The organism is Streptomyces sp. NBC_00996 (genome assembly GCF_045162675.1).
In the GTDB taxonomy this organism is placed as follows: domain Bacteria; phylum Actinomycetota; class Actinomycetes; order Streptomycetales; family Streptomycetaceae; genus Streptomyces.
The window spans coordinates 1,602,632-1,657,022 of record NZ_CP108723.1 but is presented as its reverse complement, the minus strand read 5'-3'; the positions used below and the strand labels follow the sequence as shown (position 1 = coordinate 1,657,022).

At 70.4% G+C, this 54,391-nt stretch carries 58 protein-coding genes and 1 riboswitch (2 of these 59 cut by a window edge); of the genes, 23 read left to right on the top strand and 35 right to left on the bottom strand.

The genetic code is table 11. The annotated features are described in order from the left end of the window. The 3 genes in view from OG390_RS08020 to OG390_RS08010 are tightly spaced (at most 38 nt apart) and all read right to left on the bottom strand, a layout consistent with a single transcriptional unit that may run on beyond the window. Window positions 1-74, bottom strand: the beginning of a protein-coding gene (locus OG390_RS08020) for an LLM class F420-dependent oxidoreductase (RefSeq protein WP_406166213.1). It extends 844 nt beyond the left edge of the window; only the first 74 of its 918 coding nucleotides appear in the window; the start codon lies at window positions 72-74; its stop codon lies beyond the left edge, outside the window. A gap of 38 nt (window positions 75-112) precedes the next feature. After that, entirely contained in the window at window positions 113-2,680 is a 2,568-nt protein-coding gene (locus tag OG390_RS08015; RefSeq protein WP_406166211.1) for an FtsX-like permease family protein, read from the bottom strand. Window positions 2,681-2,687: 7 nt separating this feature from the next. Then, on the bottom strand, window positions 2,688-3,599 hold the full coding sequence (locus tag OG390_RS08010; protein WP_406166209.1) for an ABC transporter ATP-binding protein: 912 nt from the start codon (window positions 3,597-3,599) through the stop codon (window positions 2,688-2,690). Between the two features lie 218 nt (window positions 3,600-3,817). Here OG390_RS08010 and OG390_RS08005 point away from each other — a divergent pair, with 218 nt between their 5' ends. Then, a complete protein-coding gene (locus tag OG390_RS08005; RefSeq protein WP_028800409.1) occupies window positions 3,818-4,057 on the top strand; it encodes a toxin-antitoxin system antitoxin component in 240 nt (79 codons plus the stop codon). 4 nt (window positions 4,058-4,061) lie between these two features. Next, window positions 4,062-4,436, top strand: coding sequence for a fic family toxin-antitoxin system, toxin component (locus OG390_RS08000; RefSeq protein WP_399079910.1), 375 nt, complete (start codon window positions 4,062-4,064; stop codon window positions 4,434-4,436). Here the strand turns inward: OG390_RS08000 and OG390_RS07995 are convergent. The 4 genes from OG390_RS07995 to bioB form a co-directional block, all read right to left on the bottom strand. Continuing rightward, window positions 4,431-5,111, bottom strand: coding sequence for a class I SAM-dependent methyltransferase (locus OG390_RS07995; RefSeq protein ID WP_406166207.1), 681 nt, complete (start codon window positions 5,109-5,111; stop codon window positions 4,431-4,433). The genes OG390_RS08000 and OG390_RS07995 overlap by 6 nt on opposite strands. Before the next feature lie 201 nt (window positions 5,112-5,312). Continuing rightward, window positions 5,313-6,029 (bottom strand): dethiobiotin synthase, encoded by a 717-nt coding sequence (gene bioD / locus OG390_RS07990; RefSeq protein WP_406166205.1) that lies wholly within the window; start codon window positions 6,027-6,029, stop codon window positions 5,313-5,315. Between the two features lies 1 nt (window position 6,030). Continuing rightward, complete coding sequence (locus OG390_RS07985) at window positions 6,031-7,311, bottom strand: adenosylmethionine--8-amino-7-oxononanoate transaminase (protein WP_406166203.1); 1,281 nt, start codon at window positions 7,309-7,311, stop codon at window positions 6,031-6,033. Beyond that, window positions 7,304-8,572 carry a biotin synthase BioB gene (bioB, locus tag OG390_RS07980; RefSeq protein WP_406166201.1) on the bottom strand — a complete coding sequence of 423 codons (1,269 nt, stop codon included), beginning with the start codon at window positions 8,570-8,572 and terminating at the stop codon, window positions 7,304-7,306. The genes OG390_RS07985 and bioB overlap by 8 nt, the downstream gene beginning before the upstream one ends. Window positions 8,573-8,732: 160 nt before the next feature. Between bioB and OG390_RS07975 the strand changes: the two genes are divergently transcribed. Continuing rightward, window positions 8,733-9,857 (top strand): 8-amino-7-oxononanoate synthase, encoded by a 1,125-nt coding sequence (locus OG390_RS07975; RefSeq protein WP_406166199.1) that lies wholly within the window; start codon window positions 8,733-8,735, stop codon window positions 9,855-9,857. Window positions 9,858-9,869: 12 nt separating this feature from the next. Here OG390_RS07975 and OG390_RS07970 read toward each other — a convergent pair whose 3' ends face one another. Next, on the bottom strand, window positions 9,870-10,094 hold the full coding sequence (locus OG390_RS07970; protein WP_406166197.1) for a DUF397 domain-containing protein: 225 nt from the start codon (window positions 10,092-10,094) through the stop codon (window positions 9,870-9,872). 9 nt (window positions 10,095-10,103) lie between these two features. Then, window positions 10,104-10,961 carry a helix-turn-helix domain-containing protein gene (locus tag OG390_RS07965; RefSeq protein ID WP_406166195.1) on the bottom strand — a complete coding sequence of 286 codons (858 nt, stop codon included), beginning with the start codon at window positions 10,959-10,961 and terminating at the stop codon, window positions 10,104-10,106. Between the two features lie 212 nt (window positions 10,962-11,173). Between OG390_RS07965 and OG390_RS07960 the strand changes: the two genes are divergently transcribed. Then, window positions 11,174-11,632, top strand: a complete 459-nt coding sequence (locus OG390_RS07960) for an ATP-binding protein (RefSeq protein ID WP_406166193.1) — start codon at window positions 11,174-11,176, stop codon at window positions 11,630-11,632. 8 nt (window positions 11,633-11,640) lie between these two features. On the opposite strand, the gene OG390_RS07955 is transcribed toward OG390_RS07960, so the two are convergent. Beyond that, window positions 11,641-12,567, bottom strand: a complete 927-nt coding sequence (locus OG390_RS07955) for a LysR family transcriptional regulator (protein WP_406166191.1) — start codon at window positions 12,565-12,567, stop codon at window positions 11,641-11,643. Window positions 12,568-12,692: 125 nt separating this feature from the next. On the opposite strand from OG390_RS07955, the gene OG390_RS07950 reads away from it, so the two are divergent. After that, window positions 12,693-13,310: a LysE family translocator gene (locus tag OG390_RS07950; protein ID WP_406166190.1), complete on the top strand. Its 618-nt coding sequence runs from the start codon at window positions 12,693-12,695 to the stop codon at window positions 13,308-13,310. On the opposite strand, the gene OG390_RS07945 is transcribed toward OG390_RS07950, so the two are convergent. The 4 genes from OG390_RS07945 to OG390_RS07930 all read right to left on the bottom strand — a co-directional run bounded on the left by OG390_RS07945 (window position 13,264) and on the right by OG390_RS07930 (window position 15,821). Continuing rightward, window positions 13,264-13,782: a DUF6328 family protein gene (locus OG390_RS07945; protein WP_406166188.1), complete on the bottom strand. Its 519-nt coding sequence runs from the start codon at window positions 13,780-13,782 to the stop codon at window positions 13,264-13,266. The genes OG390_RS07950 and OG390_RS07945 overlap by 47 nt on opposite strands. Window positions 13,783-13,862: 80 nt before the next feature. Beyond that, window positions 13,863-14,336 carry a C40 family peptidase gene (locus tag OG390_RS07940; protein WP_399085733.1) on the bottom strand — a complete coding sequence of 158 codons (474 nt, stop codon included), beginning with the start codon at window positions 14,334-14,336 and terminating at the stop codon, window positions 13,863-13,865. Between the two features lie 3 nt (window positions 14,337-14,339). Then, a riboswitch (cyclic di-AMP (ydaO/yuaA leader) is annotated at window positions 14,340-14,535 on the bottom strand. 337 nt (window positions 14,536-14,872) lie between these two features. Further along, window positions 14,873-15,178 (bottom strand): hypothetical protein, encoded by a 306-nt coding sequence (locus OG390_RS07935; RefSeq protein ID WP_399085730.1) that lies wholly within the window; start codon window positions 15,176-15,178, stop codon window positions 14,873-14,875. Window positions 15,179-15,185: 7 nt separating this feature from the next. Next, window positions 15,186-15,821 (bottom strand): ATP-dependent Clp protease proteolytic subunit, encoded by a 636-nt coding sequence (locus OG390_RS07930; protein WP_406166185.1) that lies wholly within the window; start codon window positions 15,819-15,821, stop codon window positions 15,186-15,188. 168 nt (window positions 15,822-15,989) lie between these two features. Between OG390_RS07930 and OG390_RS07925 the strand changes: the two genes are divergently transcribed. Further along, window positions 15,990-16,268: a type II toxin-antitoxin system Phd/YefM family antitoxin gene (locus OG390_RS07925; protein ID WP_189184395.1), complete on the top strand. Its 279-nt coding sequence runs from the start codon at window positions 15,990-15,992 to the stop codon at window positions 16,266-16,268. Between the two features lie 138 nt (window positions 16,269-16,406). On the opposite strand, the gene OG390_RS07920 is transcribed toward OG390_RS07925, so the two are convergent. Next, window positions 16,407-17,429, bottom strand: a complete 1,023-nt coding sequence (locus OG390_RS07920) for an ABC transporter permease (protein ID WP_406166183.1) — start codon at window positions 17,427-17,429, stop codon at window positions 16,407-16,409. A gap of 121 nt (window positions 17,430-17,550) precedes the next feature. On the opposite strand from OG390_RS07920, the gene OG390_RS07915 reads away from it, so the two are divergent. From OG390_RS07915 to OG390_RS07880, 8 genes are all read left to right on the top strand, one after another. Beyond that, window positions 17,551-18,180 carry a TetR/AcrR family transcriptional regulator gene (locus tag OG390_RS07915; RefSeq protein WP_406166182.1) on the top strand — a complete coding sequence of 210 codons (630 nt, stop codon included), beginning with the start codon at window positions 17,551-17,553 and terminating at the stop codon, window positions 18,178-18,180. A 132-nt stretch (window positions 18,181-18,312) separates the two neighbouring features. Beyond that, window positions 18,313-18,615 carry an urease subunit gamma gene (locus tag OG390_RS07910; RefSeq protein ID WP_369244938.1) on the top strand — a complete coding sequence of 101 codons (303 nt, stop codon included), beginning with the start codon at window positions 18,313-18,315 and terminating at the stop codon, window positions 18,613-18,615. A 16-nt stretch (window positions 18,616-18,631) separates the two neighbouring features. After that, window positions 18,632-18,943: an urease subunit beta gene (locus OG390_RS07905; protein WP_399085717.1), complete on the top strand. Its 312-nt coding sequence runs from the start codon at window positions 18,632-18,634 to the stop codon at window positions 18,941-18,943. Beyond that, on the top strand, window positions 18,936-20,657 hold the full coding sequence (locus tag OG390_RS07900; protein ID WP_406166179.1) for an urease subunit alpha: 1,722 nt from the start codon (window positions 18,936-18,938) through the stop codon (window positions 20,655-20,657). Before OG390_RS07905 ends, OG390_RS07900 begins: the two co-directional genes overlap by 8 nt. Beyond that, on the top strand, window positions 20,657-21,331 hold the full coding sequence (locus OG390_RS07895; RefSeq protein WP_406166177.1) for an urease accessory protein UreF: 675 nt from the start codon (window positions 20,657-20,659) through the stop codon (window positions 21,329-21,331). Before OG390_RS07900 ends, OG390_RS07895 begins: the two co-directional genes overlap by 1 nt. 199 nt (window positions 21,332-21,530) lie before the next feature. After that, window positions 21,531-22,214 (top strand): urease accessory protein UreG, encoded by a 684-nt coding sequence (ureG, locus tag OG390_RS07890; RefSeq protein ID WP_406166175.1) that lies wholly within the window; start codon window positions 21,531-21,533, stop codon window positions 22,212-22,214. Next, a complete protein-coding gene (locus OG390_RS07885) occupies window positions 22,211-22,969 on the top strand; it encodes an urease accessory protein UreD (protein ID WP_406177555.1) in 759 nt (252 codons plus the stop codon). Before ureG ends, OG390_RS07885 begins: the two co-directional genes overlap by 4 nt. 147 nt (window positions 22,970-23,116) lie before the next feature. Further along, window positions 23,117-24,703 (top strand): alpha/beta hydrolase, encoded by a 1,587-nt coding sequence (locus tag OG390_RS07880; RefSeq protein ID WP_406166173.1) that lies wholly within the window; start codon window positions 23,117-23,119, stop codon window positions 24,701-24,703. A 49-nt stretch (window positions 24,704-24,752) separates the two neighbouring features. Here OG390_RS07880 and OG390_RS07875 read toward each other — a convergent pair whose 3' ends face one another. Next, window positions 24,753-25,766 carry an NAD-dependent epimerase/dehydratase family protein gene (locus tag OG390_RS07875; protein WP_406177553.1) on the bottom strand — a complete coding sequence of 338 codons (1,014 nt, stop codon included), beginning with the start codon at window positions 25,764-25,766 and terminating at the stop codon, window positions 24,753-24,755. An 88-nt stretch (window positions 25,767-25,854) separates the two neighbouring features. Then, window positions 25,855-26,580 carry a lysophospholipid acyltransferase family protein gene (locus OG390_RS07870; RefSeq protein ID WP_406166171.1) on the bottom strand — a complete coding sequence of 242 codons (726 nt, stop codon included), beginning with the start codon at window positions 26,578-26,580 and terminating at the stop codon, window positions 25,855-25,857. Window positions 26,581-26,983: 403 nt separating this feature from the next. On the opposite strand from OG390_RS07870, the gene OG390_RS07865 reads away from it, so the two are divergent. Together OG390_RS07865 and OG390_RS07860 are read left to right on the top strand one after the other, a co-directional pair. Next, complete coding sequence (locus OG390_RS07865; RefSeq protein ID WP_406166170.1) at window positions 26,984-28,237, top strand: PP2C family protein-serine/threonine phosphatase; 1,254 nt, start codon at window positions 26,984-26,986, stop codon at window positions 28,235-28,237. Between the two features lie 150 nt (window positions 28,238-28,387). Beyond that, entirely contained in the window at window positions 28,388-28,714 is a 327-nt protein-coding gene (locus OG390_RS07860; protein ID WP_406166168.1) for a hypothetical protein, read from the top strand. A 25-nt stretch (window positions 28,715-28,739) separates the two neighbouring features. Here OG390_RS07860 and rocD read toward each other — a convergent pair whose 3' ends face one another. The 3 genes from rocD to OG390_RS07845 form a co-directional block, all read right to left on the bottom strand. Further along, window positions 28,740-29,978 carry an ornithine--oxo-acid transaminase gene (gene rocD / locus OG390_RS07855; protein WP_406166167.1) on the bottom strand — a complete coding sequence of 413 codons (1,239 nt, stop codon included), beginning with the start codon at window positions 29,976-29,978 and terminating at the stop codon, window positions 28,740-28,742. Continuing rightward, window positions 29,975-30,796: a dimethylargininase gene (ddaH, locus tag OG390_RS07850; protein ID WP_406166165.1), complete on the bottom strand. Its 822-nt coding sequence runs from the start codon at window positions 30,794-30,796 to the stop codon at window positions 29,975-29,977. Before ddaH ends, rocD begins: the two co-directional genes overlap by 4 nt. Before the next feature lie 123 nt (window positions 30,797-30,919). Beyond that, window positions 30,920-31,423: an Lrp/AsnC family transcriptional regulator gene (locus tag OG390_RS07845; protein ID WP_406166163.1), complete on the bottom strand. Its 504-nt coding sequence runs from the start codon at window positions 31,421-31,423 to the stop codon at window positions 30,920-30,922. A 123-nt stretch (window positions 31,424-31,546) separates the two neighbouring features. On the opposite strand from OG390_RS07845, the gene OG390_RS07840 reads away from it, so the two are divergent. The 4 genes from OG390_RS07840 to OG390_RS07825 are packed head-to-tail and all read left to right on the top strand — an operon-like array spanning window position 31,547 to window position 35,649. Beyond that, complete coding sequence (locus tag OG390_RS07840) at window positions 31,547-32,302, top strand: LytR/AlgR family response regulator transcription factor (RefSeq protein WP_406166161.1); 756 nt, start codon at window positions 31,547-31,549, stop codon at window positions 32,300-32,302. Window positions 32,303-32,312: 10 nt separating this feature from the next. Further along, a complete protein-coding gene (locus OG390_RS07835) occupies window positions 32,313-32,672 on the top strand; it encodes a hypothetical protein (protein ID WP_369244920.1) in 360 nt (119 codons plus the stop codon). A gap of 3 nt (window positions 32,673-32,675) precedes the next feature. Further along, entirely contained in the window at window positions 32,676-34,418 is a 1,743-nt protein-coding gene (locus OG390_RS07830) for a cation acetate symporter (RefSeq protein ID WP_406166159.1), read from the top strand. Between the two features lie 25 nt (window positions 34,419-34,443). Further along, on the top strand, window positions 34,444-35,649 hold the full coding sequence (locus OG390_RS07825) for a histidine kinase (RefSeq protein ID WP_406166157.1): 1,206 nt from the start codon (window positions 34,444-34,446) through the stop codon (window positions 35,647-35,649). 3 nt (window positions 35,650-35,652) lie between these two features. On the opposite strand, the gene OG390_RS07820 is transcribed toward OG390_RS07825, so the two are convergent. From OG390_RS07820 to OG390_RS07790, 7 genes are all read right to left on the bottom strand, one after another. Next, a complete protein-coding gene (locus OG390_RS07820; protein WP_406166155.1) occupies window positions 35,653-35,811 on the bottom strand; it encodes a hypothetical protein in 159 nt (52 codons plus the stop codon). Window positions 35,812-35,904: 93 nt separating this feature from the next. Further along, entirely contained in the window at window positions 35,905-37,995 is a 2,091-nt protein-coding gene (locus tag OG390_RS07815) for a protein kinase domain-containing protein (RefSeq protein ID WP_406166153.1), read from the bottom strand. 39 nt (window positions 37,996-38,034) lie between these two features. Next, window positions 38,035-39,765, bottom strand: a complete 1,731-nt coding sequence (locus tag OG390_RS07810) for a DUF6777 domain-containing protein (RefSeq protein ID WP_406166151.1) — start codon at window positions 39,763-39,765, stop codon at window positions 38,035-38,037. A 19-nt stretch (window positions 39,766-39,784) separates the two neighbouring features. Continuing rightward, complete coding sequence (locus tag OG390_RS07805) at window positions 39,785-40,738, bottom strand: cytochrome c oxidase assembly protein (RefSeq protein WP_406166149.1); 954 nt, start codon at window positions 40,736-40,738, stop codon at window positions 39,785-39,787. Between the two features lie 172 nt (window positions 40,739-40,910). Beyond that, window positions 40,911-41,936, bottom strand: coding sequence for a 6-phosphofructokinase (locus tag OG390_RS07800; protein ID WP_399085660.1), 1,026 nt, complete (start codon window positions 41,934-41,936; stop codon window positions 40,911-40,913). 261 nt (window positions 41,937-42,197) lie between these two features. Next, entirely contained in the window at window positions 42,198-42,926 is a 729-nt protein-coding gene (locus OG390_RS07795) for a type 1 glutamine amidotransferase (RefSeq protein ID WP_406166147.1), read from the bottom strand. Window positions 42,927-42,945: 19 nt separating this feature from the next. Then, entirely contained in the window at window positions 42,946-44,184 is a 1,239-nt protein-coding gene (locus OG390_RS07790) for a MurT ligase domain-containing protein (RefSeq protein WP_406166145.1), read from the bottom strand. 154 nt (window positions 44,185-44,338) lie between these two features. Between OG390_RS07790 and def the strand changes: the two genes are divergently transcribed. Further along, window positions 44,339-44,878 carry a peptide deformylase gene (gene def, locus OG390_RS07785; protein ID WP_406166143.1) on the top strand — a complete coding sequence of 180 codons (540 nt, stop codon included), beginning with the start codon at window positions 44,339-44,341 and terminating at the stop codon, window positions 44,876-44,878. Between the two features lie 90 nt (window positions 44,879-44,968). Here def and OG390_RS07780 read toward each other — a convergent pair whose 3' ends face one another. Then, window positions 44,969-45,613: a TetR family transcriptional regulator gene (locus tag OG390_RS07780; RefSeq protein ID WP_406166141.1), complete on the bottom strand. Its 645-nt coding sequence runs from the start codon at window positions 45,611-45,613 to the stop codon at window positions 44,969-44,971. 169 nt (window positions 45,614-45,782) lie between these two features. On the opposite strand from OG390_RS07780, the gene OG390_RS07775 reads away from it, so the two are divergent. Beyond that, window positions 45,783-47,045 carry an acyl-CoA dehydrogenase family protein gene (locus OG390_RS07775; protein ID WP_406166139.1) on the top strand — a complete coding sequence of 421 codons (1,263 nt, stop codon included), beginning with the start codon at window positions 45,783-45,785 and terminating at the stop codon, window positions 47,043-47,045. Window positions 47,046-47,159: 114 nt separating this feature from the next. Here OG390_RS07775 and OG390_RS07770 read toward each other — a convergent pair whose 3' ends face one another. Genes OG390_RS07770 through OG390_RS07760 form a run of 3 tightly spaced genes read right to left on the bottom strand, consistent with a single transcriptional unit; the run spans window position 47,160 to window position 49,973 of the window. Beyond that, window positions 47,160-47,681 carry a cupin domain-containing protein gene (locus OG390_RS07770; protein WP_399085364.1) on the bottom strand — a complete coding sequence of 174 codons (522 nt, stop codon included), beginning with the start codon at window positions 47,679-47,681 and terminating at the stop codon, window positions 47,160-47,162. Between the two features lie 7 nt (window positions 47,682-47,688). Further along, complete coding sequence (locus tag OG390_RS07765; RefSeq protein WP_406166137.1) at window positions 47,689-48,903, bottom strand: cytochrome P450; 1,215 nt, start codon at window positions 48,901-48,903, stop codon at window positions 47,689-47,691. Window positions 48,904-48,908: 5 nt separating this feature from the next. Beyond that, window positions 48,909-49,973: a type III polyketide synthase gene (locus tag OG390_RS07760; RefSeq protein WP_406166135.1), complete on the bottom strand. Its 1,065-nt coding sequence runs from the start codon at window positions 49,971-49,973 to the stop codon at window positions 48,909-48,911. Window positions 49,974-50,145: 172 nt separating this feature from the next. On the opposite strand from OG390_RS07760, the gene OG390_RS07755 reads away from it, so the two are divergent. Then, window positions 50,146-50,841 (top strand): transcriptional regulator, encoded by a 696-nt coding sequence (locus tag OG390_RS07755; RefSeq protein ID WP_406166133.1) that lies wholly within the window; start codon window positions 50,146-50,148, stop codon window positions 50,839-50,841. A 7-nt stretch (window positions 50,842-50,848) separates the two neighbouring features. On the opposite strand, the gene OG390_RS07750 is transcribed toward OG390_RS07755, so the two are convergent. The 4 genes from OG390_RS07750 to OG390_RS07735 all read right to left on the bottom strand — a co-directional run. Beyond that, window positions 50,849-51,088: a DUF6213 family protein gene (locus OG390_RS07750; RefSeq protein WP_362014975.1), complete on the bottom strand. Its 240-nt coding sequence runs from the start codon at window positions 51,086-51,088 to the stop codon at window positions 50,849-50,851. Between the two features lie 25 nt (window positions 51,089-51,113). Beyond that, window positions 51,114-52,508: an NADP-dependent succinic semialdehyde dehydrogenase gene (locus tag OG390_RS07745; RefSeq protein ID WP_406166130.1), complete on the bottom strand. Its 1,395-nt coding sequence runs from the start codon at window positions 52,506-52,508 to the stop codon at window positions 51,114-51,116. A gap of 125 nt (window positions 52,509-52,633) precedes the next feature. Further along, window positions 52,634-53,098: an NUDIX domain-containing protein gene (locus OG390_RS07740; RefSeq protein ID WP_406166128.1), complete on the bottom strand. Its 465-nt coding sequence runs from the start codon at window positions 53,096-53,098 to the stop codon at window positions 52,634-52,636. Continuing rightward, on the bottom strand, window positions 53,095-54,391 hold the 3' portion of the coding sequence (locus tag OG390_RS07735; protein WP_406166127.1) for an ATP-dependent DNA ligase. It continues 242 nt past the right edge of the window; the window shows 1,297 of its 1,539 coding nt (coding positions 243-1,539); the start codon falls outside the window, past its right edge; the stop codon is at window positions 53,095-53,097. The genes OG390_RS07740 and OG390_RS07735 overlap by 4 nt, the downstream gene beginning before the upstream one ends.

Here is a 54,391-nt window from a genome sequence, read left to right as displayed (position 1 = left end):
CGGCACTTGGCGCGCCATGCGTCCTCGGCTGCGGGGCTGAGCAGGTTGACGCCGAAACGGAAGGGGCGCGGCATGAACTCTCCTTCTCCGGAGGCGATTTGACGCGAATACCTCACTCGTGCGCGATCGCCGCCAGCACATTCATGCGCGACGCACGCAACGCCGGCAGCAGCGCCGCCACGATGCCCACGACCGCCGAACCGACCACCACCGCGATGATCGTCGCCCAGGGGATGGCGAGCGCCTTCATGCCCTGCAGCGCGAGTACTTGCTGGATGCACACACCCCAGACGATCCCCAGCGCCAGGCCGAGGACCGCCCCGAACACGGCGATCACCACCGACTCCAGGCGGATCATCCGGCGCAGCTGGCGCCGGGCGAGCCCGATGGCGCGCAGCAGCCCGATCTCGCGGGTGCGTTCCACGACCGACAGGGCGAGGGTGTTGACGACGCCGAGCACCGCGATGACGATCGCGAGGCCGAGAAGCGCGTACACCAGGTAGAGCAGTACGGCGATCTGATCGTGAATCAGCTTCTTGTAGTCGGACTGGTCGAGGACCTTTGCCTGCGGATACGGGTCGAGCGTCTTCTCCAGTCGCGTGCGCAGCTGGTCGGCGCCGGTACGCGAGGCCGCGTTCACATACAGCGCGGAGTCCTGTCCGCCGGGCACGTACTTCTCGATGGTGCCGAAGCCGAAGTACAGGCCGCCCTGCATTCCGAAGCCCTCGGCGGCGTCCTGGTCGGTGAGCGCCGCCACCGTCAGCTCGGTCTTCCGTTTGGCGGGGAACTCGACGGGGATCACGCTGCCGACGTGCACGTCGTGCTCCCTCGCGAACTTCACGTCCATGGCGATATGACCGTCGCCGAGCGCCGCCGCGGTGTTCCCTTGCGCGTACGTGACGTGGGCGACGTCGTCCAGCCGGGGATCGTAGGCCGCGGCGGTCGTCTCGATGCGCCTGCCGTCCGGCAGCCGCACCGCGACCGGCGTGAACCGCTGGCGGACCACGAGCCCGGTGCCCTCGGTGCCGCGCACCTTGTCGGTGAGGTCCCGCGGAAACGGCACGAAGTTGCTGTTCTGGATCACGAAGTCGGCGCCGAGTGTCTTGTCGATCTGGTGGTCGAAGGACTTGGTCATGGACGCGCTGGCCACGGACATTCCACCGACCAGGGCGAGGCCCACCATCAGGGCGGCCGCGGTGGCGCCCGTGCGCCGGGGGTTGCGCAGCGCGTTGCGCTGACTCATCCGGCCGACGGAGCCGAAGACCGCGGGGAAGGCCCCGCCCAGGACCCGGATCACCGGCCGTACCAGTAGCGGACCCGCGATCACCGTGGCGATGAGCGTCAGGACGACGCCGAGACCCAGCAGAGAAGCGGCCGTCGAGGTCTTCGACGACGCGGCGCACCCCGCGAGCGCGGCGGCACCGAACGCGCCGACGACCGCGCCGACCACGGCGCGCACCCGCAACGGCCGGCCCACACCGGCGACTTCGGCGTCCGCGAGGGCCGCCATGGGGGAGACGCCCGCGGCGCGTCTGGCCGGGAGATACGCGGCCACGAAGGTGACGCCGACGCCGACGACGTACGCCGAGACCGGTGTCGCCCAACCGATCACCATCTCGGTCGACTTGAGGTTCATGCCGAACGCGGTCATGAGCTTGATCAGGCCCAGTGCGAGCCCGATCCCCGCGGCGAGACCGAGCGTCGAACCGACCAGGCCGAGCAGCAGCGCCTCGGTGAGCACGGACCGGCGCACCTGACGCCGGTCGGCGCCGAGGGCGCGCAACAGGCCCAGCTCGCGGGTGCGTTGGGCGATCAACATCGAGAAGGTGTTGACGATGAGGAAGACGCCCACGAGCACGGCGATCCCGGCGAAGCCGAGCATCACGTACTTGATGACGTCCAGGAATCCGCCCAGTTGGGCGGCGGCGGACTTGGCCTGCTCCTCGGCGGTCTTCAAGTCGTACGTTTTCGTGCCGAGTTCGGCGGCGATGCGCTGCTTGAGTCGGGCGTCACTGACGCCCGGCGCCGCGTCCACGGAAATGCTCGTGGCGGCTTGCGGGCTGCCGAGCAGCTTGGTCTGTGCGGTCGGGGTGTCGAGGAAGACCAGCGCGGCACCGGGGTTGGTGGTGGTGAAGGTGGCGATCCCGACGATCTGCACCTTGAAGGGGCCGGGCTGAGCCTGCACCGTCAGGGTGTCGCCGATGCGGACGTCCTGCTTCTTCGCGGTGTCCGCGTCCAGCAGCGCCTCGCCGTCGCCCCGGGGCTCATGACCGGAGGTCAGCTTCACCGGGCTGCGCTCGGTGACCTCCCAGTTGGTGACGATGGTGGGGGCGCCCGTCGTCGGGCCGACCGACTCGTGCTTGCTGTCGACGACCGTGGCGTTCTCCACCGCCGCGTCCACATGGGTGGCGGCGACGCCGTCGACCTTCGTCAGCCGGTCCGCGAGGGAAGCGGGCACGGTCTGGGTGGCGCCGGTCGGGATCTGTGAGCTGAGGTCGTTCTTCGGCTCCACGGTCACATCGGCCGACGTGGAGGCGAAGAGCCGGTCGAAGGTCCGGGTCACCGTGTCCGAGAAGATGAGGCTGCCCGCGACGAACGCGACGGACAGCACGGCGGCCAGCGCCGAGAGCAGAAGCCGCCCCTTGTGCGCGAGAAAGCTCCGCAGAGTCGCTTTGAGCACGCCCGCCTCAGTCCTTCTCGAGGGTTACGTCGCCGGAGCCGGCGTCGGGAATCGCCGTGCCGGGGCTGCTGTCAAGGGGTACGTCACCCGAGGCGCCCGCAGGGGGCGTCCCAGCGGATCCGCCGCCCCCGCCGTCGAAGGTCACCCGGATCGCGTCGAAGCGCTTCATCCGCTCCAGCACCGCCTCTGCCGAAGGCCGCTCCATTTCGTCCACGATCCGCCCGTCCCCGAGGAAGAGAACCAGGTCGGAGTGGGCGGCCGCGCCCGGGTCGTGCGTCACCATGACGACGGTCTGGCCCAGTTCGTCGACCGCCTCGCGCAGAAAGCCGAGGACTTCGAGTCCCGCGCGCGAGTCGAGGTTGCCCGTCGGCTCGTCCGCGAAGATCAGCTCCGGGCGCGAGGCGAGCGCGCGGGCGCAGGCGACGCGTTGCTGCTGGCCGCCGGACAGTTGTGCCGGCCGGTGCTTGAGCCGGTCACGCAGGCCGAGCGTGTCGATGACCTGGTCCAGCCACTTCTGGTCGGGCTTCTGGCCCGCGATGTCCATGGGCAGCGTGATGTTCTCCGCCGCGTTGAGCGTCGGGATCAGGTTGAACGACTGGAACATGAAGCCGATCCGGTCGCGCCGCAACCGGGTCAACTCACGATCCTTCAGCCCTGTGATCTCGGTGTCGCCCAGCCACACCTGTCCGGCCGAGACGCTGTCGAGCCCCGCCAGGCAGTGCATGAGGGTGGACTTCCCGGAGCCCGACGGACCCATGACCGCGGTAAAGCGGCCGCGCGCGATGTCCACGTCGACCGAGTCGAGGGCGAGCACCGTCGTCTCGCCCGAGCCGTACGCCTTCGTCAGGCCGCGGGCGCGGGCAGCGATCGGATCCGCCTCAGCGCGGCCGACCGCGTGCTCCGCAGCAGGTGTGGACAAGGCCGCCTCCTAGGTGATGGACGTCCCGACTCCTTTGTCCGGCCGAGCCTAATGTGATCCGAGGCACACTCGGTATCCCCCCGAGGTCCCGCGCGTTCTCCGCCGCAGGTCGTGCCCCTGATACCCGTGTAAGGGACACTCTCCACCGGCGCTCTCCACCTTCGCCTCCATCCGTGGCCCTCTTGCCGGTGCTAGCAATTCGGCGCTAGCTTCGAAGTATGGCGAAGACTCAGCTGAACGTACGGGTGGACGAGGGCACGGCCCGCGCCGCCCGCGAGCGAGCCCTGGAGCGCGGCATGAGCGTGAACCGCTACATCGAAGAGCTGGTCAGACAGGACACCGGAGAAGTGGGCCACACCTTCGTGGAGGCCGCCGCGGATTTCATGAAGCAGTACGAGTCCGTCTTCGCCGAGGAGTTCGGCGCGGACCGCGAAGGCACACGCGAAGGTCGTCGTTGATCCCTTGAGCAGTCTCAGAGTCGACCTTGCCTGGCTCCTCATGATCGCCGAACAGAAGACGCCCGGAGATCCCCAGGTCACCGACTGGGGAGCCCTCGTCGCCGCCGTCAGCCGGCACGAGGCGGAGATATTCGGCATTCCCGTCTACGACAGCCCGCACACCCGCGCCGCCGCGCTGCTGCAGCTCCTGCTGCACGTACCGGCGCTCGAACGCTCCAACGCGATGTTCGCCTCGGCCGTCGCGTACGCCTATCTCGTCGCCAGTGGCCTGAAGGTCGTCACCTCTCCCGAGCAGGTGCGCGATTTGGCCCGACTGGTCAAGGGCGGCGACGCCACCGTGCACGACATCGCGCAGCAGCTGCGCCAGTGGAGCCTATGAGTCCGGGCGCCACGCCGTGCCCAGCACGCAGTAGGAGGTGGGCAGCCGCGGCCCCTTCTCGGGCATCAACATGCGCCGGTAGGGGCCGAGTTCGAACCCGGCGTCGCGCACCGCCGCGATCGGGTCGCGGGCCAGGTGGCAGCCGCCGTTCAGCCGCGGCCACACGGTGCGGTCCAGGCCGTGCTGGGTGAACGCCATCGCGCGCCCGCCGCCCTTGCCGTGCTCGAAGAACCGCAGGGTGCCGCCGGGGCGCAGTACGCGGCGCAGTTCGGCGAGGGCGCGCGGCACATCGCGCACGCTGCACAGCACCAGCGAGACCACGGCCGCGTCGAATGCCTCGCTCTTGACCGGCAGAGCCTCCGCCGCGCCCGGCACCACGTCGACGGGCACGTCGGAGCGCAGGGCGGCCTCCACGGCCAACTGCCGCAGCAGCCGCTCGGGTTCGATGGCGACGACCTCCGAGACGGTGCTCGGATAGTGCGCGAAGTTCAGACCGTTGCCCGCGCCGATCTCGATGACCCGCCCGGACAGCCCGGCGAGCAGCCGCTCGCGCACCCCGCCCATGCCCAGCCGCGTCTCGGCGGTCACACTGATCCGGGCGTAGTAGCGGGCGAAGAGCGGATGGTGCACGGGATCTCGTGTCAGCTTGGCTGCGTCGGCTTGCCTGAGCGGCATGACGGACCTCCCGGGAGGACGGGCCTTACCGTGATTGTCCCCCCAGGACGTCCGCCACACGCGCCGCGCGCCGTGGTGTCCGGGGTGAGCAAGTCGTCGCAGCTCGCCGGCTGCGGGTCGTCTCCGGCTGATCGCGCAGTCCCCCGCGCCCCTGACCGGGCGCGGGGGTCCCGGCCTACGGGGCGCAGAGTTCCACGGCCCTCAGGGGGCGTAGGCCGAAGCGAAGGCGCTCGCGTCCCAGGTGCCGCCCAGTCCGGGCGCCAGCCACCTCTGTGCGCCCGCACGGAAGTCGGCGGGCGTGCAGGCCCCCGCGCCCGCCGGCACCGCACCGAGCAGTCGACCGTCGGTCACCGTCGGCAGGTCCGCGAGGTTGCAACGGGAGGCGAGGTCCGCGTCGCTGGGCCAGCTGCCGATGACGATGCCGGCGAAGTCCAATCTCCGGCGCCGCAGTTCACGGGCCGTCAGCTCTGTCGTGTTGAGTGTGCCCAGTCCCGCCGAAGCGACTACGAGCACCGGGGCGTCGAGCAGCCGTGCCGCGTCCGCCAGGGTGCCCCCCTCGTCGTCGAAGCGTACGAGCAGCCCCCCGGCACCTTCCACCAGCACGAGGTCGTGCTCGGTGGCCAGCTCGGCCGCCGCTTCCGCGACCTCCTGAGGCCGTACCGGCGCGAGCGCGGCGCGTCGCGCGGCCGTCGCCGGCGCCAACGGCTCGGGGTACCTGGCGAGTTCGAGCGTGGTGACAGTGCCCGCGAGCCGGGCCACCTCGTCGGCGTCACCGCGCTCGTCCGGACCTACACCGGTCTGCGCGGGCTTGAGCACGGCCACGGACCGACCGGACGCGACGGCCGCCGCGGCGACGGCGGCCGTCGTGACCGTCTTGCCGACTTCCGTGCCCGTGCCCGTGATCACCAGTACCGGCATGTCATCCCTCCCGTGCCGCCGCGCACACCGCGCGCGCGATCCGTGCCACGTCGGCGTCGCTCGTGACGTACGGCGGCATCGTGTAGACGAGGTCGCGGAACGGCCGCAGCCACACGCCCTCGCGCACGGCGGCCGCCGTCGCCGCCTTCATGTCCACCTCGTGGTCCAGCTGGACGACGCCGATGGCACCCAGGACACGTACGTCACGAACCCCGTCAAGCTCCGCAGCCGGAGCCAGTCCCTCGCGCAGCCCCGCCTCGAGGCGCTTGACCTCGGTCTGCCAGTCCTGCCCGAGCAGCAGGTCGATCGAGGCGCAGGCCACGGCGGCGGCCAGCGGATTGCCCATGAAGGTCGGCCCGTGCGCCAGCACCGGGACCTCACCCCGCGAGATGCCGTCGGCCACACGGGAGGTGCACAGCGTCGCCGCCATCGTCATATAGCCGCCGGTCAGTGCCTTGCCGACGCACATCACGTCCGGCGTGACGCCCGCGTGCTCCGCCGCGAACAGCGCGCCGGTACGGCCGAAGCCGGTGGCGATCTCGTCGAACACGAGCAGCACATCGTGCGCGTCGCACGCCTCCCGCAGCACGCGCAGATACGCGGGGGAGTGGAACCGCATCCCGCCCGCGCCCTGCACCACCGGCTCCACGATCACCGCGGCCAGCTCGTCGGCGTGCCGCTCGATCAGCTCGCGCAGTTGATCGGCGTACGACTCCTCGTAGGCGACCGGCGGCGGATCGGCGAACACCTGGCGCTGGAGCACGCCCTGCCACAGCTCGTGCATCCCGCCCTCGGGGTCGCACACCGACATCGGCTGCCAGGTGTCCCCGTGGTAGCCGCCGCGCCAGGTCAGCAGCCGCTGCTTGCCGGGGCGGCCGAGGGAGCGCCAGTGCTGGAGGCACATCTTGACGGCGACCTCGACCGAGACCGATCCGGAGTCGGCGAGGAAGACGTGCTCCAGGCCCTCCGGTGAGATGTCGACAAGGCGCTTTGCCAGCCGAACGGCGGGCTCGTGGGTGAGCCCGCCGAACATGACGTGGCTCATGCGCTCCAGCTGGTCGCGCACCGCGTCGTTGAGCACCGGGTGGTTGTAGCCGTGGATGGCCGACCACCAGGACGACATGCCGTCGACCAGTTCACCCGAGCCATCGGCCATGCGCAGGCGCACGCCGCTCGCCGACTCCACGACCAGCGGTTCCTGGCGGCCGGGCATCGGCCCGTAGGGATGCCAGACGTGCCGCCGGTCGAGGTCGAGCAGTTCCTCGACGGACAGGTCAGGCATTGGGCGCGAGATCCGTTCCGGCACCTCGGCGGCGTACGGCGACGAGGTCCGTACGGGCGTCGGCGGGCTTCTCCGCAGAACCCGCAGAACCCGCAGAACCCGCAGAACCCGAGCCGCACACAGAGCCCCCGTCGTGGGACCCGCACCCGGCACTCTCGTGCGAGCCGCAGCCGGCACTCTCGTGCGAGCCGCATCCGGCGTCCCCGTGCGAGCCGCATCCGGCGTCCGCGTGCGAGCCGCACCCGCCACCCACCGAAACCCGGTGCTCCGGCAGCGTCACCTCGCCCGCGCCCTCCACCTCGAAGCCGGCGTCGGCGATCATGTCCAGGTCCGCCTTGCCGGCCTGGCCCTCACTGGTGAGGTAGTCGCCGAGGAAGATCGAGTTGGCGAGGTGCAGGGCCAGCGGCTGCATGGTGCGCAGATGGACCTCACGGCCGCCCGCGATGCGGACCTCGACGTCCGGGCAGACGAACCGGACCATCGCGAGGATGCGCAGACAGCGCTGCGGGGTGAGGTTCCACTCCTTGGCGAGGGGGGTGCCCTCGAAGGGGATCAGGAAGTTCACCGGAATGGAGTCGGGGTCGAGCTCGCGCAGCGCGTAGACGACGTCGACGAGGTCCTCGTCCGACTCGCCCATGCCGGCGATCAGACCCGAGCAGGCGGACAGCCCCGCCGCGTGCGCCTTCTCGACCGTGTCCACCCGGTCGGCGTACGTGTGCGTGGTCGTGATGTCCCCGTACGTCCCCTCGGACGTGTTCAGGTTGTGGTTGTAGGCGTCCGCGCCCGCCTCGCGCAGCCGCTCGGCCTGGCCGTCGGAGAGCAGGCCGAGACAGGCGCACACCTCGACGTTCTCGTTCTGGTCCTTGATCGCCTTGATGGTGTCGGAGACCCGGTCCACGTCACGGTCCGTGGGACCGCGCCCGCTGGCCACCAGACAGACCCGCTTGGCGCCCCCGGCGAGCCCGGCCGCCGCGGCCTGCGAGGCCTCGTCGGGCTTGAGCCAGGTGTACTTCAGGATGTCGGCCTTGGAGCCGAGCCGCTGCGAGCAGTACGAGCAGTCCTCGGGGCACAGGCCCGACTTGAGGTTGACGAGATAGTTGAGTTTCACCCGTCGGCCGAACCACTGCCGGCGCACCTTGCCGGCCGCGGCCACCACGTCGAGCACATCGTCATCGGAGGTGGCCAGCACGGCCAGAGCTTCGTCCCGGGTCGGCAGCTCGCGCCGAAGCCCCTTGTCCACCAGCGTGTTCAGCAGGTCCATGAGGTCCGATCCTGGACCATGCGACCGCTCTCGGCCAAGGAGAGTTTGGACAACAGAGACGGATCGACGTGTGGGTATTGCCACATCCTGGGCGGCTGGCCCGCCCGCTAGGGTCTGTGCACTGCCTACAAAACACCCCTCACCACGGCCCGGAGGACACATGGCGTTCGGCTGGATCGACGAGCAGGCCGAGGCGCGCCGCCGGGCCGGACTCGTGCGCACGCTGCGGCCGCGCCCCGCCGACTCGCCGCTCCTCGATCTCGCGAGCAACGACTACCTCGGTCTCGCCCGCCATCCGGAGGTCACCGAGGGCGCGGCCCGTGCCGCGCGCAGGTGGGGCGGCGGCGCCACCGGCTCCCGGCTCGTCACGGGCACCACCGAACTGCACGGCGAGCTCGAACGCGAGCTGGCCGACTTCTGTGGCTTCGAGTCCGCGCTCGTCTTCTCCTCCGGATACGCGGCCAATCTCGCCGCCGTCACCGCGCTCGCGCCGCACGGCTCGCTCGTCGTCTCGGACGCGGGCAACCACGCCTCGCTGATCGACGGCTGCCGGCTGGCCCGCGGCACCACACAGGTCGTCGCGCACGCCGACCCCGACGCCGTGCGCAAGGCGCTCGGCACCCACGAGGGCCCCGCTGTCGCCGTCTCCGACACGGTCTTCTCGGTGGACGGGGACGCGGCGCCGTTGTCCGAACTCGCCCTCGCCTGCCGGGAGTACGGGGCCGGGCTGATCGTCGACGACGCGCACGGGCTCGGTGTGCTGGGCGACGGTGGCAGGGGCGCGCCGCACGCGGCGGGGCTCGCGGGCGACCCGGACGTGGTCGTGACCGTCACGCTCTCCAAGTCGTTCGGTAGCCAGGGCGGCGCCGTCCTCGGCCCCGCCCCGGTCATCGACCACCTGGTCAACGCGGCGCGTACGTTCATCTTCGACACCGGTCTCGCGCCCGCGGCGGCGGGCGCGGCCCTCGCGGCGCTGAGGCTGCTGCGCCGTGAACCGGCGCGTGCCGCGCGGGCGCGCGCGGTGGCGACGGCGCTGCACACCCGTCTGACAGCCGAGGGTCTGGAGGCGGTGCGACCGGACGCCGCTGTCGTCTCCGTGCGGGCGCCGTCCCCCGAGCGGGCCGTGCGGTGGGCGGCCGACTGCCGTGAGGCGGGGCTGGCCGTCGGCTGCTTCCGTCCCCCGTCCGTGCCCGACGGCATCTCACGGTTGCGGCTGACGGCCCGCGCGGACCTCACCGAGGAGCAGATCGAGCACGCCGTACGCGTGATCAGCCAGAAGCGGTGAATGGGGTAGCGGTCAGCTCAGTGCGGCGATGAATCCCTCCCAGGCGGCAGGAGCGAAGAACAGGGCGGGACCCGCCGTGTTCTTGGAATCGCGCACGGCCACCAGTCCGGACCAGGGGCCCGGTCCGGGGCGCGCCGTCTCGACGCAGTTGTTCATTCCCGTACTGCGGCTGCTGCGCAGCCATCGCACGTCGTGCAGAGAAGTACTGGAAGGTACGTACCGAGGCAGTGCAGACATGGTGCCTCCTTACGCGCCGTCACCAATCACGGCGATGTAATCCAACGAGTCCTCGGGCGAAAGGGCGTGGATCTGAAGGGCGTTGAAGGCCTCGCTGTAGGCCTGAAGGTCTTCTTTCCGTTCGAGGTAGAGGCTACTCGTCAAGTGGTCGAGAACAACCACATCCAGATCAGTTGTGTTCGGAAATGAGAAGATAACGAAAGGTCCGGTGACCCCGATGTGTGCGCCGGCGGCGAACGGCAATACCTGAAGCCGCACTTGAGGCAGGGTGGCGGCCTCCCGCAACCGCTCCAGTTGCCGTGCCATGACCTCCGGTCCGCCGACCTCCCGTCGTAACACCGCCTCGTCCAGGACCGCGCTCAGTTCCAGCGGCGGATTCGAACGCAGCACGTCCTGGCGGGCGAGGCGCACCTCGACGAGCGCGTCGAGCTTGCAGTCCTCCAGTCCGTCCACCGCGGCCTGCGTCACCGCACGGGCGTAGTCGGGCGTCTGCAGCAGCCCCGGCACGACGGAGGTCTCCAGCGTGCGCATCCCACTGGCCTGCGACTCCAGGCTGATGAAGTCGCGGTATGTCCGTGGCAGTACCCCGCGATAGGCGTGCCACCAGTGGTGCCGTCCATTGCCCTCGGAACCCGCCAACACGACCAGGAGGTCTCGTAATTCGGGATCCTCGACACCGTACGCGTCCAGCAGGCGTGCTACGTCCGCCGGCTTCACCCCGCTGGTGCCGGTCTCGATCCGGCTCACCTTCGACTGATGCCAGCCCAGGAGGCGGGCCGCCTGACCACTCGTGAGGCCCGTATCGGCGCGCAACGCGCGCAGTTCGGCACCGAGCTTGCGGCGGCGCACCGCGGGACCGTGCTGCATGGCCGTACTCCTTACTCCTTCCGAGCCGCCCAAATAGGGTCTGCCGTCGCAGAGTTCACCGCTTCGAGCGACAGATATATGCATATCTTGGTGGATCGCACCCGTGATCGGCCCCGTGATGGCAGTCTGGCGCGAAGCACCAGTCCGGGACCGTACTCGAACCATCCGCTCCGTGTCGGACTCCGGTCCCGTGGGAAAGGGACGACGTCGCCATGGCAGATCACCAGGAAGCATCCGTCACTCTGCCGAGCGATCCCGCCTCGGTCTCCGCGGCCCGGAAATTCGTCGCCGATGTGCTGGTCGAATGGGGCCTGCCGTGCGACTCCGAAGTCGCGGACACCGTACGCCTGATCGTGTCCGAACTAGCCACCAACGCCGTCCAGCACACTTTCGGGCAGTCGCCCACCTTCACGGTGGACGTCCGGCTCGACCGAGACGAACACCTGCGCCTCGGCGTCACCGACAGCCACCCGCGCTTTCCCAAACGGCTGCCCGCGGCAGTCCAGCAGGACAACGGCCGCGGCATGGTGATCATCCGCTGGCTGACCGCCGAGTGCGGCGGCAGGCTCACCGTTCGGCCGACCCGGGAGGGCGGCAAGACCGTCTCCATCGAACTGCCGTGGACGACACCGGTCCAGCCGGTGGCGGCCGGGGGGCCCCAAGAGCCTTAAGGAACGGCTCAGTTGTCGTGCCTGTACTGCCCGGCCCGTCCGAAGGCGCCGCGCAGCAGGGCACGGAACGCGTCGGCCGCGGGCGCCGCCTCGTCGGCCCGATGGACGACCGAGATCGTCCGGCGTAGACCGCCCGGTTCCAGCAGCCGCGTCCCCACCGGTGTCGCCGCGGTCGTGGCCACCATCTCCGGTACGACCGCGACCCCGAGCCCGGCGCTGACCAGCGCGCACACCAGGGCGTACCCCGGGGTCTCGACCAGTACCGCGGGGGTGGCCCCGGCCCGGGCGAGCGCGGCCTCCACGCCCTGCCGGGCCGGAAGGTCCGGGGCCATGCTGATCAGGGGCTGTCCGGCGAGTTCGGTCAGCGGCAGCCGCGCCGAACCGCCCGCGAGGACATGCCCAGGAGCGGTCACCAGCACCAACTCCTCGACCAGGACCGGCTCCGCGCGCACGGACGACGGCAGTGGCACGGGGGTGGAGGGCTCGTAGATGTGCGTCAGGGCCAGGTCGACCTCGCCCGCCGCGACCGCCGAAATGCCCTCCGGAGGCTCGTAGTCGGCCACCGCGAGCTCCACGTCGGGATGGGCCCGGCGAAAGGCGCTGAGCACCGGCGGCAGCAGATGGATGCCCGCCGTCTGGAAGGTACCGAGCCGCAGTGTGCCGCCCGACAGACCTGCCAGGCGCGCCAGTTCGTGCCGGGCCCGCTCCATCTCGTCGAGGACCCGGCGGGCCCGCGCCACGAGCAGCTCGCCCGCGGCCGTCAGCCGCGCCCCGCGATGCGACCGCACCACCAGGGGCACGCCGGCCTCCCGTTCCAGCTTCGCCAGTTGCTGGGAGAGCGCGGGCGTGGTGTAGCCGAGGCGCTCGGCGGCCCTGGTGATCGACCCCGCCTCGGCGACCGCCACCAGCGCCGCGAGCCGCGTCGGGTCGTACATCGTGCCCCTCCTGCTGCCCGAGGCTCCCCAGGCACTGGGCTGCCCTGGGCCTAAACGATTGCTTAAGGCTCACCCAGGATATTCGACATACCTGCTGAAGGCCCGGCGGAGGCAGTCTGGTGCTCATGGACGCACAGCTCATCGCCTTCACGGGGGTCGCAGCCGGCATGGTCGCCATGCCGGGCGCGGACTTCACCGTCGTCGTACGCAACGCCCTGGTCTCACGTCGGGCCGGAGTCGCGTGCGCGCTCGGCATCACGGGTGGGCTGCTCCTGCACACGGCGCTCGCCGTCGCCGGGGTCGCCGCGGTGCTCACCGCCGTACCCGCGCTGTTCCGGGCGCTGCAGCTGCTCGGCGGCGCCTATGTGCTGTATCTCGGCGTACGGACACTGAGGTCGCTGGGACGGCCCCGCCGGGCGGTGGCGGACGAGGCGGGGCCCGACGCGCGCCCGCTGCGCCAGGGCTTCGTCACCAACGCGCTCAATCCGAAGGCGCCGATCACCTTCCTCAGCCTGCTGCCGCAGTTCGTGCCCGCGGGCAGCCCCGCGCTGCCCCGGACCCTGCTGTTGGCGCTGATCGTGGTCGTTCTCGCCCTGGTGTGGTTTCCCGCGGTGGCCCTGCTGGTGGACCGGCTCGGCCGGTGGCTGCGCAGGCCGCGTGCCGCCCGGGCCGTCGAGGCGGTCACCGGCACCGCGCTCACGGTTCTCGGTCTGGTACTTGTGCTCGAGCCTCTGAGGAGCTGACGCCACGCCGCACCAGCCGGGGCAGCAGGGCCCACAGCCCCAGACAGGCGGCCAGCGTGCCGGCGCCGGCGGCGATACCCGCGCCGCGCCCCAGAGCCACGTCCACGACGAGGAGCACCGATCCGGTGAACGCCAGCATCAGCACATACAGACCGACGTGGGCCAGCCGTGAGGAGACCCGCACGATGAGGGGCTTCACGTTCTGCTGGAACAGCGACCGGTGCAGGGCGGCCGGGGCCATGAACAGGACGGCGGCCAGCATCGAGAGCAGCAGTGTGGTGACGTAGGTGGCGCGCTGTGCCGTGTCGAGGGACGGGAAACGCTGGGTGAAGGCCAGAGTCAGCAGGAAGGCGAAGAGGATCTGTACCCCGGTCTGGATGACGCGCAGTTCTTGGAGCAGTTCCGAGAAATTGCGGTCTGCGCGTTCGAGGCGCGTCTCGTGGCGTGCCGCGGGGGCAGGTTGCTCGGCCATGGTGCACGAGTATCCGGTTCATCCCGCTTTCAAGCCCCGAGGGGGTGACGGCGTACGTCGCCGTCACCCCCTCGGCCCGGTCAGCTGACCCGGCCGTACCAGACGCTCTTCGTCCAGATCTTCTGGAGCTTCACGACCTCCCCGGTCTTGGGGGAGTGCCAGATCTTTCCCTTCCCGGCGTAGATGCCGACGTGGTACACGTACCGGCCCGAGTGGAAGAACACGAGGTCTCCGGCCTTGCGGTGCGAGGCGGAGATGTGATGCGTCTTGTTGTACTGCGCCGCGGCCGTACGAGGCAGTTTCTTGCCCGCCTTCTTGTACGAGTAGAGGGTGAGCCCGGAGCAGTCGAAGCGGCGCGGCCCAGTAGCGCCCCACTGGTACGGGGAGCCCTTCTTGGAAGCCGCGACCTGAAGTGCCTTCGTCGCAAAAGTGGCCGCCTCGGCGTCGGATGCGACGCCCGGGACCACGAGGGTGCCGCCCACGGCGGCGAGGGTGAGGGCCGAGGCCGTACCGGCCCTGGTCCACAGCGACGGGGCACGATTGAGCGCAGTCATGCGCAACCCTTCGTCAGCCGCCTGTGAAGGATGACCTGTCGGATTCGGGCTGGCGAAGTAGCCCGGCCGCTTACGCGGCTTCACCCCAAGGACCGCCCGGATCTCTCCGGCGGACCGTCGTGCTGGGTCCTCCACTCCTGCCGATCCACTCCTGTCGACCGGTCATCCGGGCAGCGGCAGGACTCGGCGTCCGCCCGGACCGCCCCGCCGCTGTGGCGGGGGCTTGTCGTCGGAAGGGATCTTCACGCATGAGTGTCGGAATATCCGAGCGGAATCGGCGATTTGTGGGGTTACTCACCACTCACCCGTTCGGGTGGACACCCCTCCGTTCGAGGGGGTGTTGAGGAACTCGACCATGCCCGCACCTGCGATGGAGGGCTTCATTCCGCCTCGCTGTTACGCGCGTTGCGCAACTTTTGCGCGCCCTTGAAAGGACCAGCGTCTACTCCATCAGGGGGTACGCCATTTGGTCCGTTTGAAGCCCGGGCCGGATGCTTCGCCGCCGCGACGTGTGCCGCGGCCCGGGTGCCCATGCGTCAACTGTCCGAGCCGGGAGGCAGGGTGACCCGGGCCGCCCGCCGCTCGCCGTCCAGGACGCGCAGGGCCTGTGCCAGGGTCGGGGCGTGCACCTCGCTCTCGCCCCGCTGATGCATCAGGGCGAGGGCGTCACGCAGCGCCGTCGCCTTGCCGACCAGCGCCTGGGCGGCCCTCAGACCGCGATAGGTGTCCCCGGGGCGGGCAGGGTTGATGCGGCCGACCAGATCGACCACGTCGAGGTAGCGGTCGATCAACTCGGCCTCGGCACGCGTCAGTGCGGGCAGCGGGGGCAGATCGGGGATCATCCGGCGATCACCTTGCGCCGGGCGCGGTGCGCGGGGCCTTGCGGCTCGGGATGATCCGGTCGATCAGTCCGTACGCCACCGCCGTCGGCGCGTCCAGGATCTTGTCCCGCTCGATGTCCGCGGCGACCTGCTCCGGGCTTTGCCCCGTGTGCCGGACGAGCATGTCCTCCAGCACCTTCCGGGTGCGCACCAACTCCTCGGCCTGGATGGCGAGATCGCTCGCCTGACCCTGGATCGGTTCGGGGATCGACGGCTGGTGGATGAGCACGCGGGCACCGGGCAGCGCGAACCGCTTGCCCGCCGTACCGCCGGCCAGCAGCACGGCGGCGGCCGACGCCGCCTGCCCCAGGCAGATCGTCTCCACGTCGCAGGTGACGAACTGCATCGTGTCGTAGACCGCCGTCATCGCGCTGAACGAGCCGCCGGGGGAGTTGATGTACAGCGAGATGTCCCGGTCCGGGTCCAGGTACTCGAGGTGCATGAACTGCGCCATCACATCGTTGGCCGACGTGTCGTCGATCGGTGTCCCGAGGAACACGATCCGCTCGTCGAGCAGCTTCGAATACGGATCCAGGGTCCGGTGCCCCGTGCTGGTCCGTTCGGTGAACTCGGGCAGGACGTAGCGGGCGGACGGACTGTCCATGGCGCGTGCCTCCTCGGATCGACATCCGTAAAAAATGTACAGGACGTACGCTCTCTGCGGGGGGAGCCCTCGCTGACAGCGAAATGCCCAGCGGGGTGAGATGCGGCGGATCCGCACGAGATCGTCCGCTCTGCGGGGGGTGTCGGGGGCCGGTCTAAGCTGGACGACATGGCCTACGAGATTCCGGTGACGCAAGCCAGGGCTGAGCTCGCCGATCTGATCAACCGCGTGGTGTACGGCGGTGAGCGCGTCGTCGTGACGCGGCACGGGAAGCCCCTCGTCGCCCTGGTCTCCGCCGCCGACCTGGAGCGCCTCGAAGAACTCCAGGACCCCGCGGACGAGCAGGTGATCAGCTCCCTCTCGAGCGTCCGCGAGGTCGCGTCCGCGCCGCGCGAGCGACAGCGGTTCGGCATCGCCGCGGAGCACCGGGGGCCCAACGCCTCGTAGACACAAGGCGGTTCACCACCGATGTAGAGGCTCACAAACACAGGGACCAGGAACGGCGGAAACAAAGAGACCGTGCGCCCCCGTCCGCTACAGCGGGGGCGCACGGTCCGTTCCGTGGGCGGTCGTCTCGCCGGGCGGTCAGCTCGCCAGGGCGGGCTCCAGCCCGGCGACCGCCTGCGTGGTCGTCCGGCCTCGCTTGAGCGCGTTGCCCAGCAGGACCGCGCCGAGGCCGAGCACGGCCCACCAGGTCAAGGTCAGCGCCGGTCCGGTCGCGGCGGCGCCGTCGAAGAACGACACCGAGCGCAGCAGTGACGCGCCCGCGCCCGGCGGCAGCCACTGGCCGATCGTCCCGACCGGCTCGGGCAGCATCTGCGGAGCCGAGGACGCGCCGGAGGCCGGGTTGCCGAGCAGCATGACCACGAACGCGCCGAGCCCGATGCCGGGAGGCCCGATCAGTGCCGCGAGCCCGGCGACCGCGGCGCTCACGGCCAGGGTCGACAACCCGAGCGCGGCGGCCTCCGCCCACCAGTTGCCGGTGAAGACCCCCAGCCAGCTGTGCGCGAGGACGGCCGCGACCACGCCGACCAGGGCCGCGGTGCCTTCCAGCGCGGCGACGGCGCGTGTGCCGCGCAGTCCGAGCAGGGTCACGACGGCTCCGGCGGCGATGCCGACCAGGGTGAGCGGGAGCACGCTCGCGCCGAGGGCCGCGCCGCGTGGATCCTTCGCGGAGGCGGGCACGACATCGGTGGTCGTCACCTTGGTGCCCTTGGGGACATGCCGGGTCACCGCCTGCTGGAGCAGCTGGGCGACGAGCGGGCTCGCGGCGGAGGCGGTCAGCAGCTCGGGTCCCTGTGCGGTGGCGACGATCGCGCCGTATACGGTCCGGTCCTCGATGGCGTCCCGTGCGGCGGCCTCGTCGGCGTAGTGGTGGATCTCGAAGGCGCCCTGGTGTCGTGACAGTTGCTTCTGCAGCGGTGCGGTCGCGGTCGCGGGGCCCGCCACACCGAGCGGTAGATCGCGGGGTGCCGTGCGGGCGGCGGGCCAGGCGAAGGCCCAGAGCGCCAGCGCCACCAGGGCCGGGGCGAGCGCGATCACGGCGACGATCCGGCGGCCCTGCGGCAGCGCGGCGGTGCCCGTGGGCGTGGCGGAATGGGCGGGCATGATCGTTCCTCGCTTCGGACTCTCGATCTAAAAAGAAGGTTCGTTCGTTTTGGGGCGACCTCACTGTCGTTCCGCCGAGTCCCGCTTGTCAAGAAGGAATGTTCGTTTTAAATTTGCTGTCATGGCCCGCGTATCCCAGGAACACCTAGACGCCCGTCGCCGCCAGATCCTCAACGGCGCGGCCCTCTGCTTCGCCCGTAACGGATTCCATGCCACGTCGATGCAGGACGTGCTCAAGGAGGTCGACCTCTCCGCGGGGGCCGTCTACCGCTACTTCAGCGGCAAGGAGGAGCTGATCGGCGCGATCGTCGCCGAGGTGCTGGAGACCGTGCGTGACGTCCAGGAGTGCGCGGCCCGGGAGAGTCCTCCGCCGCTGCCGGACGTGCTGATCCCCAGGGTTCTGGCGCAGTTGAGGGAGGTGAAGCCGGGCACGCTGGGCAACGGCGAGTGGGTGTTCCCGCGGCTGATGATCCAGGTGTGGACCGAGACCCTGCGCAACGACGAGCTGTCGGCCCTGATGACCGCGGGGTATGTCAAGGTGCGCGCCGCCTGGGCGAACCTCGTCGAGAGCTACAAGGTCGCGGGGCTGATGCCCGAGGACGTCGACGCCGACGCCATGGCGCGCACGATGATCGCGCTCGCGCAGGGGTTCGCGGCGCAGGTGGCCGTCTTCGGCGCCGCCTCGCCGGAGGTCCTGCGGGACGGTCTGCGGGCCCTGATGAGCATGGGGGAGCCCAGGGTGCGGCCGTGAGGGGATCACAGGCTGGTTAACGTCCTCGAAACTCCGGCCAACTACCGTGCGCATCCACGCCACCAGGGGTTTTTGGTGGCCGCGGCCACCGGACCCCGCACGGTCCGGAGCGAGGATGTGAGGTGGGACGCCGTGCAACTGACCCCGCACGAGCAGGAGAGGCTGCTCATTCATGTGGCAGCCGACGTGGCCGAGAAGCGGCGGGCCCGCGGGCTGAAACTGAACCACCCCGAGGCTGTCGCCCTCATCACGTCGCACATCCTCGAAGGCGCGCGTGACGGCCGTACCGTCGCCGAACTGATGTCCTCCGGACGCAAGATCCTCACCCGGGACGACGTCATGGCGGGCATCCCCGAGATGATCCACGACGTCCAGGTGGAGGCGACCTTCCCCGACGGCACCAAGCTCGTCACCGTCCACGACCCGATCGTCTGACGGGGGAGCGAGAGCCATGATTCCCGGGGAGATCCTGTTCGCCGACGGACCCGTCGTCTTCAACGAAGGCCGCGAGGTCACCCGGCTGACCGTCCTCAACGCCGCCGACCGGCCCGTCCAGGTCGGCTCCCACTACCACTTCGCCGAGGCCAACCCCGGTCTGGACTTCGACCGCGCCGCCGCGCGCGGCAAGCGGCTCAACGTCGCCGCCGGCACCGCCGTGCGCTTCGAGCCGGGGATCCCCGTCGATGTCGAACTCGTTCCGCTCGCCGGTGCCCGTGTGGTGCCCGGACTGCGCGGTGAGACCGGAGGTGCCCTCGATGCCTGAGATCTCGCGTGCCGCGTACGCCGATCTGTTCGGCCCCACGACCGGCGACCGTATCCGGCTCGCTGACACCGATCTGCTGGTGGAGATCGAGGAGGATCGTTCCGGCGGCCCCGGACTCGCCGGTGACGAGGCGGTGTTCGGTGGTGGCAAGGTCATCCGCGAATCCATGGGCCAGGCGCGCGCCACCCGTGCGGAGGGCACCCCGGACACGGTCATCACGGGCGTTGTGATCATCGACCACTGGGGAATCGTCAAGGCCGACGTCGGCATCCGCGACGGCCGGATCAACGGCATCGGCAAGGCGGGCAACCCGGACACCATGGACGGTGTGCACCCCGACCTGGTGATCGGTCCGGAGACGGAGATCATCGCGGGCAACGGGCGGATCCTGACCGCGGGCGCCATCGACGCGCACGTGCATCTGATCTGTCCTCAGATTGCGGACGAGGCGCTCGCCGCCGGGATCACGACGCTGGTCGGCGGCGGCACGGGTCCCGCCGAGGGCTCCAAGGCGACCACCGTCACGCCCGGCCCCTGGCACCTGGCTCGGATGCTCGAGGCGATGGAGGAATACCCCCTCAACTTCGGCCTGCTCGGCAAGGGCAACACCGTCTCGCACGACGCGATGTTCTCGCAGATCCGTGGCGGCGCGCTCGGCCTGAAGATCCACGAGGACTGGGGTTCCACGCCCGCGGCGATCGACGCCGCGCTGACCGTCGCCGACCGTACGGGCATTCAGGTCGCCATCCACACGGACACCCTCAACGAGGCCGGCTTCGTCGGCGACACGCTCGCCGCGATCGGTGGCCGCGGCATCCACGCGTACCACACCGAGGGTGCGGGCGGCGGCCACGCCCCGGACATCATGACCGTGGTCTCCGAGCCGCACGTGCTGCCCAGCTCCACCAACCCGACCCGGCCCTACACCGTCAACACCGCCGAGGAACACCTCGACATGCTGATGGTGTGTCACCACCTGAACCCGGCCGTCCCGGAGGACCTGGCCTTCGCGGAGTCCCGGATCCGGCCCTCCACGATCGGGGCCGAGGACATCCTGCACGACCTCGGCGCCATCTCGATCATCTCGTCCGACGCCCAGGCCATGGGCCGCGTCGGCGAGGTCATCATGCGGACCTGGCAGACGGCACATGTGATGAAGCGGCGGCGAGGAGCTCTTCCCGGCGACGGGCGCGCGGACAACCGTCGAGTACGTCGCTATGTCGCCAAGTACACGATCAACCCGGCGCTCGCGCAGGGGCTGGCCCGCGAGGTCGGTTCCGTCGAGACCGGCAAGCTCGCCGACCTCGTGCTGTGGGAGCCCGCGTTCTTCGGGGTCAAGCCGCATCTCGTCATCAAGGGTGGACAGATCGCGTACGCGCAGATGGGCGACGCCAACGCCTCGATTCCGACGCCGCAGCCGATTCTGCCTCGCCCGATGTACGGGGCCATCGGGCGGGCCCCCGCCTCGAACTCGTTCAACTTCGTGGCGCCGCTCGCCATCGAGGACGGGCTGCCCGAACGGCTCTCGCTCGGGAAGCGGTTCGTCGCGATCGAGTCGACGCGTGGGGTGACCAAGGCCGACATGCGCGAGAACGACACGCGGCCGGATGTGCGGATCGATCCCGACAGCTTCGCCGTGCACATCGACGGGGAGCTCGTCGAGGCGACTCCGGCCGCCGAACTGCCCATGGCCCAGCGTTACTTCCTCTTCTGATGTCCCGCGCAGCACTGCTCGTCCTGGCCGACGGCCGCTTTCCCGCCGGGGGGCATGCCCACTCCGGCGGGGCGGAGGCGGCGGTCAAGGCCGGGCGGATCACCGGGGCGACGAGTCTGGAGGAGTTCTGCCGGGGGCGGTTGCACACGGCCGGACTCGTGTCGGCCTCGCTCGCCGCGGCGGGCGCGCTCGGCGTCGATCCGGTGGCCTTGGACACGGCCGCGGACGCCCGTACGCCGTCGCCCGCGCTGCGGGTCGCCGCGCGCAGGCTCGGGCGGCAGTTGATGCGGGCGGCTCGGGCGGCGTGGCCATCGGCGGAACTCGACGCGGTGGCTCGGGAGTTCCCCAAGGGGGCGCATCAGCCGGTGGTGCTGGGGGTGGCTGCGCGGGCCGCGGGGCTCGGGGCCGAGGACGCGGCGTACTGCTCCGCGTACGAGGCGGTCAGTGGGCCGGCGACGGCGACGGTGCGGTTGCTGAGTCTGGACCCGTTCGATGCCACCGCGGTTCTGGCCCGTCTTGCGCCGGAGTTGGACCTGGTGGCCCGTGCTGCGGCCGACGCCGCCCGCAGAGTGGTCGACGACGGGGTCGATGCGCTGCCTGCCGCTTCGGCTCCGCTGCTGGAGATCAGCGCGGAGGCGCACGCGGCGTGGTCTGTACGTCTGTTCGCGTCGTAGGTGTTCTCCGCCCCCTCCGCCCCTGCCCTTCCCAAGCTCTCGGCTTCGCTCGAGCAGGGGAGACCCCCATCGTCCCTGGGGGCTCCGCCCCCGGACCCCGAACCGGCCCTGACGGCCTCGTCCTCGAACGCCGGACGGGCCGGTTGTGCCGGCCGGAGCTGACGGACCTCAGCCCCGACCAAGAACTGGAGCCGTAATCATGCACCTCGACCACCATCACACCCACGGCGGTGCCTCCGCCGTCAGTGCCGACGCCCATCGTGCCGACGGCTCGCGTCGTGCTCTTCGCATCGGTCTCGGCGGGCCCGTGGGCTCCGGGAAGACGGCCACCGTCGCCGCGCTCTGCAAGGCGTTGCGTGACGAGTTGTCCCTGGCGGTCGTCACCAACGACATCTACACGCGGGAAGACGCCGAGTTCCTGCTGCGGGAGGCCGTGCTGCCGCCCGAGCGGATCACCGCCGTCGAGACGGGGGCCTGCCCGCACACCGCCATCCGGGACGACATCTCCGCCAACCTCGAAGCGGTCGAGGATCTGGAGGACGCGGTGGGGCCGCTGGATCTGATCCTGGTGGAGTCCGGGGGTGACAACCTCACGGCGACCTTCTCCAAGGGGCTGGTCGACGCGCAGATCTTCGTCATCGACGTGGCGGGCGGGGACGACATTCCGCGCAAGGGCGGGCCCGGTGTCACGACTGCCGATCTGCTCGTGGTCAACAAGACCGACCTCGCGCCGTACGTCGGGTCCGATCTGGGGCGTATGGCGGCCGACGCCAAGGCGCAGCGGGCCGAGCTGCCGGTCGTCTTCCAGTCGCTGCGGACCGAGGCCGGGGTCACGGACGTCGCCGGCTGGGTGCGGGAGCGGTTCGCCGCGTGGACGGTATGACGACGGCGGGAGTGCGGGCCACCGCGCGGATTTCGGCACGGGACGACGGACGGGGCGGGACCTCGCTGCCCGTGCTGGAGGGGGACGGGCCGCTCGCCCTGCGCCGTACCCGGGCCGAGGGCTCCGAGGCACGCGTCCTGCTCGTCGGCGCGATGAGCGGTCCGCTCGGCGGTGATCACTTCACCGTCGAGGCGGAGGCGGGGGAGCGGGCGCGGCTGCACGTCGGGTCGGCCGCCGCCACCATCGCGCTGCCGGGGCAGAACAAAGGGGAGGCGCGCTACGACGTGCGGCTCCACGTCGCCGACGGGGGCGAACTGTGCTGGCTGCCCGAGCAGTTGATCTCGGCGGGCGGTAGTGATCTGTACGTCTCCTCGCGCATCGAACTCGACGCGGGCGCTCGGCTCGTCTTCCGGGAGGAGCAGGTGCTCGGGCGGGTCGGCGAGGAACCCGGGCGGCTCACCAGCCGTCTTGCCGTGCGGCTCGCTGGACGACTGTTGCTGGACCAGGAGTTGGCGTGCGGGCCCGGTGCGCCCGGTGGGTGGGACGGTCCCGCCGTCCTCGGGGGACTTCGGGCTCTGGGGCAACTCGTCGTCGTACGACCGGAGTTCGAGAAGGATCTGCCGCAGGCACGACTGCTGGGGGAGTACGCCGCGCTCACGCCGCTCGCCGGACCGGCCGTGCTGGTGACCGCGCTCGCGCCCGACGGGCTGCGGCTGCGGCGCGTGTTGGACGACGCACTGCGGGTGCTCGGCTGAAGGACAGCGTCTCCGCTCAACGGAACAGTGGATACCGGCTATCGGATTAGTAAAGAAGGCCGGTCGCATCTGTTCTCAGGGACCTCGCAGCCGAAAGGATCCCCGTACCAATCGCAACGATGTACGGGGAGGCCCCACTTGAGGTCCATGAGACCGTCGAGACGCGTGACAGCCCTCGGTTCGGCCGGAGCGCTCGTCACGGCGACCCTGATAGCCGGAGCCGTGGCGGCCCCGTCGGCCACCGCCGACTCACGCCACGGTCAGAGCCGGGAGCAGCGCGGAGCGGCCATCGCCGCGGAACGGGCCGCCAAGGCCGGGATGGACTGGCAGGACTGCCCCGCCGACTGGGGCTTCGAGAAGCCGATCCAGTGCGGCTGGGTCGGTGTGCCGCTCGACTACGCCCACCCGAACGGCAAGCAGATCAAGCTGGCCGTGGACCGTATCGGGAACACGGGCACGAAGGAGGAGCGCCAGGGCGCCCTCGTCTACAACCCGGGTGGTCCCGGTGGCTCGGGCATGCGCTTCCCGCGCCGCGTGACCACCAAGAGCGCCATCTGGGCCAACACCGCCAAGGCGTACGACTTCGTGGGCTTCGACCCGCGCGGTGTCGGCCACTCGGCGCCCATCTCCTGCATCGACCCGCAGGAGTTCGTGAAGGCGCCCAAGGCCGACCCGGTCCCGGACACGCAGGCCGACAAGTTCGCCCAGCGCAAGCTGGCCGCCGAGTACGCGGACGGCTGTGCCGAGCGCAGCGGCGCCATGCTGCCGCAGATGACCACGCCGAACACCGCACGCGACCTGGACGTCATCCGGGCCGCACTCGGCGAGAAGAAGCTCAACTACCTGGGCGTCTCGTACGGTACGTACCTCGGCGCCGTCTACGGCACGCTCTTCCCGGGCCACGTCCGCCGCATGGTCGTCGACAGCGTCGTCAACCCGTCGCGCGAGAACATCTGGTACCAGGCCAACCTGGAGCAGGACATCGCCTTCGAGGGCCGCTGGAAGGACTGGGAGGACTGGGTCGCCAAGAACGACGCCGTCTTCCACCTCGGCGACACCCGCGCCAAGGTGCAGGACCAGTGGCTGAAGCTGCGCGCCACCGCGAAGCAGAGCCCGCTGGGTGGCGTCGTCGGCCCCGCCGAGCTCATCTCCTTCTTCCAGAGCGCCCCGTACTACGACTCGTCGTGGGTGCCGGTCGCGACGGTGTTCAGCAAGTACGTCGCCGGTGACACCCAGGCGCTCGTCGACGCCGCCTCCCCGGACCTGTCGAACACCGCGGGCAACATCGCCTCGGAGAACGGCAACGCCGTCTACACGGCCGTCGAGTGCACCGACGCCAAGTGGCCCACCAGCTGGAAGAAGTGGGACCGGGACAACACGCGGCTCCACAAGGACTACCCGTTCATGACGTGGGCCAACGCGTGGATGAACCTGCCGTGCGCCACCTGGCCGGTCAAGCAGCAGACCCCGGTGGACGTGAAGACCGGCAAGGGGCTGCCGGCCGTCCTGATCGTGCAGTCCACGCGTGACGCCGCCACTCCGTACCCCGGTGCCGTCGAACTGCACAAGCGCTTCAAGGGCTCCCGCCTGATCACCGAGAAGGACGCGGGCTCGCACGGCGTGACCGGCCTGGTCAACCCGTGCATCAACTCCCGGGTGGACGCCTACCTGCTGACCGGCAAGACGGACAGCAGCGACGTGACGTGCACCCCGCACGCCACGCCGACGCCGTAGCCCGGCATCAAGTGACGGAAGGGCGGCCGGAGTTCCAGCCGCCCTTCCCTCATTTCGTCAACCAGTCGTCCTCCGCGGCGTAGTCGAAGAGATCCCCGTACGCCCGGAACATGTCCGGATACGCCTCGCGCCAGTCCCGCCCGGCGAGCCGGCCTTCGATCCAGGCGACCGTCTCCGGGAGCGACTCGGCGTACCGGACCGCCGGGCGGTAGCCCAACTCCCGTTCGGCCGCGGTCATGTCGCAGATCACGGGGTGCGGAACCGACCAGGGCGGGTCGCCCACCGTGGGGGCGGGCGGGGGCCCGTCCACGAGGACGTCCTCGTTCTCGACGCCCATCACCGCGTCGACCGCCGCGCCGATCTCCGCCACCGTGGGCGCCTCGGGGTCACAGGCGTTCAGGACACGTGATCCCGGCCGCGCGGCCGCCAGGCGTACCAGCTCGGCGAGGTTGTGGACGCTCGCCGGATGAAAACGGCTCGTGCCGCCGAAGGGGAGGATCCGCCTGCGGCGACCCTCGAGGTTGCGCTTGACGAAATACACCTCGCGCGGCGTTCGGCAGTAGGGGCCGTGGACGGCACCCGCGCGCAGCAGGGTCGCGGGCAACTGGCCGCCCAGGGCGAGAAGTTCGCGCTCCAGGGCGACCTTCCGGGTGCTGTACGTGTCGTCACCGGGCCGCACGGTGCGCTGACTTTCCGGGATCGGCACCGGAAACTCAGGGAAGCCGTCCGGCTGTGACTGCGTGTCGAAGCCGCGCCCCTTGTCGTCCTCGTACACCGACACGCTGGAGATCACCACGGCCGAGCCGACGCGATCGGCCAGGCCCGCCAACTGCCTTGCGTGCCCCGCTCCGTAGGCGACGACGTCCACGACCACGTCGCAGCCCTCGCCGATCACCGCGTCCAGTGCCGCGTCGTCCTCACGGTCGAGCCGCGCGCTCCGCATCTGCTCGGGCCAGGTGTCGTCCCGGCCCCCACCACGTGACGCGGCCGTCACGTCCCAGCCGTCCCGCACGAGCGCGCCCACGGCCGCACGCCCGATCTGTCCCGTCGCCCCGATCACCACAGCTCGTCTCATGAGGGGACCGTACGGCCGGGAGCGCATGATCCCCCAGCGGTTCAGCCCTCGGCAGAGTCACCCGGCTCCCGCCGGGTCAGCTGAGCGGCATCCGCGGGAACGAGCGGGCCTTCGCCGCGCTCTCGGTGGTCTCCTCGGCCTTGACGACGGCCGCGTACCGGTCGACGTACTCCTGCTCGGACAGGGTGAGGATGGCGTACATGATCTCGTCGGTGATGGCACGCAGCACGGCCTTCTCGTCCTCCATCCCGGCGTAGCGGGAGAAGTCGAGGGGCTTGCCGAAGCGGATCACGACGGGGTGGATGTTCGGGATGACCTTGCCCGGGGGCTGGGCCTCGAAGGTACCGATCATCGCGCAGGGAATCACCGGAACTTGGGCCTTGAGGGCCATCACCGCGACGCCGACCTTGCCCTTGTACAGGCGGCCGTCGTGCGAGCGGGTGCCCTCCGGGTAGATGCCCAGCAGCTCGTTCTTGCGCAGGACGCCGAGTCCTTCGCGGATGGCGGCCTGGCCCGCCTCCTTTCCGGAACGGTCCACCGGGATCTGCCCGGCGCTGCGGAAGAAGGCGGCCGTCAGCCGGCCCTTGATGCCGGGGCCGGTGAAGTACTCGGCCTTCGCGAGGAAGGTGATGCGCCGCTTGAGGATCGCGGGCATCAGGAAGTGGTCCGAGAAGGAGAGGTGGTTGCCGGCGACGATGGCGGGACCCGACGGCGGGATGTGCTCAAGGCCCTCGATCCGGGGCCGGAAGACAAGCCTCAGCAGCGGCCCGAGAAGGACGTATTTGAGGACGTAGTAGAACATGGGGTCGCTCCTCACTCTGGCGGATCGGCTCAACCGCCGCGTTCCAGCAGGTCAACCGGCATGTCGCGGGGTGCCAGTGTATGTGCAGGCGCGGTCGGCCGGAACCGTGTCCGAACGGACTCATGCTGACCCATCACCGCTTTCCTGACGGCAGGTCAGGGTGCGTGGGCGTGTTCTTGCGCAGGCCGGGACGAGCGCTGGTCCAGCCTGCTGCTACTGGCCGGTACACATCAACCTGATGGCGTAGTGTGGCGCAATCATTACTGTCCGTTGGCAGGCATGTGGGTCTTGTGTCCCCGGGGTACTCCTGCTGGCTCCGCGAAGCCGCAGGTCTTCGCCGGGCGCGGACGGCCGCTGCTTCGTAGATTGGAAGTGGCGGGTCACCAGGACTGGCAGGAAGCACGTGACATCATCAGAGATCGACTACGCGGCGCTGTTCGCGGCCACGCCGAGCCCTTACCTCGTACTGGGGCCCGACCTGGTGATCGTCGACGTGAACATGGCCTACCTGCAGGCGACCGCCCGCAGCCGTGACGATCTGTTGGGGCAGTACATCTTCGATGCCTTCCCCGACAACCCCGCAGATCCGCATGCCGACGGGGTGCGCAACCTGGACGCCTCCCTGCGCCGGGTCCTGTCGTCCGGCGAGCGGGACACCATGGCGCTGCAGAAATACGACATTCCCATCGTGGAGCGGCCGGGTCAGTTCGAGGAGCGGTGGTGGTCCCCGATCAACACCCCCGTCCTGGGGACCGACGGAAAGGTGGCCTGGATCATCCACCGGGTGGAGGACGTCACCGCGTTCGTGCGCGCCCGTCAGGCCTACCGTCGGCTGCTGGGCCCGAACGCGGGCGTGAGCAAGCGCGAGGAGGGGATGGAGGCCGAGCTGTACGCACGTTCCCGGGAACTGCAGCATCTCAACGAGGAACTGCGCCAGGCCCACTCCCGTGAACGCCAGGTCGCCGTGACCCTGCAGGAAGCCATGCTGCACTCCCCGGACCTGGCCCGACACCCCGACATCGCGGTGCGGTATCTCCCCGCGGTCGGTTCCCTGAACGTGTGCGGCGACTGGTACGACGTCGTCGACCTGCCCGGCGACCGCTTCGCCGTCGCGGTCGGCGACGTCGTCGGTCACGGTCTGGAGGCCGCCACTGTCATGGGCATGCTTCGCAGTGCGCTGAGTGCCTCCACCCGCACCGTGGAGGGGCCCGCGAAGGCCTTGGAGGTGCTCGGCCTGTACGCCCGGTCGGTCGAGGGTGCGATGGCCACCACCGCGGTCGCCGCGGTGATCGACGCCGGCAGCCGGCAGATCGCCTACAGCAGCGCCGGCCACCCGCCGCCCGTACTGCTGCACTCCGACGGCACCTGCCGACTGCTCGACCGGGCCACCGACCCACCGCTGGGCGTCCGCCCCGAACACGTCCCCCGCCCCCAGTCGGCTGTCCCCTACGCCTCGGGCGACACCCTCGTCCTGTACAGCGACGGGCTCATCGAACGCCGCGGCGAAGACATCGACGCCGGCCTCGACCGTCTCACCGACGCCCTGGCCCGTACCGCCCGACTCGGTCCCGAACGCCTCGCCGACTTCCTGCTGGCCCGCCTCGGCGTCACCGGCGGTGCCCGCGACGACATCGCCCTGGTGGCCGTACGGCTCTGACACCTTCGCTCACACGATGGGACGGCCGAGCGGGGACTTCGGTGCTTCCGCGCTCCCCGGTGTGGAACGGTCGCGCCCGATTGCGAACCAGCCAGGAGCGGGCGGGGCGGACATGGCGCAGCCTTTTCGGCTCCCGGAGTTCTACCGGCCATGGCCCGCGCGTCTGAATCCTCATCCGGATTCCGCGCGCGAGCACAGCAGGCGGTGGACATCGCCTACGAGCTGTTCACCGCCCGGATCCGCGAATTCGAGGAGACCACCACGACCGAATTGCCCCAGTTCCGCGCGGAACTGGGGCCGGACGTGTCCGAGAGCGTCCTCGGGTACGTCGGAACGCTCCAGGACCGGATGGCCGGCGACAACGAGTGGTACCGCCGCACCGGCCTCTGCACGCGAGGACCCGCGGAGCGCCTCCTCCACGGCCCCACCGGCCTCGGAACCTCGGCCGCCAGGATCGCCCCGCACCCGTGGTGGTGACGCCCTTTCCCGATCACCGCCGGTTTCAGACGCCCTGAGCCAGGACCTTCTCCAACGCCCCGAGCGCCGAACGGAGTTCCTCGCCGGTGATGGTCAGCGGCGGGGCCAGCCGGATGGTCGAACCGTGGGTGTCCTTGACCAGGATCCCTTCGCGCATCAGGCCCTCGCTGATGTCGCGCCCCGTGCCGATGGCCGGGTCGATGTCGACGCCCGCCCACAGCCCGCGCGAGCGGAAGCCCTCGACGCCCTTGCCCACGAGTGCGGCGAGGCCACCGCGCAGGACCACGCCCAACTCGGTCGCCCGGCGCTGGAATTCACCGGTCTCAAGGAGCTCGACGACGGCCGAACCGACCGCCGCGGCGAGCGGATTGCCGCCGAACGTCGAACCGTGCTCGCCAGGACGCAGCACGCCGAGCACGTCCCGGCGGCCGACCACCGCGGAGACCGGCACGATGCCGCCGCCGAGCGCCTTGCCGAGCAGCAGCAGATCCGGAACGACGTCCTCGTGGTCGACGGCGAGGGTGCTGCCCGTGCGGCCGAGGCCCGACTGGATCTCGTCCGCGATGAACAGACAGCCGGTGCGCCGGGTCAGTTCGCGTACGCCGGTGAGGTAGCCGTCGTCGGGGATGACGACGCCCGCCTCGCCCTGGATGGGCTCGATCAGCACGGCTGCGGTCGTCTCGTCGACCGCCGCTTCGAGCGCGGCGAGGTCGTTGTACGGGACGACACGGAAACCGGGTGTGAAGGGGCCGAAGCCCGTGCGGGCCGTCTCGTCCGTGGAGAAGCTGACGATGGTCGTCGTACGGCCGTGGAAGTTGTCGGCGGCCACGACGATCGTCGCCTGGTCCGGTGCGACGCCCTTCACCTCGTACGCCCACTTGCGGGCCACCTTGATGGCGCTCTCCACGGCCTCGGCGCCCGTGTTCATGGGCAGGACCATGTCCTGGCCCGTCAACTCGGCGAGTGACTCGGCGAATTGGGCCAGCTGGTCGTTGTGGAAGGCGCGTGAGGTGAGCGTCAGCCGGTCGAGCTGCTGGTGCGCCGCCTCGATCAGCACCGGGTTGCGGTGGCCGAAGTTGAGCGCGGAGTAGCCCGCCAGCATGTCCAGATAGCGGCGGCCCTCGACGTCCTCGACCCAGGTGCCCTCGGCGCGGGCGACGACGACCGGCAGCGGGTGGTAGTTGTGCGCGAGGACGGGCTCCTCGGCACGGATGAGGTCGGTGGAGGTGCGGGTACGGGCAGGGACGCGGGTGGGTGCCGTCATGAACGGATCTCCTGAGTGCAGCACTTGATGCCGCCGCCGGCCTTGTGGAACTCGGACAGGTCGACGGGGACGGGGACGTAGCCGTGGCGTACGAGCTGGTCGGCGAGGGCCTCGGCGCGCGGCGAGGTGAAGACGTGGCGGCCGTCGGAGACGGAGTTGAGACCGAAGGCCATGGCGTCCTCGCGGGTGGCGATCACCGCGTCGGGGAACAGCCGCGCGAGCACCTCGCGACTGCCCGGCGAGAACGCCTCCGGGTAGTACGCAATGTTTGCGTCGTGCCCGTCGTCCAGGACGAAGAGGGCCGTGTCCAGGTGGTAGAACCGCGGGTCCACCAGCTGGAGGCTGATCACCGGGACGCCGAAGAACTCCTGGACCTCGCGATGGGCCTCGGGCGTCGTCCGGAATCCGGTTCCGGCCAGGACGTACCGGCCCGTCGGGACGAGATCGCCCTCGCCCTCGCACACCGACTCGGGGCGGTAGACGTCGAAACCGGCCGCCTTGAACCAGGTCTCGTACGCGGTGGACTCGGGGCGGCGCTGCGGCGCGTGGAAGAGCGAGCCGAAGACACGGCCGGCGAGGACGAGCGCGGAGTTCGCCGCGAACACCATGTCGGGGAGGTCGGCGACGGGCTCGACGGAGTCGACGGTGTGACCGTGGTCGCGATACGCGCGGATCAGCGCCTGCCACTGGCCGCGGGCCAGATCGACGTCGACCGGGGTGTCGGGATGCATCCAGGGATTGATGGCGTACTGCACGGCGAAGTGTCTGGGTTCGCAGACGAGGAAGCGCCGGGGGTGCGGCACACGGCTGTCGGGCACAGAGAGGTTCCTCCGCTTCCTGCGGTGTCGGCTGGGGGTGCCTCCACGGTAGGAAACGGGGGATACGGGCGACAAGCGACGAGAGCTGCGCGTGTGCGCAGCTTTGCTGCGCAAACGTGGGGTTCAGCGCACGGTTGCTGCGTCATCCGGTGCGGCGTGGGTCGCGCCCGCCTCCGGGGCCTCCGGCAGCAGGTGGGACAGCACCAGGTAGCTGATCGTCTTCCGGATGAAGGGTTCGGCACGGATGCGCTCCAGCACCTCCTCGAAGTGCTCCACGTCCGTGGCGCGCACATGCAGCAGCGCGTCCGCGCCCCCGGTCACCGTCATCGCCGCGGTGATCTCCGGATGGTTGCGCACGACCTCCGCGAGCCGTCGGGGCGGGGCCGCGCCCTCGCAGTAGACCTCCACGTACGCCTCCGTGCGCCAGCCCAGTGCGGCCGGCTTCACCGTGGCCGTGAACCCGGTGATCACGCCGGTCTCACGCAGCCGGTCGACGCGGCGCTTGACTGCGGTGGCGGACAGTCCGATCGCCGCGCCGATCTCCGCGAAGCTCGTCCTGGCATTGGCCATCAGGGCCGTAATGATCTTGCGGTCGAGGTCGTCGAACATCGCGGGCTTGCTGTTCATGGCGGCACTGTATCCAGCGCGCCGCCCAGGCCCCGTCCGGCGCAGCATCGATGCCGCATCCAGCGGCAACGTCCACGCCCCGCACATGTCCAGTCGTACGAATCGCTCTTACACTCCACTCTCATGCTGCGCGCGCTCGCCGTCGACGACGAACAACCGTCCCTCGAGGAACTCCTCTATCTGCTGAACGCCGATCCACGCGTCAGCAACGCCGAGGGGGCGAGCGACGCGACCGAGGCGTTGCGCCGGATCAACCGGGCGCTGGAATCCGGACCCGGCGGACCCGAGGCGATCGACGTCGTCTTCCTCGACATCCACATGCCGGGGCTGGACGGGCTCGACCTCGCCCGGCTGCTCACAGGCTTCGCCCAACCGCCGCTCGTCGTGTTCGTCACCGCCCACGAGGGCTTCGCCGTGCAGGCCTTCGATCTCAAGGCCGTCGACTACGTCCTCAAGCCCGTCCGCCGGGAGCGGCTCGCCGAAGCCGTTCGGCGAGCCGTCCAACTCAGGGACACCGCACCGCTGATTCCCGTGCACGAGCCCGACCCCGACCACATATCCGTCGAACTAGGCGGCGTGACGCGCTTCGTGGCCGTCGAGGACATCACCCACGTCGAGGCGCACGGCGACTACGCCCGCCTGCACACCGCCCAGGGCAGTCATCTCGTGCGCATCCCGCTGTCCACCCTCGAAGAGCGCTGGCGCTCCCGCGGCTTCGTCCGCATCCACCGGCGCCACCTCGTCGCGCTGCGCCACATCGGCGAGCTCAGGCTGGACGCGGGTACCGTGAGCGTCCTCGTCGACTCCGTCGAACTCCAGGTCAGCCGTCGGCACGCGCGCGAACTGCGCGACCTGCTGCTGCGCCGGACCACGAGCTGAGGAGGGCCGCGTGCCGCAGGACCCGACCGAGCGCCGCGTGGTCGTCACCGGCGTGCCCCGGCACACCCGCCGGACGTCCGGCTACTACCGTCCCAGGACCGAGATCGACGAACAGACCACACTCGGCCACACCTACGTCCGTTCTCTGATGCGCAGTCAACTCCGGGTCGCCCTCGTGGTGTTCGCCGTCCTGGTGCTGCTCGTCGGCCCGCTTCCCCTCGTCTTCGCCGCGATGCCTGACGGCGCGAGTCTGGAGTGGGCCGTACTCGGATTCTGCGTGTACCCGCCGCTGGTGCTGCTCGCCCGCTGGTACGTACGCCGGGCGGAGCGCAACGAGAAGGACTTCGTGCGCCTGGTCGAGGACCGCTGAGCCGTGAACCAGAGTTACGCCGTCCCCGCGGTCGCCCTCGTCGTCGTCGCGACCGTCCTGGTCGGCGCCTTCGGCCTGCGCATCTCCCGGACCACCTCCGACTTCTACGTCGCCTCGCGCACCGTGGGCCCCCGGCTCAACGCGGCCGCGATCAGCGGTGAGTATCTCTCGGCCGCCTCCTTCCTGGGCATCGCCGGCCTCGTGCTGGTCCAGGGCCCGGACATGCTCTGGTACCCCGTCGGCTACACGGCGGGCTACCTGGTGCTGCTGCTGTTCGTCGCGGCCCCGCTGCGCCGCTCGGGCGCGTACACCCTGCCGGACTTCGCCGAGGCACGGCTCGGCTCGGGGGCGGTGCGACGGCTGGCCGGTGCCTTCGTCGTCGGCGTCGGCTGGCTGTATCTGCTGCCCCAACTGCGAGGCGCGGGGCTGACGCTGGCCGTGCTGACCGACGCGCCCGACTGGTTCGGCGGAGTGCTCGTCGCCGTCGTCGTGGTCGCCACCGTCGCCGCGGGCGGCATGCGCAGCATCACCTTCGTGCAGGCGTTCCAGTACTGGCTCAAGCTCACCGCCCTGCTGGTCCCCGCGCTCTTCCTGGTCCTCGCCTGGCAGGCCCACGGCGGACCCCGCGACGCCTTCGACGAACCGGCGACCTTCCGCGAACAGCGTGTCGTACGCGTCGACGACACCCTCGACCTGAAGCTCTCCAGGCCGCTGGGCGTCACGGCCACGGGCGGCGTCGACGGACGGCGGTACGAAGGCGAGCGCGTCGAACTCCCCGCGGGCGTCCACCACATCGAGCGCGGCGCCCGGCTCACCTTCACCAAGGGCGACCCGGTCCCGGTGGCCGACCGCGGCAGCAACGGCGGCATGTCGACCTCGCTGGCTGCCGGGCGCGAGGAACGCCCGCTGTACGCCACGTACGGACTGATCCTCGCCACCTTCCTCGGCACGATGGGACTGCCGCACGTGGTCGTCCGCTTCTACACCAGCCCGCACGGCGTCGCCGCCCGCCGCACCACGGTCGCCGTGCTCGGTCTGATCGGCGCCTTCTACCTTCTCCCGCCCGTCTACGGGGCGTTGGGTCGGCTGTACGCCCCCGAGCTCACCCTCACCGGGGACGCGGACGCCGCGGTGCTGCTGCTGCCCGACCGGATGATCGGCGGCGTCGGCGCGGACCTCCTGGGCGCACTGGTGGCGGGCGGCGCCTTCGCGGCGTTCCTGTCGACCGCGTCCGGACTCACCATGGCGGTGGCGGGCGTGCTCACGCAGGACGTGCTGCCCACGCGTGGGGTACGGCACTTCCGGCTCGGCACCGTGATCGCGATGGCCGTGCCGCTCGGGGCGAGCGTGCTGGTGGGCGGGCTGCCGGTGGCCGATGCGGTGGGGCTCGCGTTCGCCGTCTCCGCCTCCTCCTTCTGCCCCCTGCTGGTGCTCGGCATCTGGTGGCGGCGGCTGACCCCGCCGGGCGCGGCCACCGGGATGCTCATCGGCGGCGGCTCCGCGCTGGTCGCGGTCGGCGCGACCATGGCGGGTTATCCGGGCACAGGTTCCCTGCACGCACTCCTGGCCTGGCCCGCTCTGTGGTCGGTGCCGCTCGGATTCGTGACGATGATGCTCGTGTCACTGGCCACGCCGGGACGGGTGCCGGCCGGGACGGCGGCGATTCTGGCCCGGTTCCACCTGCCTGAGGAACTGGCCGGCGCTCAGGTGCGCACCGCGGTGAGCGCCAAGGAGGCCGGGGCGTGAGGGGCTTCGCGAACGAGGCCGAGACATGAGCGGATTCCTCGCCGGGCTCTGTGTCGCCGTACTGCCGTTGCTCGCCGCCGGGTTCTGGCTCGGCAGGCACACCGCGCGGCCCGAGAGCCTCGGCGGGCTCGGCACCCCCGTCGAGCACGCCACCTTCGAGACCCTGCACACCGCTTCGCTCGCCGCGCCCCCGCTGCGGGCGGGCCTCACCGGGGAGACGGCGGGCAGGTCCGCGCGACGGCTGCGCACGCTGCTCGGCACGGACGCGCTCTGCCTCACCGATCAGGAGACGGTCCTCGCCTGGGACGGCGTGGGGGAGCACCACCGCGCCGAGATCATGGAGCGGCTCGGCGGATCGTTGGAGACCGGCCGTGGCGAGGCCTTCCGGCTGACGTGCGAGGAACCCGACTGTCCGCTGCGCTGGGCCGTCGTCGCGCCGCTCACCGTCGACGAACGGGTGCACGGGGCGCTCGTCGCCTGCGCGCCCCGTGAGTCCGCCGTCCTCGTACGGGCCGCCGGCGAGGTCGCCCGCTGGGTCTCCGTGCAACTGGAACTCGCCGACCTCGACCAGTCCCGTACTCGGCTGATCGAGGCCGAGATCAAGGCACTCCGCGCCCAGATATCACCGCACTTCATCTTCAACTCGCTCGCGGTGATCGCCTCGTTCGTCCGCACCGATCCCGAGCGCGCCCGCGAACTGCTTCTGGAATTCGCCGACTTCACCCGCTACTCGTTCCGCCGACACGGCGACTTCACCACGCTCGCCGACGAACTGCACGCCATCGACCACTACTTGGCCCTGGTCAGAGCCCGCTTCGGGGAGCGTCTGTCGGTCACCCTGCAGATCGCGCCCGAGGTGCTGCCGGTCGCGCTGCCCTTCCTCTGTCTCCAGCCCCTCGTCGAGAACGCCGTCAAGCACGGCCTGGAGGGCAAGACCGACAAGAGCCACATCAGCATCACGGCTCAGGACGCGGGCGCCGAGGCGCTGGTCGTCATCGAGGACAACGGCGCCGGAATGGACCCCGACCGGCTGCGCCGCATCCTGGCCGGAGAGGTCAGCCCCTCCGGCGGCATCGGGCTGTCCAACGTCGACGAACGCCTGCGCCAGGTGTACGGGGACGACCACGGCCTCGTCATCGAGACGGCGGTGGGGGCCGGCATGAAGATCACCGCCCGGCTGCCCAAGTACCAGCCGGGCGTGCACTCGGCGGGACGGCTGCCCCGGGAGTGACCCTCACGTACTGCGCGAGGCCACCATCCCCAGCGTGATCAGGCCGAGGACCACCCAGCCGAACCACAACCAGCCGTTGCTGCCGAGCGCCACCGTGTAGGCCGTCACCACGACCAGCCCACTCACGGTGATCACGCCCATCGCCTTCGTCGAACCGGGCATCGCGACACCCTCCTCCAGGCGGGTCCGCGACGCGGGCCGCGGCCTTGGGCCCATTTTCACCCGGAGGGAGGTGGTTCGCCAGGGCCGGGCGGCCTACGGGTCCGCGTGCATGAGGGTTTTGTCCAGGCGCTCGATGCTGCAGACCACCAGGTACGTGCCCTTCGACCAGATTCCCATGCTGCGCAGGCCGTGACTCCAGTAGGTGGTACGGCTGTAGTGGTGCTTCTCGGGTGGGGCGTCTTTCTCGCACTGTGCGTTCGCCTGTTCCAAGGGATCCTGATCCGGCGCGTAGCTCGTGAGATGCGTGATGTCGACGACGCGCCCGACGTGCTCCTTGTCGCAGGCGACCAGCTCGTAGTGCTCCTTGACCCGTGCGTCGCCGTCGACGTGACCGAGGCAGTCCCCCCGCTGTATCTGGGTGGCGTCCGTGAAGGTCATCCCGAAGGGGCGGAGGTCGCCCAGGGGGCCGTACACCGGGCCGTCCTTCCCGACCAGCAGGCACGCGACGGTGCCCCCGGTGGCGGCGAAGCCCTCGCGGGTGGGGACGACGGCCATGCTGCGCACGTTCCAGGCGAGCCTGCCCGCGGTCTTCTTCGTCCGCTCCAAGCACTGGTTCTCGCCCTGGCGTTGCGCGACCTCGAATGAGGGGGCCTTGTACAGCGCCATCACCTGCCCGTCGGGGCGCAGGGCCTTGCAACTCGGATCCAGCGTCAGACGCGGGACACCCGTCGCCTTCCAGGGGGCGGGATCGCCGAGGACGCAGTCGGCCTCGTGGAGCGGTTCGGACAGTCCCACCTCGGCGCCGTACGGCAGCTCGGCCTTGTGCGCCATCGCGTACCAGAGGCCGCCGGCCGTCAGCCCGAGCGCGAGGAGCACCGCCGCCACGGCTTGCAGGGCGCGCGGGCGCTTGCGCCGACGTCGGCCTCCGGGCCCTGGCGCGGGAGAGGGCGGCGCCCCGGCCCAGGGCGGGCCGAACCCCTGGCCCGGCGGAATGTACGCGCCCGGTCCCGGTGCGGTCGGGGTGTACGCACCCGGCGCCTGGGCGGTGGGGGCGTACGCGGCCGGTGCGGCGAAGCCCTGGTCGCGGGCCGGGCCGCCGGGACCCATGACCGTGGGCGTGTACGCGGCCGGTGCGGCTGGCCCTTGGTCTCCCACCGCGCCGCCGGGACCCATGGCCGCGGGCGTGTACGAGGCCGGTGCGGCGAGGCCCTGGTCTCCCACCCCGCCGCCACCGGGACCCGAAAACCCGTCGGAGGCGACGAGACCTGCCCAGGGCGGTTGCGAGCCCGTGTCGACCCGAGTCGGTGGATGCGGCTCGGGTGTGATGATCCTGGCCAGCGCCGCCGCCACGTCCTCCGCGCAGATCCGCCGGGCGGGATCCTTGACGAGGAGTGCCTCGACGACCGACCGCAGCGCCCCGGCCCGCCGGGGTGGCGGCGGCTTCTCAAGGACCACGGCGGTGATGGCGGCCAGATCGGTGTCGCGGTCGAACGGCCCGTGGCCCTCCACGCCGAAGTACAGGGTGCAGCCCAGCGAGAACAGGTCGGCCGCCGCGGTCGGCGGTCCGCCCGTGGCCCGCTCCGGTGCCAGATAGCCGGCCGTGCCCACCAGGATGGACGTCCTGGTCCAGCGGGTCTCGGGGGAGTCCGGCTGGACGGAGATGCCGTAGTCGGTGAGCAGGATCCGGGCGCCCGGTGTGCCCGTGCGGTCCGGAGCGAGCAGGATGTTGGCGGGTTTCACGTCCCGGTGCATGATGCCGCGCTCGTGCCCGGCGGTCAGGGCGTCCAGCACCGCGAGGCCCATGCGGGCGCACTCGGCGGGGGCCAGCGGTCCGCGCCGGGCGAGCCGGGCGCGCAGATCCTCCGCGCCCGCCACGTACTCCATCACGATCCACGGCAGGCCCTCGTGCTCCAGGACGTCGTGCACGGTCACCACGTGCGGGTGCCCGCGCAGCACCGCCGCGTGCCGTGCCTCGGCGCGGGCGCGCGCGATGCGGGACTCGTGCTCCTCACCGCCTCCCGGCATGGTGCGGAACCTGATCTCCTTGAGTGCGACATCGCAGTCGAGCCGCTGGTCGTGGGCGAGCCACACATGGCCCATCCCACCCGAGCCGACCTGGTCCAGCAGCCGATACCGGCCGGCGATGATCCTGCCCACTCCCGATTGCGGTGATCCTGGTGCCATCCGGTTGCTCCCCGGGTTCTGCGCTGGTTCGTACGCGGATCAGGACGTGCCTCCGGTGAGCCCACCGGAGTCGGTCGCGTCGGTCGCGGAGGAGGGGGCACCGGTCGCGGAGTCGCTGAGGCCGGGGTCGACCGAGGAGGATCCGCTCGCCCCCGGCGCGCCGCTGTCCGTCGACTCGATGGGGGGCGGGGCGGTCGAGACCGATTCCGAGGGGGTCGCCGCATCGCTCGTCGGCGTGTTCGGCGCGGTGGTGTCCGATACGGGTGGCGAGTCCGTGCCGCCGGTCGTCGGTGTCGTGTTCGTCGTCGATGGCGTCGTGCCGGGGCCGGTGCTGGACTCGCCCGGACCGGTGCTCGACGCGCCGGGACTGGTAGCGGATTCATCCGGTCCGGTGCTGGACCCGCCCGGTACGGTGCTGGACTCGTCGGGTCCGGTGCTGGACCCGCCCGGTCCGGTGCTGGACTCGTCGGGTCCGGTGCTCGAATCGTCCGGACCCGTGGTCACGCCGCCAGAATCCTGCGGAGTGCTCTGCCCGCCGTCGTCGGACTGCACGAACAGCGTCACGGAGGCGCCCCACTCCAGCGTGCTGCCCTGTACAGGCTCTGAGGCAGTGACCTGGGCGTCGTCCGGCGGCAGGGAGTCGTCGCCGTATGCCAGGGCCAGCCCTGCGTCGGTGAGGTTCTGCGCCGCCTGGGCGAACGTCATGCCGGTGACGGTCGGCACGGTCTGTTCCGCGTGCGGGTCGAAGGACGTGTCGTCACCGTCGGCGCCCAGCTCGCGGGCGATCCCGCGATCGGGGTCGTTGACGTCGATGAGCTGCAGCCGGTCGATCTCGGGGTTCCCGGGCGGCGTCTCGACGATCACGATGTGGTCCTGCTGATATCCGGACCACTTCTTGTTTCCGTCCTTGAACTGCACCGAGGTCTTTTTGATGTTCACCTCGGAAGGACGCAGCGGATTCCCGCAGGAGCACTTCACGGCGGGCAACCCCTGCTTATCGACCAGAATCGCGATTCCCGCCTGCAGCAAGGCGTCGAAAGGGACGGCCTTGCCGTGCTTGTACTCGTGATTCGTCACCAGAGTGTCGTGGCGCAACACAACAGGTGTGAGTTGATCAATGTAATGCGGGATCTCGGCGGTGCCGATATGCAGGACTCGCGCCCATTCCCGCGCCTTCGCGGAGTTCTCGGGAGCGGTGAGGAATTTCTTCAGCTTTGCCACGACGCAGGTGCCCGGCTTGGTCGACCCGCCGAACTCACCGGTGGCCCCACCGCCATCATCCTGTCCTGGCGAACCGTTGTCCCCGCCGCCGCCCGTCCCGTCTCCGCCGGTGCCGCCGCCCGTCCCGTCTCCGCCGGTGCCGTCCCCGCCCGTCGCGTCTCCGCCCGGGCCGTTCCCGCCGCCCGGTGTGCCCCCGTACAGCCCCGGACTGTTGCTGGCCTGTACCCCGCCGGCCGGTCGTGCCTCGGGGACGTGGGTGTCCCTGCCGAGCTTGCCGTCCTCCTTGAAGAAGGGATTGGCCTGCGAAATTCCCGCGGCCACGGCACGCACGACGAACAATTGATCGGATTTGCTGCACCCGCTGACTATCAGCACGGAAACCAGCAGTAGAGCGATCCTGCGGGCTGCCGATATCCCAGCCCTTTGCATGGATGCACGAAATGTCATGACCGCTCCCCCTGCGGTTTCCCCCGTGGACCCCGCGCACCGGAAGACCGGACGCTGGGGCTTCGCATTCCATGCTACTGAATGGAAACGGCTTTCACGCAACGCGAAGAGAAAAGTTAATTCAGCGACCGCGTGCGTTGAGTGAGGCCAGATAGGCGTTGTACGCCTCGAGTTCCTTGTCGCCGTCGCGGTCCGCCGCCCGGTCCGCGCGCTTGGCCTGCCGCTGCTCGGAGCCGTACCACTGGAACAGTAGCGCGATCAGTACGAGGACGGAGGGGATCTCGCTGAACGCCCAGGCGATACCGCCCGCCGCGTTCTGGTCGGCGAGCGCGTCGATGCCGAGCGAGGCGGGGGGGTTCTTGTACGTCTCGACCATCGGGGAGGACGCCATCATCAGTGCGATGCCGAAGAACGCGTGGAACGGCATGCCCGCGAACAGCTCCAGCATCCGCAGGAGATAGCCGCGGCGGTGCGGGCCCGGGTCAACGCCCATGATCGGCCAGAAGAAGACCAGGCCGACCGCGAGGAAGTGACACATCATCGCGATGTGGCCCGCCTTGGAGCCCATCAGGAAGTCGAAGATCGGCGAGAAGTACAACGCGTACAGGCTCGCGATGAACAGCGGGATGGTGAACGCGGGGTGCGTGATGATCCGCATGTACCGGCTGTGCAGGAGCATCAGCAGCAGCTCACGCGGTCCCTTGTTGCCCCGCTTCGCCGCGACCGGCAGCGCGCGCAGCGCCAGTGTGATCGGCGCCCCGAGCAGGATCAGGATCGGCGACAGCATGCTGATCACCATGTGCTGGACCATGTGCACGCTGAACATGACCATGCCGTAGTCGTTCAGCTTGGTGCACATCACGAACATCACGGTCAGCACACCGACGACGAAGGCGGCGGTTCGGCCCCACGACCACTTGTCGCCGCGCCGCTTGAGCCGCACGACCCCCCAGCCGTACAGGCCGAGCCCCACCAGGCAGGCGACGAGGAAGAACGGGTCCGTGGACCATTCGAGCCCCCGCCCCAGCGTGAACGGCGGCAGATCCATGGTCATGCCGTGCCCGCTGTGATCCATCGGCCGGCTCCTGATTCGTACGGGTTGTGCTGTCTGTCCGCACCAGACTAGGACCGACCCCCGTCACTGTGGTGACCGGGGTCGGTACCAGCGCCTCTGACAGGGCTGTGACCGCCTGCGGCTCCGCCGCGCGGGCGCGATCAGCCGGACGCACCCGCAACCCGCCGAACCTCTAGAGCACGCACTCCGCTTCGGCGTACCGCTCGTCGGGAACCGTCTTGAGGGTCTCCACGGCCTCGGCGAGCGACACCATGACGATGTCGGTCCCGCGCAAGGCGGTCATCCGGCCGAACTCCCCACGGTGCACCGCCTCCACCGCGTGCCAGCCGAACCGCGTCGCGAGGACACGGTCGTACGCGGTCGGCGTGCCGCCGCGCTGCACGTGCCCGAGGATCACCGGACGGGCCTCCTTGCCGAGCCGCTCCTCCAGCTCCAGCGAGAGCTGCCGGGCGATCCCGGCGAAGCGCTCGTGCCCGTAGATGTCCTTGCCGCCCTCGTCGAACTCCATCGTGCCCGCGCGAGGCTTGGCGCCCTCGGCGGCCACGACGATGGCGAACCGCTTGCCCGCCTCGAAGCGCTCGCCGACCTTGGCGGCCAACTCCTCGATGTCGAAGGGGCGTTCCGGTACGACGATGGCGTGGGCGCCGGCCGCCATGCCAGAGTGCAGAGCGATCCAGCCGGTGTGGCGGCCCATGACCTCCACGATCAGGACACGCTGGTGGGACTCGGCGGTGGTCTTCAGCCGGTCCAGTGCCTCGGTCGCGACGCCGACGGCCGTGTCGAAGCCGAAGGTGACGTCCGTGACGGCGATGTCGTTGTCGATGGTCTTCGGAACGCCGACGATGGGCAGCCCGCTGTCGCTCAGCAGCCGGGCCGCCTTGAGGGTGCCCTCGCCGCCGATCGGGATGATCGCGTCGAGGCCCAGTTCCGCGACATGGCCCTTGGCCCGCTCCACGCCGTCACGCAGATGTGCCGGCTGGACCCGGGAGGAGCCGAGCATGGTGCCGCCGCGAGCCAGGATGCCGCTCACCGCGTCGAGGTCGAGCTTGAGGTAGTCGCACTCCAGGAGGCCCTTCCAGCCGTCCCGGAAGCCGATGACCTCGTCGCCGTGGTCGACGACGGCACGGTGCACGACGGACCGGATGACGGCGTTCAGGCCGGGGCAGTCGCCGCCGGACGTGAGGACACCAATGCGCATAGCCCGAAATACCTTCTCAACGTGGGCCGGAGACCGGACCACGCTGTCCGGCTGGACCCCGCCACCCTACCGGCGGCAGGGGGCGGGTCCGCATCGTGCGTCCGCCTGCTGGACGCGCCCGCACACGTGAGCGGAGGCATTGTCAGACGGGCTCCCGCCGGCGCCCTGCGGAACCGTTTCTCGAGCGGGCCGCGCGGGCCTCCAGCCGGTCCGGCAGGCTGCTGTCCGGCTGTGTTCACGCAGGCTGCTGCGCAACTGTGTTCACGCAGGCTGCTCCGCAGCCGCGATGCGCTCGTTGCGCAGCGCCTCGTACCACCGGTCGTCGATCGGCGGCAGCGCGTTCACGTCGAGCGCCAGCTTCAGCAGCAGGTCGGCGATCTGCGGGTTGCGGGCGAGGACAGGGCCGTGCATGTACGTGCCGAAGACCGTGTCGTTGTACGCGCCCTCGGTGCCGTCGCCCGTGCCGTTGCCCTTGCCGAGCCGCACGTTCGCGAACGGGCGGGCGGTAGGGCCGAGGTGGGTCACACCCTGGTGGTTCTCGAAGCCGGTCAGCTGGGGCAGGCCCAGGCGCGGGTCGATGTCCGCGAGGACATCGCCGACGCACCGCTCGCCCTCCCCGCGCACCGAGACCACGTCGAGCAGGCCGAGACCCGGCTCGCGCTGGCCGAGGTCGTTGACGAACTCGTGGCCGAGGATCTGGTAGCCGGCGCAGACCGAGAAGACGATCGCGCCGTTGCCGACCGCGCGGTGCAGACCGCCGTCGCGGCGCAGGCGCTCCGCGGCGAGCCGCTGCGGCCGGTCCTCGCCGCCGCCGATCAGATAGATGTCGCCGGAGGTCGGGATCGGCTGGTCGCTGCGCACGTCGAGGCGGGCCACGTCGAGGCCGCGCTGACGGGCCCGGCGCTCCACGACGAGCGCGTTGCCCTGGTCGCCGTAGGTGCTCAGCAGGTCCGGGTAGATCCACACCAGACGCAGGCTGTTGTCACTCATCTTCTTCGTCCTCCGTGGCTCAGTTGCCGACACGACGCCGCAGATCCTGGAAAGCGGTGTAGTTCGCGATGACCTCGATGCGTCCCGGCGGTGCCATCTGCACGGCCTGGTCGAGGTTCTCGCAGACCTGGAAGTGCTGGTTGGCGACTTCCAGGCGCACGGCCAGATCCAGCTTCCGGTCGCCGAGAACGAAGATCGGGTGCCCGGTCAGACGCGTGTAGTCGACGTCCCACAGCCAGGAGGTGTCCGTGCCGTCGGCGCCGCGCGCGTTCACGGACAGGATGACCGGGGTCGGCGGCGGGTCGATCAGGGAGAACGTCTCCAGCCAGCCCGCGGGGTTCTTGGCGAGCAGCAGCCGCAGGTCGCGCTGCATGAACTGCACCACGTCGTAGCGCCCGGCCACGGCCTGCACCTGGTGCATGCGCTCCAGGGCGACCTGCGGGGGGACTCCGAAGACCGCGGCGACGGCGGCCGACGAGGCGGCGTTCGCCTTGTTGGCGCGGCCCGGCAGCTGCAGGTGGATCGGCCAGGCCGAGCCGTGCGGGTCGAGGACGTGGTCGCCGGACAGCGCCCAGGTCGGCGTCGGCCGGCGGAAGCCGCACTCGCCGCAGAACCAGTCGTCGCCGGGGCGCTGCATCACACCGCCGCAGGACGGGCAGGACCAGGCGTCGTCCTTCCACATCTGACCGGCCGCCACCCACATGACGTTCGGTGAGGAGGACGCGGCCCACACGACCAGCGGGTCGTCGGCGTTGGCCACCACGACGGCCTTGGAACCGGCCAGGCCCTCGCGCCAGTGCTCGGCCATCATCCGGGTCTCGGCGGCTCGGTCGAGCTGGTCGCGGGAGAGGTTGAGCAGCGCGATGCACTTGGGGTCGGTGTCGCGCGCGACTCCGGAGAGGTACTTCTCGTCGACCTCTATGACCGCGTACTTGGCGTCCGAACCGCCCGCGAGCGCCGAGGTGATACCGGCCGGCATGTTCGCACCCAGGGCGTTCGACACGACCGGGCCCGCGGCACGCAGCGCCTCCGCGATCAGCCGGGTGGTGGTGGTCTTGCCGTTGGTGGCCGAGACCAGGATCACGTCCAGGTGTGTGGCCAGCCGGGCCAGCAGGTCGGGGTCGAGCTTGAGTGCCACCCGGCCGCCGATCACCGATCCGCTGCCGCGTCCGGCGGCACGCGAGACGGCCGCTGCCGCCTTGCCCGCCGTCACGGCCAGCTTGGCCCGCGGCGTCAGCGGGTCCGAGTTGCCTGACATCGTTTCTCGATCCTCCTTGCGTACGCGCCGCGCCTCTGCCCCCGGCACCGTGTGGGCCTCAGCCTATCGAGATCCACTCACGCGCCCGAATCGCGGCACCACCACGGCGCCCGCGCGACATGCGCGCGCCATCAAGGACCGTACCCTTGCCGCCATGCGACACGGCTCCATCCCGGGCACCCACGGGCGCGTCCGGCCCCTTACGCTGCTCGGCGACCCCATCCTGCACACACCGTGTGAAGACGTCACCGAGTTCGGCCCCCAACTCGCGCAACTCGTCGAGGACATGTTCGCGACGATGTACGCCGCACAGGGCGTTGGCCTCGCGGCCAACCAGGTCGGTGAGTCGCTGCGGGTGTTCGTGTACGACTGCCCCGACGACGAGGATGTCCGCCACATGGGACATGTGGTGAACCCACGCCTTGTCGAGGCGGACGGTGTGGTGCTCCGGGGCCCGGAGGGTTGCTTGTCGCTTCCGGGACTGGAGGCGGGGACCGAGCGGTACGACCACGCGGTCGTCGAGGGGTTTACCGTGACCGGCCGGCCGGTGAGCGTGCACGGCACCGGCTGGTTCGCGCGGTGCCTGCAGCACGAGTGCGATCACCTTGACGGCGGGGTGTACGTGGACCGGCTCACCGGGTGGCGGCGTCGGCGGGTCATGCGCCGGGCGGCGCGGGCGTCCTGGAGCCGCTGAGTTCTGTCGGCCGGCCGGGGGCCGGCCGTGGCTCGTCGCGCCCACGCGGCGGAGCCGCACAATGTCACAGCCCGGCGCCCTGTGCCGGGCTCAGAACCCAGGACCGCCGATCTTGTCTCCCGCCGCAGCAAGGCGGCCCCAGAGCAGGTCGGCCAGACTCCGCACCAACTCGGCCCGGGAACACGGCCGTTCCCCGAGCCACCAGTCCCCGGCGGCATGCATCATGCCGACGATCCCGTGGCCCCACACCCGGGCGAGCTGCTGGCTGCCGGGGCCGAGGTCGACGCGCTCCTCGATGACCTCGGCGAGCTCCTCGCCCATGCGGCGCAGCAACGGCGCGGAGTGCTTGCCCACGTCGAAACCCTGGTCGCCCGGCTGGCCGCCCTCCGCCGGATGCATGAGGAAACGGTAGACCTGTGGGCGTGCCTCGATGGCCGTCAAATAGGTGTCGAGTGTCGACTCGACCCGCTCCCGGCGCTCGGCCGGCGCGTCCAGTGCCGCCCGTAGCGCTCCGAGGAGGGCGTCGGTGTGCCGCTTGGCGAGCGCGGCGTAGAGTCCGCCCTTGTCGCCGAAGTGGCGGTACAGGATCGGCTTGGTGATGCCTGCCTCGGCGGCGATGGCGTTCATCGATGCCCCGGGGCCGTCGCGGAGCACCACCCGGTCGGCGGCTTCCAGCAGCTCGCGTCGGCGGCGGTCGGCGGACCTCTGCTGATCGGTCCGCTGTGTGGTGTCCATGTGCTCTCCCCACCCGTGGTGATTCGGTGACGCCTGCGCAAACTAACACTCGTCGGCGTATGGGTATCGAACGGGCTACCGAGCGCGGCTCGGGAGTTGACTTTTCCTACTGGTCAGTAACACACTCCAGTTACCGCAAGTAACACCTTAGTGCAGCGCTGGAGGAGACATGGCCGAGTTCACCATGGAGCTCAACGACGAACAGAAGGAGGTCCGGGACTGGCTGCACGGCTTCGCCGCCGATGTGATCCGCCCCGCGGCCGCCGAATGGGACGAGCGCGAAGAAACTCCCTGGCCGGTCATTCAGGAGGCCGCGAAGGTCGGCATCTACTCCCTCGACTTCTACGCCCAGCAGTACTTCGACCCCACCGGCCTCGGCATACCGATGGCCATGGAGGAGCTGTTCTGGGGCGACGCGGGCATCGCCCTCTCCATCGTCGGCACCGGCCTCGCCGCCGTGGGCGTCCTCGCCAACGGCACCGAGGAGCAGATCGGCACCTGGATTCCCCAGATGTACGGCGACACCAACGATGTCAAGGTCGCGGCCTTCTGCTCCTCCGAGCCCGACGCCGGCTCGGACGTCGCCTCGATGCGGACGCGCGCCGTCTACGACGAGGCCAAGGACGAGTGGGTCCTCAACGGCACCAAGACCTGGGCGACCAACGGCGGCATCGCCAACGTCCACGTCGTCGTCGCGGTCGTCGACCCCGAGCTGGGCTCCAAGGGGCACGCCTCCTTCATCGTCCCGCCGAACACACCGGGCCTCTCCCAGGGGCAGAAGTTCAAGAAGCACGGCATCCGCGCCTCGCACACCGCCGAGGTCGTCCTGGAGAACGTCCGCATCCCCGGCTCCTGCCTCCTCGGCGGCAAGGAGAAGCTCGACGACCGCCTGGCCCGCGCCCGCGAGCGCGCCAAGGCGGGCGGCATGGGGGTCCCCCCGCTCGAGCGAAGCCGAGAGTGGGGGAGCGTGAAGAACGCCGCGATGGCGACGTTCGAGGCGAGCCGCCCGGCGGTGGGTGCCATGGCGGTGGGTACCGCTCGGGCCGCGTACGAGGTGGCCCTCGACTACGCGAAGACGCGTGAGCAGTTCGGGCGGCCGATCATCGACAACCAGGGGGTTGCCTTCCAGCTCGCCGACATGCGGACGTCGATCGACGCGGCGCGGTTGCTGGTGTGGCGCGCCTCCTGGATGGCGATCAACGGCAGGCCGTTCACCGCGGCCGAGGGGTCCATGTCGAAGTTGTTCGCCAGCGAGACCGCGAAGAAGGTGACCGCGCAGGCGATCCAGATCCTGGGCGGCAATGGCTACACCCGGGAGTATCCGGTCGAGCGGATGCACCGGGACGCGGCCATCTACACGATCTTCGAGGGTACGAGTGAGGTCCAGCGGCTCGTGATTGCCCGCACGCTGTCCGGGATGCCGATCCGCTGAGCGGCCTCGGGGGCGTGCCTCACTTCCCCGAGGCCGCTTGGAGGTCCCACTCGGGCCGCGGGCCGGATGTGGCCGGCCGCGCAGTTCCCGGCGAGCCTGTTGGGGTGCTCCTGGTCACCGGAGCTTCAAGGGTGTGAGCTGCTCGATGTCGTACCTTGCCCGCAGCTCCTCGATCGCCGCCTGGTCGGGCGGGCCCCCCGACCCGAGGATCTCCAACAGCTCGTCGAAGTACCGCTCGTGGTCCGGCGGTGGTGACGCCTGGAAGAACATCTTCGCCGGGGTCTCGGTGGGGTTGGAGAAGGCATGCGGGCAGCCCGGGGGCACGACGATGACCGTGCCTGGGGTCGCCCGGACCACCCGGCTGCCCGAGCTGGACTCCCACTTCTGCCAGTTGTCGGGGGTCCGTATCCGCGGCTCGAAGGCGAGCACGTCCAGCTCGCCTTCGAGCACATAGAACAACTCCTCACTGCGCGTGTGCACATGCGCGCCGACGTCGAAGCCGGGCGGCACGCGCACCTCGAAGGTGGACGCCGTGCGCGAGTGCGAGCCGGTCACCTTGAACGTCACGTGCTGCGCGGGCGTCTGCACCACGCGCCCGTGACCCGGCGGCACGAGCAACCCTTCGCTCGTTGTCATCGGCCGCTCACCACGTCACGGGCAGGGCCTCGGGGCCACGGATCAACGCACCCTTCCTGAAGGGGACCTGATCCGCCGGCACGGCGAGCCGCAGTCCCGGGATCCGGTCGAGCAGCACGTCGACCATGAGCTCGGACTCCAGCCTGGCCAGCATCCCGCCCGGGCAGTAGTGCGGGCCGAAGCCGAACGCCGCATGCGGGTTGGGGTTGCGCGCGAAGTCGATGGTCTCCGGGTCCGGGAAGACGTCGGGGTCACGGTTCGCGGCCAGGTACGACACGTAGATCGCGTCGCCCGCTCGGATCCGGACACCTCTGATCTCGACGTCCTCCAACGCGATCCGCGACAGCCCGACCGCATTACGGTGCGGGATGTAGCGGAGCAGCTCGTCGATGGCCCGGGGGCGGATCTCCGGCTCGGCCCGCAGCTGTTCGGCCAGGTCCGGGCGGGTCAACAGGATGTAGAACAGCTGGCCGCTGTTGTTGGTGACCGCCTCGCCGCCGATCTGGAGGAGCACGGCGAGCCCCACGGCCTCGTCGAGCGTGATCCCGTCCCTGCCCACGGCGGCGCCCAGCAGCGAGGCGATGTCCTCGCCGATGCTGTCGCGCCGATCGCCGATGAGCCTCGCGAAGTACGCGCTCATCTCCTCCTTGGCCTTCTCGCTGACCTCGGCGCCGTGCGACGAGGACAGGATCAGCTGAGTCCAGGTGTGCATGCCCTGCCGGTCGATGGCCGGGACGCCCATCAGCTCGCAGATGACGGCGATGGGGAAGGGGCTCAGGACCGTCGCGGTGAGGTCGGCGGGCGGCCCGTCCTGGAGCAGCTCGTCGACCAGCTCGTCGAGCATCCGCCGGGACTTCTCCCGCACCCGCTCCACGCCGCGCGCCGTGAAGGCGGCGGCCACCGAGCGGCGCAGCCGCGTGTGGTCGGGCGGATCCAGGAAGCCCACCGCGCCCCGGGCCGGGATGAAGTGCGGGGCGAGCCGGGTCACCGGCTGGTTCATGACCGCCTCACGGCTGAACCGGGCGTCGTTGGCCACCATGCGCACGTCGTCGTACCGCGTCACCAGCCACGCCCAGCCCTCGCCGTTGGGCAGTTGGATCCGGGTGACCGGGCCCTCCCGTATCAGCGTGGCGAGGACCGGGTCGAAGTCCACGCCGGTCAGGTCGACGGCCGGCCAGGGGCGGACGGGTGGCTGTGCTTCGGTGAGGGTGTCTTCGCTCATGCCCGTCACGCCGTCTCGTCGCTCGAGTTGTGCCAGCTGCCCAGTGCCATCTCCGCGGTGATGCCGGGGCCGAAGCCCGCGAGCAGACCGCGCGCGTCGTTCTCGGCGCCGCCCTCCTCGAACAGCCGGCGCAGTGCGTCCAGGACGACGGCGCTGGCGATGTTCCCGTACTCGGTGAGGGTGGCCCGGCTGAACCGGAAGGCCTCCGGCGGTACCTCGAGGAACTTGCTGAGGTCGTCGAGGATCCTGGGGCCACCCGCGTGGATGATGTAGAAGTCCAGGTCGGAGGCGTCCCAGCCGTGCCGGCGCGCGAGGGCCTGGAGCGCGGGGGCGAGGGGTTCCATCGTCCCGGGCACCCGCTTGTCCAGCAGGAAGTGGAAGCCCGTGGCCCGTACGTCGTACATGATCCACTCTTCGGTCTTGGGGATCAGGTACGAGCCGTTGCGCTCCAGCTTGATGCCGGTGCCACCCTTGCCGCGGACGACCGCGGCGGCTATGCCATCGCCGAAGAGTCCGTTGGAGAGCAGCGAGCCGACGCCGAGGTCGGTCGGCTGGTAGCAGAGCGAGCAGAACTCGCAGGCCACGATGAGCGCGTTGGCGTCGGGGTACGCCGTGCAAAAATCATGCGCCCGGTTGATCGCGGCACCACCGGCCGCACAGCCCAGCTGGGCTATGGGTATCTGCCGGGTGTCGCTGCCGAAGTCCATCGAGTTGATCAGCCAAGCCGTGAGCGAGGGCATCATGAACCCCGTGCACGACACGTAGATGATCACGTCGATGTCAGTGGTGAGCAGCTCGGCGTCGTCCAGCGCCCGCTGCACCACCGCGGGGACGCGGGCCTTGGCCTCGCTCTCGTAGACCTTGTTCCGGTCCTCGAAGCCCGGGTGCTTCAACGTCTCCTCGATGGGCTGCACGATGTGCCGGGTGACGACGCCCGTGTTCTCGATCAGGCGCAGCGCCAGCGGCAGTTGTGGGTGGTCGGCGTGACGGGAGCGGCACAGCTCCAGCGTCTCTTCCATCGTGATGACATGTTCCGGAACCGAGACCGAGGGTCTGCACAAAGTCGCCATGGAGCACGCCTTCTTTCCGCCTTCCGGGGAACTCTTCGTCCCCCGGTGGTCCACCCACGATCACCCGGCTGCGCGCGGATATCTCGTCGGATTACTCCATTCCAGGGATCTTTGGAATGGAGTGGGACCCTGGTGGAAAGGGCCCCGGGACCGTCGAACCGAAGGAGTGGCGATGACGCGGACGGCCAGGGAACTGCTGGAGAGCACGACCGGGAAGCTCGCCCCGGACCCGCACGCCAACCGGCTTCTGCCCCTGATCGCCCGGGGTGCGGCGCGGCGCTCGACCCTCGCGGCGCTCGCCCTCGAACAGCGCCATGTGGTCGCCGCGGACCGCCGGGCGTTCCTGCATCTGGCCGAACGGTCGGCGGCCGGCACCGAGACGTCGGCCGCCGCGCCGGAGAGCGCCGCCTTCTTTACGATGCTCGCTGAGGGTGAAGCCCTGGCTCAGGATCGGCTCGGTGCGTACGTCGCCGCGGTCGGGGTCGACGAGGCGCAGGAGGCCGCGTACCAGCCGCTCGCGGACTGCCAGACCTATCCCGCGTTCGTCGCCTGGCTCGCCCTGAACGGTTCACCGGCCGACGTCGTACTCGCGCTGAGCGCCAACTTCGCTGCGTGGGGTGGCTATTGCGCGACGATCGCCCAGGCCCTGCGCCGCCATTACGGCTTCGCCGACGAGGCCTGCGGCTTCTTCGACTTCTTCGCCGAGCCGGCTGCCGGCCTGGAGCAGAAGGCGTTGGCAGCGGTGCGGGCGGGACTCGACACCGGACAGGTCTCGGAAGACGCGGTGCAGCACTACGGGCGGCTGCTCCAGGCCTACGAGGCGAAGTTCTGGCACGCCCTGTGGGAGTGGGACCAGCGGGTGGCCTGACGCGCGGTCAGTCGGCTGTCGTCCCACTGCTGTGCGCGATGCAGGCCACGTCGATGCGGTCCGCGAGCTTGGCGAGTTCGATCGTGAGCGCCGCCACGGTGTCCTCGTCGAGCCCGTCCTGGCCGGCCTCCACCAGATGCAGCCACCGGCCGCCCACCGTGCGCAGCAGCTTGCTGACGTCGGCGGCCGCCACCTGCAACGTGCCGCGGTCGTCGACGATCAGAGGCAGGGTCACTTCGCGGTTCACACAGGGGATCGTAACTGCGGAACGCTCACGCTCCGTGCCATACGGTGGTGATGTTGCAGAACTCGCGGATTCCGTGCTCGGACAGCTCACGTCCGTAGCCGGAACGCTTCACCCCGCCGAAGGGGAAGGCCGGGTGGGACGCCGTCATCCCGTTGAGGTACACGCTGCCCGCCTCCAGATCGCGGACGAACCGGTCCACCTCGGACCCGTCGCGCGTCCAGACGTTCGAACTGAGCCCGAACGGGGTGTCGTTGGCGAGGGCCACCGCCGCGTCCAGGTCGGCCGCGCGGTAGAGCGTGGCGACGGGCCCGAAGGCCTCCTCCTGGTGGATGCGCATCTCGGGGGTGATGTCGGCGAGGACGGTCGGGGCGTAGAACCAGCCGCCGTCCCGGAAGCCCTCGGGGCGCTCGCCGCCGCACAGGACGGTCGCGCCGTTCTCCACCGCGTCGTCGACCAGCTCCTCCAGGTCGTTGCGACCCTGCTCGGTGGAGAGCGGACCGACGTCCGTGTCCTCGTCCAGCGGGTCGCCCACCTTCAGGGCCCGCATGCCCGCCGCGAACCGCTCGGCGAAGGCGTCGAACACATCGGTGTGCACGATGAACCGCTTGGCGGCGATGCACGACTGCCCGTTGTTCTGCACACGCGCCGTCACGGCGACCTTCGCGGCCCGGTCGAGGTCGGCGGACGGCATGACGACATAAGGGTCGCTGCCGCCCAGCTCCAGGACCGTCTTCTTGACCTCGTCCCCGGCGACCGAGGCGACCGCCCGGCCCGCCGGTTCACTCCCGGTGAGGGTGGCCGCCCTGACGCGTGGGTCGCGCAGGACGCCTTCGACGGCGCCGGAGCCGATCAGCAGCGTCTGGAAGCAGCCCTCGGGGAAGCCCGCCCGGCGGAACAGGTCCTCCAGGTAGAGGGCGGTCTGCGGCACGTTCGAGGCGTGCTTGAGCAGGCCCACGTTGCCCGCCATCAGCGCGGGCGCGGCGAACCTGATCACCTGCCAGAGCGGGAAGTTCCACGGCATGACGGCCAGGACCGGGCCCAGTGGCCGGTAGCGCACGAGGACGCGGGAAGCGCCGGAGTCCTTGACGTCGGAGTCGGCCGGTTCCTCGTCGGCGAGCAGCCCCTGGGCATGGTCGGCGTACCAGCGCATCGCCTTCGCGCACTTGGCGGCCTCGGCACGCGCCTGCTTGACCGGCTTGCCCATCTCCGTGGTCATCACCCGGCCGATGTCCTGCTGGTCCTGGTCGAGCAGGTCGGCGGCCCGGTGCAGCAGCCGAGCCCGCTCGGCGAAGGACGTGGTGCGATGGGTGAGGAACGCGGCTTCGGCGGCCGCGAGCCTGCGCTCGATCTCCTCGGCGCCCAGGGCGTCGTACGTCTTGAGTGTCTCGCCGTTCGCCGGGTTCACCGTTGCGATGGGCATGGCCGACCTCCTGAATGCGGGCTGTACTTCGACCCTCCCGCGCGGCGCGGTGCGGCGCAACGCGGAGGGCACTTCCTCCGGGGCGGGACGCTCGGGTGGGTGACCCGGACGCGCGACCCGGTCTCTCAGCCCGAGTGATCCGCGAGCCGGTCGACAAACTCCGCCTGCGCCTTCACGATCACCGAACGGGCCCGGTCCAGGTCGAACCACTCCACCCGGTCCAGCTCGGGGAACTCCTGCCGCCGTCCCGACTTCGGCGGCCACTCCATCTCGAAGGTGCCAAGGACCACGGTCGCCGGGTCGAGGTCGGACTCGACCGCCCAGGCCGTGACGACCTTGCCATTGGTCTGTGTGACCTCGCCCAGCGGGACGGCCTCGCCCTCGGGCGGCGGCAGCCCCAGTTCCTCCCGGAACTCGCGGCGCGCCGCGTCCCAGGCGGGTTCGTCCGGCTCGTACTCGCCCTTGGGCACGGTCCAGGCCCCGGCGTCGCGCCGCGCGAAGAACGGCCCGCCCATATGGCCGAGCAATACCTCCAGACCGCGGTCGGTGTGTCGGAACAACAACAGTCCCGCGCTCCGCTTCCCACTCACAGGGTGACCTCCGGGTGTGCGGCCAGCAGTGTCCCGACGGTATCGGCCTCGGCCAGGGTCTTGTCCTCGCGATAGCGCACGACACGGGCGAAGCGGAGGGTGACGCCGGCCGGGTAGCGGGTGGACTTCTGGAGACCGTCGTACGCGATCTCGACGACGAGTTCCGGTCGTACGGTCACCACGTGGCCGTTGTCCTCGACGGCCAGCTCCTGGAGGCGCTCGGTCTGCCAGCTGAGCATCGCGTCGGTCATGCCCTTGAACGTCTTGCCGAGCATCGCGAAGGACCCGTCCGCGTCGCGCGCGCCGAGGTGCAGATTGGACAGCTTGCCCGTGCGCCTCCCGTGGCCCCATTCGGCCGCCAGGACCACCAGGTCGAGGGTGTGCACGGGCTTGACCTTCAGCCAGGAGGCACCGCGCCGGCCCGCGCTGTAGGGCGCGTCGAGGGCCTTCACCACGACGCCTTCATGGCCGCGTTCCAGGGTGTCGCCGAGGAACCGCTCCGCCGCGGGGAGATCCGCGGGGCCGTCCAGGAGCGTGCGTCGCACCCGCATCGGCTCGGGGACCAGCCGCGCCAGCTCCGTGTGCCGCTCGGTGAACGGCAGATCGAGCAGATCCTGGCCGTCGACGGACAGCGCGTCGAAGAAGACGGGGGAGACGGGTACGGCCTTCGCGGCCGTCGCCACGTCCACGCGCGAGCCCACGCGCCCGGCCGTCTCCTGGAAGGAGCGCGGCCGGCCGTCCTCGTCCAGCGCGATCACCTCGCCGTCCAGGATGAACCGCTCGCCCTTCAACTCCAATGCTGCGGAAGTGAGTTCGGGCAGCCGGTCGGTGATGTCGTCGAGCGTGCGGGTGTAGATCCGTACGTCGTCGCCGTCGCGGTGGAGTTGCACGCGGATGCCGTCCAGCTTCTCCTCGACGGCGCACGCGCCCAGTTTCTCGACCGCGTCGGAGACGGACCCCGCCGTGTGCGCCAGCATCGGCAGCACCGGCCGGCCCACGGTGAGCCGGAAGCCGTCGAGGGCCTCCGGGCCCTGGGACAGCAGTGCCTCTGCCACCGTCTGCAGCGAACCGGCGAGCATCACCGCCCGTCGTACCTCCGCGGCGGGCGCACCGGTCGCCTCGGCGAGCCCCTCGACGGCGACCGCGTCCAGCGCGCCTTGCCGTACCTCGCCGCTGATGAGTCCGAACAGGAAGCGCTGCTCGGCCTCGGTGGCCGCCGCCATCAACCCGCCCACCAGGCGCGCCCGCTCGGCCTGGGACCCGGTGCCGGTGACCGCGCCGAGCTCGGTCAGC

What these genes read in the sequence shown, in the direction of transcription:
- bioB (WP_406166201.1), bottom strand. Translation starts at nt 8,572, where the DNA reads ATGGACCTGCTGAACACGCTGGTGGACAAGGGGCTTCGGCGCGAGCTG.
- OG390_RS07925 (WP_189184395.1), top strand. Translation starts at nt 15,990, where the DNA reads ATGGCCTACGAGATTCCGGTGACGCAAGCCAGGGCTGAGCTCGCCGAT.
- OG390_RS07920 (WP_406166183.1), bottom strand. Translation starts at nt 17,429, where the DNA reads ATGCCCGCCCATTCCGCCACGCCCACGGGCACCGCCGCGCTGCCGCAG.
- OG390_RS07790 (WP_406166145.1), bottom strand. Translation starts at nt 44,184, where the DNA reads ATGTCAGGCAACTCGGACCCGCTGACGCCGCGGGCCAAGCTGGCCGTG.
- ureG (WP_406166175.1), top strand. Translation starts at nt 21,531, where the DNA reads ATGCACCTCGACCACCATCACACCCACGGCGGTGCCTCCGCCGTCAGT.
- OG390_RS07870 (WP_406166171.1), bottom strand. Translation starts at nt 26,580, where the DNA reads ATGTTCTACTACGTCCTCAAATACGTCCTTCTCGGGCCGCTGCTGAGG.
- OG390_RS07915 (WP_406166182.1), top strand. Translation starts at nt 17,551, where the DNA reads ATGGCCCGCGTATCCCAGGAACACCTAGACGCCCGTCGCCGCCAGATC.
- def (WP_406166143.1), top strand. Translation starts at nt 44,339, where the DNA reads ATGCGACACGGCTCCATCCCGGGCACCCACGGGCGCGTCCGGCCCCTT.
- OG390_RS07930 (WP_406166185.1), bottom strand. Translation starts at nt 15,821, where the DNA reads ATGGACAGTCCGTCCGCCCGCTACGTCCTGCCCGAGTTCACCGAACGG.
- OG390_RS07995 (WP_406166207.1), bottom strand. Translation starts at nt 5,111, where the DNA reads ATGCCGCTCAGGCAAGCCGACGCAGCCAAGCTGACACGAGATCCCGTG.
- OG390_RS07900 (WP_406166179.1), top strand. Translation starts at nt 18,936, where the DNA reads ATGCCTGAGATCTCGCGTGCCGCGTACGCCGATCTGTTCGGCCCCACG.
- OG390_RS08005 (WP_028800409.1), top strand. Translation starts at nt 3,818, where the DNA reads ATGGCGAAGACTCAGCTGAACGTACGGGTGGACGAGGGCACGGCCCGC.
- OG390_RS07885 (WP_406177555.1), top strand. Translation starts at nt 22,211, where the DNA reads ATGACGACGGCGGGAGTGCGGGCCACCGCGCGGATTTCGGCACGGGAC.
- OG390_RS07960 (WP_406166193.1), top strand. Translation starts at nt 11,174, where the DNA reads ATGGCAGATCACCAGGAAGCATCCGTCACTCTGCCGAGCGATCCCGCC.
- OG390_RS07975 (WP_406166199.1), top strand. Translation starts at nt 8,733, where the DNA reads ATGGCGTTCGGCTGGATCGACGAGCAGGCCGAGGCGCGCCGCCGGGCC.
- OG390_RS07955 (WP_406166191.1), bottom strand. Translation starts at nt 12,567, where the DNA reads ATGTACGACCCGACGCGGCTCGCGGCGCTGGTGGCGGTCGCCGAGGCG.
- OG390_RS07805 (WP_406166149.1), bottom strand. Translation starts at nt 40,738, where the DNA reads ATGGATCACAGCGGGCACGGCATGACCATGGATCTGCCGCCGTTCACG.
- OG390_RS07765 (WP_406166137.1), bottom strand. Translation starts at nt 48,903, where the DNA reads ATGAGCGAAGACACCCTCACCGAAGCACAGCCACCCGTCCGCCCCTGG.
- OG390_RS07775 (WP_406166139.1), top strand. Translation starts at nt 45,783, where the DNA reads ATGGCCGAGTTCACCATGGAGCTCAACGACGAACAGAAGGAGGTCCGG.
- OG390_RS07800 (WP_399085660.1), bottom strand. Translation starts at nt 41,936, where the DNA reads ATGCGCATTGGTGTCCTCACGTCCGGCGGCGACTGCCCCGGCCTGAAC.
- OG390_RS07845 (WP_406166163.1), bottom strand. Translation starts at nt 31,423, where the DNA reads ATGAACAGCAAGCCCGCGATGTTCGACGACCTCGACCGCAAGATCATT.
- OG390_RS07880 (WP_406166173.1), top strand. Translation starts at nt 23,117, where the DNA reads ATGAGACCGTCGAGACGCGTGACAGCCCTCGGTTCGGCCGGAGCGCTC.
- OG390_RS07905 (WP_399085717.1), top strand. Translation starts at nt 18,632, where the DNA reads ATGATTCCCGGGGAGATCCTGTTCGCCGACGGACCCGTCGTCTTCAAC.
- OG390_RS07780 (WP_406166141.1), bottom strand. Translation starts at nt 45,613, where the DNA reads ATGGACACCACACAGCGGACCGATCAGCAGAGGTCCGCCGACCGCCGC.
- rocD (WP_406166167.1), bottom strand. Translation starts at nt 29,978, where the DNA reads ATGACGGCACCCACCCGCGTCCCTGCCCGTACCCGCACCTCCACCGAC.
- OG390_RS07965 (WP_406166195.1), bottom strand. Translation starts at nt 10,961, where the DNA reads ATGCAGCACGGTCCCGCGGTGCGCCGCCGCAAGCTCGGTGCCGAACTG.
- OG390_RS07795 (WP_406166147.1), bottom strand. Translation starts at nt 42,926, where the DNA reads ATGAGTGACAACAGCCTGCGTCTGGTGTGGATCTACCCGGACCTGCTG.
- OG390_RS07935 (WP_399085730.1), bottom strand. Translation starts at nt 15,178, where the DNA reads ATGATCCCCGATCTGCCCCCGCTGCCCGCACTGACGCGTGCCGAGGCC.
- OG390_RS07895 (WP_406166177.1), top strand. Translation starts at nt 20,657, where the DNA reads ATGTCCCGCGCAGCACTGCTCGTCCTGGCCGACGGCCGCTTTCCCGCC.
- OG390_RS07945 (WP_406166188.1), bottom strand. Translation starts at nt 13,782, where the DNA reads ATGGCCGAGCAACCTGCCCCCGCGGCACGCCACGAGACGCGCCTCGAA.
- OG390_RS07825 (WP_406166157.1), top strand. Translation starts at nt 34,444, where the DNA reads ATGAGCGGATTCCTCGCCGGGCTCTGTGTCGCCGTACTGCCGTTGCTC.
- OG390_RS07840 (WP_406166161.1), top strand. Translation starts at nt 31,547, where the DNA reads ATGCTGCGCGCGCTCGCCGTCGACGACGAACAACCGTCCCTCGAGGAA.
- bioD (WP_406166205.1), bottom strand. Translation starts at nt 6,029, where the DNA reads ATGCCGGTACTGGTGATCACGGGCACGGGCACGGAAGTCGGCAAGACG.
- OG390_RS07755 (WP_406166133.1), top strand. Translation starts at nt 50,146, where the DNA reads ATGACGCGGACGGCCAGGGAACTGCTGGAGAGCACGACCGGGAAGCTC.
- OG390_RS07950 (WP_406166190.1), top strand. Translation starts at nt 12,693, where the DNA reads ATGGACGCACAGCTCATCGCCTTCACGGGGGTCGCAGCCGGCATGGTC.
- OG390_RS07815 (WP_406166153.1), bottom strand. Translation starts at nt 37,995, where the DNA reads ATGGCACCAGGATCACCGCAATCGGGAGTGGGCAGGATCATCGCCGGC.
- OG390_RS07940 (WP_399085733.1), bottom strand. Translation starts at nt 14,336, where the DNA reads ATGACTGCGCTCAATCGTGCCCCGTCGCTGTGGACCAGGGCCGGTACG.
- OG390_RS07820 (WP_406166155.1), bottom strand. Translation starts at nt 35,811, where the DNA reads ATGCCCGGTTCGACGAAGGCGATGGGCGTGATCACCGTGAGTGGGCTG.
- OG390_RS07745 (WP_406166130.1), bottom strand. Translation starts at nt 52,508, where the DNA reads ATGCCCATCGCAACGGTGAACCCGGCGAACGGCGAGACACTCAAGACG.
- OG390_RS07770 (WP_399085364.1), bottom strand. Translation starts at nt 47,681, where the DNA reads ATGACAACGAGCGAAGGGTTGCTCGTGCCGCCGGGTCACGGGCGCGTG.
- OG390_RS07860 (WP_406166168.1), top strand. Translation starts at nt 28,388, where the DNA reads ATGGCCCGCGCGTCTGAATCCTCATCCGGATTCCGCGCGCGAGCACAG.
- OG390_RS07760 (WP_406166135.1), bottom strand. Translation starts at nt 49,973, where the DNA reads ATGGCGACTTTGTGCAGACCCTCGGTCTCGGTTCCGGAACATGTCATC.
- OG390_RS07985 (WP_406166203.1), bottom strand. Translation starts at nt 7,311, where the DNA reads ATGCCTGACCTGTCCGTCGAGGAACTGCTCGACCTCGACCGGCGGCAC.
- OG390_RS07970 (WP_406166197.1), bottom strand. Translation starts at nt 10,094, where the DNA reads ATGTCTGCACTGCCTCGGTACGTACCTTCCAGTACTTCTCTGCACGAC.